We start from the raw sequence: 57,671 nt of genomic DNA, 5'->3' as shown, positions 1-57,671 counted from the left end.
ACCACTGCTCAATGCTCGTGGTGAAGTAATTGGCATGAATACTGCTATAATCCGTGGGGCGCAAGGCATAGGATTTGCGATTCCGATCAAAACTGCGCAACGAATAGCTCAGGAATTAATTACCAAAGGAAAGGTTGATCATCCTTATTTAGGTATTCAGATGGTAACACTGACAAATGAGGTTAAGGAAAAAGTAAATTCTCGAACTGGGGTTAATTTAGCAGCAGATAAGGGAGTGTTATTGATAAATGTTGTCCCTAGTTCTCCCGCCGCATCTGCTGGGTTGAAAGCAGGTGATGTCATAGAAAGCATCAGTAATCAGCCCGTTTCTAGTATAGTAGACGTGCAAAAATTAGTAGAAAACAGTAAAATAGGTTTCCCTTTACAAATACAAATACAACGAAATGGGCAAAAATCGCAAGTATTTATTAGACCAGCACCGTTGCCAGTGCAACGTGAAAGCTAGATTTGGGAATTGCTGATTGCTGATTGCTATTTGTTACAATACCAATTAAGTGCTGGAGTGTGTATTATGCCTGAATTATTGCCAATTATTCAATTGGGTAATCCTATACTGCGTCAAAAAGCTTTGATGATTGAGGATATCAAAGATGAGCGTATTCAAATACTAATTGACAATTTAATGACAACGGTAGTTCAGTCAAATGGTGTTGGGATCGCAGCGCCTCAAGTAGGAGAGAAAGATCGTTTATTTATTGTTGCCTCACGTCCTAATCCCAGGTATCCTCACGCCCCAAAAATGGAACCAACGGTGATGATTAATCCTCGTATCATTGCTCATTCTACCGAAATAGTTAAAGGTTGGGAAGGTTGTTTAAGTATTCCAGGGATTAGAGGTTTTGTGCCTAGATTTGCGGCAATTGAAGTAGAATATACAGATCGTCATGGCAAATCTCAAAAGCACGCATTTACCGATTTTGTCGCTCGCATCTTTCAACACGAACACGATCATCTTGATGGTATCGTTTTTCTAGATCGGTTGGAAAGTACTTTAGATATCATTACTGAACAGGAGTACCAAAAACTTATTACCCAGGAGTCTTGATATGAAAAAGCTGATCAACAAGCCTGAAGACTTTATTTATGAAAGTTTACAAGGTATGGCGGCAGCTTATCCTGATCTGATCGCAGTTAATTATCACCCTACTTTTGTTCACCGAACTTATGCACCACTACAAGGAAAGGTAGCAATTATTTCAGGGGGTGGTAGTGGGCATGAACCAATGCACGCTGGATTTGTCGGCATTGGAATGCTTGATGCAGCTTGTCCTGGTGAAGTTTTTACATCTCCTACTCCCGATCAAATGTTGGCAGCGGCTAAGCAGGTAGACGGTGGAGTTGGTATCCTTTATATCGTTAAGAATTATAGCGGTGATGTGATGAACTTTGAAATGGCAACGGAGTTGGCTCGTAGTGAAGGCATCCGGGTGCTAAATATATTAATTGATGACGATGTAGCGGTGAAAGACAGTCTTTATACTCAAGGACGCAGGGGTGTAGGAACGACAGTGTTAGCGGAAAAAATTTGTGGTGCAGCCGCAGAGCAAGGGTATGATTTGCAACGAGTAGCTGATTTGTGTCGGCGGGTAAATCAAAATGGGCGGAGTATGGGGATGGCACTGACTTCTTGTACAGTACCAGCAATTATGACACCTACTTTTGAATTAGGCGTAAGCGAAGTAGAAATGGGAATTGGTATTCATGGTGAACCAGGGCGGGAACGTATCACCATTATATCTGCTGATGAAATTACAGAAATGCTAGTAAATGCTATTGTAGAGGATGCGCCCTACCATCGTACAGTCAGAGAATGGGATGAACACAAAGGTGAATGGGCAGATGTAGAATTGACCGATCCAAGTTTTTCCCAGGGTGACAAAGTTTTAGCTTTTGTAAATAGCATGGGTGGAACTCCCCTGAGCGAACTTTATATCGTGTATCGTCAACTTGCAGAAGTATGTGAAAAGCACGGATTACAGATTGTGCGTAACCTCATTGGTCCTTATATTACTTCTTTGGATATGCAAGGCTGCTCAATTACTTTACTCAAGCTAGATGAAGAAATGCTCCAATTATGGGATGCACCTGTGAAGACACCATGTTTACGTTGGGGAATTTAGATTCTCTATGACAAAAGAACAAATTTTACAATGGTTACAAGCTTTTGCAGTTCAAATAGAACAGAACAAAGATTACTTAACGCATTTAGACGCCGCGATTGGTGATGCCGATCACGGTATTAATATGGAAAGAGGGTTTAAAAAGGCGATCGCTCAATTACCAACTGTTGCTGACAAAGACATCAGTACTATTTTGAAAACCGTCAGCATGACACTAATTTCCTCAGTTGGGGGTGCTAGTGGTCCTCTTTATGGTACTTTTTTTCTCCGCGCTAGTACAGATGTAGCTGGTAAACAGGAATTGACTGAAGAAGATATGCTAGCGATGCTTCAAGCAGGTTTGGATGGTGTAATTCAGCGTGGGAAAGCACAACTGGGCGATAAGACTATGATTGATGTCCTATCGCCTGCTGTCAAAGCTTTCCAACAAGCAGTTGTAGAAAGTAAAGGTATGCTCGAAGCGATGCAACTTACTGTAGTAGCAGCTGAACTAGGGATGAAGGATACTATCCCTATGGTTGCCAAAAAAGGGCGGGCTAGCTACTTGGGCGATCGTAGCATAGGACATCAAGATCCAGGAGCGACTTCATGTTATTTAATGTTAAAGAGTGGGTTAGAAGTGCTGGAAACTAAGCTTTAGCTAAGCCATACTCATAGTCATTAGTTGTTCATTCATGTCAAAGTTGGCGGTGACGTTTTGCACGTCATCCAAGCCTTCTAAAGTATCGATCAATTTGAGTAGCATTCGCGCCATATCAGGCTCGGTAACTTCTATCGAGTTACTAGGAATCCAGCGTAACTCTGCGTCAGTCACTTGAAAACCTTTTTCTTTAAGAGTTTTACTCAGGTTTTCTAAATTTGTGATGGAGGTATATACATCTGCTGTCTCATCGTCAGTCATTTCATAAGACTCGGCATTACCTTCAAGCGATGCTTCTAAAAGCTTTTCTTCATCTACCACACTCTGCACTGTGCAAACACCCTTTTGCTCAAACATCCAGCTAACGCAACCTGTTTCACCGAGATTTCCACCGTTTTTACTAAAGGCAGCACGCAAATCAGCAGCAGTACGGTTACGATTATCTGTAAGAGCTTCAATGAGAATTGCTACACCACCAGGACCATAACCTTCGTAACGAATCTCTTCTACAGTAGCATCTCCGGAGAATGTACCAGATCCTTTGGCGATCGCCCGTTCAATATTATCATTGGGAATACCCGCTGCCTTGGCTTTATCAATTGCGGTACGTAGTTGAAAATTGCCTGCAGGATCTGGTACACCATTTCTTGCTGCTACAATAATCGCCCGAGACAGTTGGGTGAATGTTTTACCCTTTTTTGCATCCACCACCGCCTTCTGACGCTTAATATTTGCCCATTTACTATGTCCTGCCATAATCTAACTAACGAATATAGAAACCTTCAAAAGCTTTATATTAGTCCGTTTCAACGGACTTAAGCTATTAGCCTTGGATTTTAATCCAAGGCCGACAATCATGGTTTGTATACCACATTAAAGGAATTTAAATAACCTGTAATGGTGCGAGAAAGAGTCTTTTGCTGAGTTCGAGTAGTAATAGCCATTACTTGATACAAGCGCCCTTCCGCAAAGTACATCCGGTTTTTAGTAATTTTGCCTATAGAATTTACGTACACAACTTCTCTACCTGGATGCCCATTAGAGCTACGTATGTCACGCTGAGTAACTAAATTACTCCGTGTAGTTTTGAGCGCCATATTTTGGGCATCATTGAGAATTGTACGTGGATTTGCCATTTGACCATAACTATCCGGAAAATCATTAAAAGTAACTACATAGGCTACTTCCTGCTGGGGAGGTTGAGCGACAAACATTTGTAAATCAATTTCTCCCATATAGGTTTTTTGAGTTTGAGTAATCAATTTCGGCATTCCTGGCATTAAAACAGAAAAACGTCCATCTGGGGCTGTGAATACCTTCCAAGGAGGCTGAACTATGGTAGGAGGTTTTTTAGAGTGAGCTAGGCGCTTAGGTTGACGCGCCTCAACACTGACAAATCCACTCAATACCAAAGTAGCTGCCATCAAAGGCAGAAACCTTCTGATTGTCATAGTTACTAATTTTACTTGTACTGCTTGTTAGCTGTTATAACCTAGCAGCACAAACAGCAGCACCGATAATTCCCACCTGTTGATTGAGAATAATGTGTACAGGTATATCTTGTAAGATGCTGCGCATTCTGCCTTTTTGAGAAAAAGTTAATAGGAAAGTCTGATCCTCAATTAAAGGTAATATTTTCGGTGCAATGCCACCAGCAATGTATAAACCACCGTAGGGTAGAAGTTTAAGAGCAAGATTTCCTGCTTCTGCCGCGTATGCTTCGACAAAAAGTTGCATTGTTTGTTCCGAAAGGCGATCGCTTTTTTCCACTGCTGCTTTACCAATTGCCGCACCAGGATCGACACTTTTGTCTTGTTTTCCTGCCTCTTGTTCCCAGCATCTGACTACTGCAGCTATTTCTGGTGATTCAGTGGCTATTTGACGATCGCGTAAAAACTGGTAAATTGCGACAATGCCCAAACCAGAAACTACTCTTTCTACAGACACTCTTTGAATATCGTGTTTATCTAACAAATATTTTAATAGTAAAAATTCTAACTCAGTACGCGGGGCAAAATCAGCGTGTCCGCCTTCGGAAGGAAATACTTGATAATCTTGTCCCTGCTTGATTAAAAATCCTTGCCCTAAACCAGTTCCTGCACCAATAATCGCGATGGGAGCTTCTGGATTGTGTTTACCAGCTTGCAGAGTGTGCAAATCTTGTGGTTCTAAACCCAGAATACCATAGCCAACAGCAGCAAAGTCATTGATTAGAGAAACGTGAGTAATGCCGAGTTGTTCTTGTAGACGCTCACCATCAAGGAACCAAACTAAATTAGTCAACTTAGCGGTATTATTAGCCACAGGACCTGCGATCGCAAAGCAAGCTTTTTGTGGTATCTGTGAATCAACTTTGGCTAAAAACTGCTGTACCATCGGCACTAAATCAAGAAAATCCCCACTCCGAAATCGTTCCTCATAAATAGTGTGTAAAGAGGAATTTCCTGATGTCTCAACCAATCGCAAAATGGTTTTTGTACCGCCGATGTCCCCTGCCAGTAGTAATGTCATAGTGATTTTAGATTTTGAATTTTGGATCGGGAAATTTTACCTGTTAATAGTTAACCATTAACTGATCCCCATTCCCCATGACCAAATTTAATTAAATCGAATCACTTCCTCTATATCGGTTAGATGAGAAGTATCTCCTTTTAGTTCTAGCAACCATTCTGGGTGTTGACGCACAACCTTTACCAAAGAACACAGAGAAGCCTTTACCTCGCCTCTAGCAGTTTCGCCTACTAACCCGATTGCTGCTCCCAGTACAGATGCACCATGTGCCACCATGAGGATATTATTTGGAGAGCATTCAACAGCAAGACATCTAGCCGTTTGCCCCGAACGTTCCTGCATTTTTTGGTAAGTTTCAGGATAGTTAGCGGCAATGCGCGAAGTATAACTAGTGTCAATTCTGGGGAATAATTTTGCCAAAGCACTAGTGGAGAGTTTTTGTGGTTCTTCTGTCATCCAAGCTGGATTGAGCCATTCACTCAAACCTGTTTCCAATTTAATTGACAAATTAAGCACATCCGCCACTGCATTTGCTGTTTGTACTGTACGTAAAAAAGGCGAAGCAAAAATCTCAGTAATATTTTCTCTCTTCAAGCGATTCGCCAGTTGTTTTGCCTGTACAAATCCGTCTTCAGACAGTGGTGGATCGTAGCGTCTTTGTGCAGTTAGAAACCAATCGGGGTTTACGAAGTCGAGGCGATTAGCGTGTCTTGCAATCCAAATGATTTGACTCATGTGATAGTTATATCTATATCTACACCTTGAGAAAAGGCAAATGTGCTTGTAGTACAAGCACAACGTAGCTTATAGACGTAAGATTTCCAAAAATAATATTATAAATGATGGTTCGAGAGGTTTAACAGAAGTTAAGATTATTTTAATACTTTAAGAGGATTTTTCAGAGTATGCGCCTAAAATTAGAGCATTGAGAAAAACGTAGTTGGTAATATTGTTTTCCCATTACCGATTACCCATTGTCTATTCTCGGTTTACAAAGAGATATAGACTAATAAAAAGTAAGTAGTGTAAAATTTTGACGCGGAGAAATAGAATTTGTTAGGAACTACTTCGGCATCTAAGAAGCTAGCTCAGATCATCTATGGGTATTGGCAAAGTCAATGCCTTTATGTAGCAACAAACTTAGGTATACCTAACCTCTTACAGTCAGGACCAATGACTGTAGAAACCATAGCAAAAGAAACCTCTACAAAAGTAGAACCTCTCTACGTTCTTCTCCGTGCTCTAGCTCATTTAGGTGTTTTTCTGGAAAAGCCAGGGCGTGTATTTGCAGCGACAGAACTCTCAGAACACCTAATTACGACGAATACAGAGCCAACACTAGGACATTTCCTAATGCATATTACAGAACCTTGTATGTGGGATGCTTGGAAGGAACTAGGTAATTCCTTGAAAACAGGGGAAGTAGCTTTTGAGCGAGCACATGGCAAGAATTTCTACAACTTTTTTCTGAATGAAAATCCTGATAGTAGAAATATGTTCAACAATGCCATGAGCTTTTTAACGAATCAAGCAATTGATTCAGTGTTTGAGGTCTATGACTTTGGTCAATTTGATACAATTATGGACGTTGGTGGTAATCAAGGTGCACTAATTGCTCATATTGTCAAAAAATTTGGCTGTAAAGGCATGTTGTTCGATCTTCCCCACGAGGTGGAGACAGCTCGTGCTTTCCTGGCAAAACAAGAATTAGATGAAGATGCCGTGCAAATCATTGGTGGTAATGTTTTAGAGGATATACCTAAGGGTGCAGATGCGATTGTGATGAAGTATTTCCTTTCTGTATTTAGTGTGGAAGACGCGCTCAAGGTAATTAGCCGATGCAGAGAAGCTCTTCCGAGAGAAGGTAAGGTGATACTTTTACAAACACTAGTTCCACCTCGTGGTGCACCAGTAGAATACCCAGATGGAACTATCCCAGCTGTTGCTGCAGTTCAAATGATGGTGACAAATCCAGGAGGTTACTGGCGCACTGAACAAGAGTATAAGGAGTTGTTTGATGCTGGTGGCTTTAAACTGGAAAAAGTCATTTATACGGGAAGTAGCTTGACATTGATGGAATTTATTACCCTGACTTAAGCAGAGTGCAAAAAGAAACCAAACTTTACCTCTAAAGCGAGAACTACGGATATGTCTTTTGCTCTACTATAGGACATATCCGCGCATAGTTTAAGCTTTGTGTGATTTTTTTTGCTAAAAATTATGGAAAATTAGCTAAAAAGACATGTACACTCAGTAACATTATGAAAAATTGATGCTCAAGGTTAAACTTAAATTCTCACACGAACAGTTATTGGCAACACCGAATACGGTAGCACTTACTTCATTGGTAGTCAGCTTAGTGGCTCTGTCTTTTTCGCCAATTTTGATCCGTTTAAGTGAAGGCGAACTAGGCCCAAATGCCACGATCTTTAATCGCTTTTGGATCTCTACTGTCGCCTTTGTGCTGTGGAATGGATTTACCGCAGCGCGGAGGCGAGTCTCTAATAGCCAACTCGAAAAACCACAACTCTACACAATCCAGCAAATCTTACTTTTAGTAGGAGTTGGGTTTGTGATGTTTGCTACTCTTGCTCTGTGGGCTTGGTCTTTAGCGCATACCAGTGTTGCTAATTCTACATTAATGCACAATTTGGCTCCACTGTTCACCGTCTTAGCAGGGTGGCTGATATGGGGTAAGCGCTTTGACAGTAAATTTCTTTTCGGTATGTTCATAGCGCTCGCTGGAGCTTGTCTGTTAGCATACTGTGATCTATCATCCCCTGGTGACATACTCCAAGGAGATTTAGCGGCAATACTATCAGCCGTGTTTCTTGGTTTATACCCACTCATTGTCGAACAACTACGAACTCAATTGAGTCCGGTAACTATTATGACTTGGTGTTCGGCGATCGGCACTATCTTGCTTTTGCCAGTGGTGATACTTACTGAAGATCAGCTTTTCCCTCGTTCTTTAACTGAGTGGTTTTACGTAATTTCCCTAGCCTTAATCTGCCAAATACTAGGACTAGGACTTTACGCCTATTCCCTCAACAGGTTATCTTCAGGATTTGTCTCCTTATGCGATTTGTTTGTTCCCGTTCTTAGCACCCAAGAAGCTTGGGTACTCTTTTCAGAACAGCCTAACTGGGCTACCTTTGTCAGTTTTGCCGTGATTCTTTTTGGAGTATATGTAACTTCAACTAGTAAATCTGCTGTCAAGGGAGAAGTTGAATCAATTCAATAGAGAAATGGGAAATTGGCAACTATTAAGGTTAATATTTTATTAATAATGGGTGCATTTTTTACTTTATAGAATCTAATGCGAAATTTGCCAATTTCTCTTTCCTCAGACATAAGATTAAGGTTTTTGCAAGATGACGAGAAAACCTTTCAGACTCATGAAAAAGAACTACCTCTAGTGATTGAACCAGTTAAGGAAAAATCTTTCGCAGCTTTGAAGCTGTTGCTTAGTCAAAGAGGCGACTGGTTCAATCAACAGTTAGATACCTATGGAGCCATTTTGTTACGGAATTTTGCAGTTGAAAGTGCAGCGCAATTTCAAAAAGTTCTAGAGCTATTGAATATTCAACTAGAGTCAGTTTATCACTTTGGCAGCGCTCATCGTGTACGAATAACCGATAAAGTCTTCACTTCTTCAGAAGCTCCACCAGATAAGATTATTGCTCCTCACAATGAACTTAATATGGTACCGATTCGTCCTCGCATACTTGCTTTTTTCTGTCAAGTACAGCCGGACTTATATGGTGAAACTCCCATCATAAATACAGAAAAACTATTTTATGATTTATCTCCCAACTTACAGCACAAAATTGCCAACTTTCCGCAGCGATTTGTGCGGTATGTTCCCAACCATCTATTAAAGTTAGTCTTCGAGGGACTTGCGCAAGACGAAATTACTCAACTTCTGACAAAACAGGGATTTGATTTTAACTGGGAAGAGGATGGCTCTCTAAATTTTGAATGTTCCTATCTTACCTTATTCAGTCACCCAAGAACGACTCGGCTTTGCTTTTGCCTAAGCATTGTTGATTGTTTAGTAAGTAGAGAATGGTATCGAAACATTAGCCAACGCTATTCATTTTGGCAAAAATTATATTACAATTGGCTACCAGCAAAATTGTACAAAGAGTTTCAGCAAAGATTGACAACTGCAGCAACTGTTGTCGATGGTTCGCAAAAACGAACCAGTACCCTGAATTCATATTTTTTAAACGGGGACGGTAAATATACTACGATGACGGCTGCTGAAGCGAAAGAATTGGGAGAAGCTGAATGGAAAAATGCAGTTATATTTAAATGGAACCTTGGCGATATTCTCCTCATCGATAACTTACAAGTCGCTCATAGTAGACTTAATATTAAACTTGAGCGAAAAATACTGACTGCTTTTGGAAATATGTGTAATATTCGCAATATGAAACCAGCAAATGTAGAGACGCGAAATTTCGCGTCTTCTCTACAAGAGTTTTAAAGTCAATTCTCTTGCTCTAATTGAAGTAGAGGAATTAGAAGCCAGCAAAACATTGTAAACACGGCACTGATAATGACAAGAATGTAAACTGGAGTTCCCCAACTATATAAGTAACCTCCTAAAATGGGACCTGGTTGTCTCACTATCTGATACACTGACATTAGTACTGCGTATGTTGCACCTTCTACACCAACAGGACAAGATCTTGCGGCAATTTCTAAGACGCCCAACATGGCTAGCATAGCAAAAAATCCAAAAAATATACTAACTAAGATAGCGCTCTGTGCATTCTGTATAAATAATAAACCAATTGTAGAGACAGCAGTGAACCCAATGGCTAAATTTAGCAGCAAACGTCGGGAAAACCTAAAGGCAAATATGCCAAAAATAAGTGCGCCTAAACCATTAGCTAAAGCTTCCCATGTACCTAAAATACCTATAAATTGAGAGTCAAACTTCAAACTATCCTTGTAGTAATAGACAAGGTAATTTACCAGAGGTGGTACGAGGGTGAACTGAAGGCAAGCAATAAAGCCCATTACAGCAAGAAACTGCCGCGACTTGACTGCTAACCAAATAGATTTTAGATTACTTTTAACTGAAACATTTTTTGGCTGCTTTTTTTCATTAGCAAGTAATAGGAAGGTTGTAACTAAACCAATTAATGGTACAATTGCAGTGAGCAGAAATGCTGTTGATAGATTAGAGTTTTGAGCAATCCAGCCGCCGATGAAATATAGTAAAGCTTGACCAAAACTTAGAGATGTCCATTGAATTGCTTGTAAGCGAGCTGTATTGTTAAAAACCCTGCCTTGAACGAGCATGATTTTATCTGTTAGCACATCGCTAAAAGCTATGAATAAATTGACTAAAATTAGACTGATTGCCAATAAGGAAATTGTGTTAACTTGAAATCCACCTATTCCTAATAAAACAGCAAGTGTCAGCCCATAACAGATAAAAAAGTAGCTTTTGAACTGATAGCCAAATATTGCAACAGCATCTCCAATGATTCCATAAAGTGGTCTAACTAACCAAGGAATGAAAATTAAGCTGCTGAATGATGCTAACTGTGCTGGTGAAAGTTTAAGGCTCTCTTTGAGATAAATAGTCAGCGGAAGACCAAAAAGTCCTGGATTACAACCGTAAGTTTGAATTAAGTAAAACAGGATCATGATGCCAATCAGTTGCTTTATTGTCATCGAATCTTCCTTACTAGTGTTGGACATTAGTTACCGGATTAAATTAAGCTACCATTCATGGTATAGTTAATACCTTTGAGTAGACGCTGTATAATAAACAAGTATGTCCATATTACATAGTTTTTAGTTTTCTCACAACTACAGGACAGTCAGAAACATTACGTAGGAATAGATGATTAAACATGAAAGTATCATTTTCTAGCTCAGAACTGCAAAAATATTGGGAAAAATACTTATCGGGAGAATTACCTGTACTCGAATTACCTACTAGTTCACCTCGATCTGCTATTAAAACTTATAATTGCTCCGCTTATACTTTCGTAATTAATAATAGATTAACTGCGTTAATAAAACAACTGGCAAATAGTGAAAATGTCGGTATTTACCCCCTTTTTTTGGCAGCATTTAAAGTTCTACTTTACCGGTACACAAATGAAAAAGATATTCTTGTTGCTTTACTACTCAATGAGCAAGATAAAACTGAATTGAAAAAAAAAGATAACGTCGTTGTTTCCCGAGATTTGATTTCAGAAAATACTTCATTTAAAAACTTTTTGCATCAAGTTAGTCATACTATTTTAGAAATTAGAGAATATCAAGATTATCCGTTTGCTTTATTGGTAAATAAATTACAGTCAAAGTCTAATTCAAGTTATTCACCTATTTGTCAAGCTTCATTTGCATTCGTCCATGTAAATCGATCCAAGACAGCAACTCAGAAACAACCGCCGAATTGTAGTCAGCCAATTCTATTTGATGGGGGAATACCCCAGGAAAAAGTAGAATTTGATTTAAGCTTGAAAGTCATTGAGGCTGCTGATTCATTCCTGTGTGACTTTAAATACAATAGCAATCTGTTAAATGCAGCAACGATCGCTCAGTTCAGCGCACACTACCAAAATTTACTGGAAAGTATTGTATCAAATCCAGAACAGTCAGTAGCTCAGTTACCATTGTTAAGTGAAAGCGAACGAGAAAAAATACTAGTTGAGTGGAATGCTACTGGGACAGATTTTGATTCAACTACCTGTCTCCACCAATTAATTGAAGCACAAGTAGAACGAACACCAGATGCACTCGCAGTCTCATATGCCGGAGAACAGCTTACCTACCGGGAACTGAATCAGCGTGCAAATCAACTCGCGCACTACTTACAAACACTAGGAGTTAAACCAGAGGTATTAGTTGGCATCTGCATTGAGCGTTCTGTAGAAATGCTAGTAGGACTTTTGGGTATCCTCAAAGCTGGTGCAGCTTACTTACCCTTAGATCCTGGTTATCCACTTGAACGCCTAGAGTTAATCTTATCTGATTCTCAAGTACCAGTATTACTGAGCGATCGCCAAAAATTATTTGCTCATCATGAACACAGGAAAGTAGTATGTTTGCGCACACACCAAGAAAACATTGCTACCCATAGTCAATCCAATCCTGCACCATGTGCAACCGCCGAAAATCTGGCTTATGTTATTTATACCTCCGGCTCAACTGGTAAACCGAAAGGAGTAGAAATTACCCACAGGGCGGTAGTAAATTTCTTACAATCCATGCAGTACAAACCCGGAATCACAGAGTCAGATGTACTTCTGGCAGTAACAACAGTATCATTTGATATTGCTGCCCTAGAGCTATATCTTCCCTTAATCACGGGTGCATCGGTGGTGTTAGCACAGCGAGAAGTAGCTAGTGATGGTAGATTGCTCAAAGAGCTAATTAACACATCAGGTGCTACGGTGATGCAAGCCACGCCAGCTAGTTGGCGGATGTTGCTGGCGGCTGGATGGAGTGGTTCTTCTCAACTAAAAATTCTCTGCGGCGGCGAAGGCTTAACCAATGAGTTGGCAAAGCATTTATTAGCAAAAGGAGCAGAGTTATGGAATTTATATGGACCAACTGAAACTACAATTTGGTCAACTGTGTATAAAGTAGAAGCAGAGAAATTATCTCATGCTTTAGCCCCTATTGGTCGTCCCATAGCCAACACACAAATTTACATATTAGATGAGCATCAACAACCAGTTCCTGTAGGAGTCAAGGGCGAATTGTACATAGGAGGTGTGGGAGTAGCACGCGGTTACCTCAACCGCTCCGAACTAACTGCCCAAAAGTTTATCACTAATCCTTTCTTACGTAATGCCCGTTTTTATAAAACTGGAGACTTAGCTCGTTACTTGGATGATGGTAACATTGAATATATTAGTCGAATAGACAATCAAGTAAAAATCCGAGGTTTTCGGATCGAATTAGGGGAAATAGAAAACACTCTATCTGCGCATCCACAAGTAAGAGAAGCAGTTGTCATTACCAGTGCCGAACAGTCAGAAGAAAAACAAATAGTAGCCTATATCACTACTAATCAGGAACAACCAACCCCAGAAATTCTGCGTGATTTTCTCAAGCAGAAGCTACCAGAATATATGATACCAGTAGCTTTTGTGAGATTAGATGCATTACCATTAACAGACAATGGAAAAGTCAACCGTCGCGCTTTGCCAAAGCCAACAGTTGACAGTTTCAGCCAACAAAATGAATTTGTCCCACCACGCAATGATACTGAACGAAAACTGGCAAAAATCTGGTCAGAGATTTTAAACATTCAGCCAATAGGTGTTAAAGATAACTTCTTTGTTATCGGTGGTAATTCTCTTTCTGCAATCTACTTAATAGCTGCAATTCGGCAGCAATTTGGTAAAGAATTACCCTTATCAGCAGTCCTCACCAATCCCACAATCGAAGAGTTTGCTTTCCTAATTGACGCTACAGATACTTTTGATCACTCTCCCTTGATTCCAATTCAACCAAAAGGTAACAAACCTCCGATTTTCTGCGTACATCCTGCAGGCGGTAATGTCATGTGCTACTTCAAATTAGCACAATATCTAGGTGGCGACCAACCGTTTTATGGCTTACAAGCGCAAGGATTTTATGAAGAAGAACCTTTAACGCGAGTCGAGGATATGGCTAGCCTGTATATCCAAGCAATTCAGAAGTTTCAGCCGAATGGTCCTTATCAAATTGGTGGTTGGTCATTTGGAGGAGTTGTGGCGTATGAAATGGCACAGCAGTTACGCAAACAAGGATATGAAGTATCTTTGTTAGCAATACTAGATTCCTATGTGCCAATTCTCTTGGATAAAAACAAGAAAATTGACGCTCCTTATTTGGTTGGCGCTCTTTCTCGATATTTTGGCGGAATGTTAGGTCAAGATAATTTGGTAACTTATGATGAAATGAAACACTTGAGTGCTAACGAACAAATCAACTACATCCTTGACAAGGCAGAAGAAGTCAAGATATTGCCACCATCAAATCAAAGCCAACAAAACCGACGCATTCTGGATGTGTTAGTTGGAACCATCAAAGCAACTTATTCTTATGTGAGACAGCCATATCCAGGAAAAGTCACCGTATTTAGAGCTAGAGAAAAGCACATCATGGCGAATGATCCAACTCTCGTCTGGGTGGAATTTTTCTCTATTCTGGATGCAGAAGATATCAAAATTATTGATGTTCCGGGTAATCATTACACATTCATCTTGGAACCTCATCTACAAGTCGTAGCAGAACGCTTGAAATCATGTTTGGCGCAATTTTAGTAACGCATATTTCTGAGCGCTGATAAACGGCGCTCAGACATCTTTACTTTAGCTAACTACAAAGAGCGATACACGCGATAGTTGATATTCGGGAAGATATTATCCATTGACTCAACTTTCTCTAACCAACCACTATCAACTTTGCCGATTTTAACATCTTCGTAGAGCTTGTTAAAACGCATGAGGTGCGATCGCGTCCTTCTTACCGCATAAGGTACCATTGTACCTGTGCGCATAATAAACGCCCAGTCAGAAGATTGTGCTAGAAGCAATTCCCGCGCTGCTTGGTTAAGCGCTTTCCATTCCAACTCATCTGCTGCTTCTGTGCTTGCTAATTCAATCATCCGTTCTGCTGCTTTATGCAAATGTGGGTAAATCCACGCATTTGTTTCATTTAACCAGTACTCGTGAAATCCTTTGTAACCCCAACTAGATTGAGAAGGACGACATACTTGCTGAGTTGGTTCTGCACGTAGATAATCAGCCAAGTGAGTCATTTGATAAGTTTTTTGATCATACCATGACTTGCGGAACAAATAATCGATGAACCACGGACCTTCATACCACCAATGTCCAAACAACTCAGCATCATAAGGAGAAACAATAATTGGTGGTCTGTGCATTATACCATACAGATGCCCTGCTTGTTGCTCTCGATTATACATGAAATTGGCAGCGTGTTCGGCTGCTTTTTCCCTTGCCCAGTAGGGGTCATAGAGTGCCTTATCTCCCAGTCCTAAACCGCGTCCTGTAATTTTATGATACTTAATCCCCGTATTTTTACGTTGCCCATTCGGCATAATGAAGGGCTTGATATATTCATATTCTGCTTCCCAACCCAAGTCTTTGTAAAACTCGCGGTATTCTGGTGCACCAGGATATCCTACCTCAGAAGACCAAACTTGTTGAGAAGATTCATGATCGCGACCAAAAGCCGCGACACCAGTTTCTGTAAAAATAGGAGCATAAGTACCAAAACGGGGACGGGGACGGGCATAAAGAATACCATGTCCATCGGTAAGAAAGTAACGTAAACCTGAATCGGCTAACATTCGCTCCACACCTTCATAGTAAGCGCATTCCGGTAGCCAAATACCTCTAGGTGGTATTCCAAATACTTCTTCATAGTGTTCACAAGCTACTTTAATTTGCGCCCACACTGCTTGGGGATACATTTTCATTAAAGGCAAGTAGCCGTGAGTAGCACCGCATGTTATAATTTCTAGATTATTCGTATCTTGGAACTGCTTAAAAGCCGTTACTAAGTCACCGTTATATCTTTCCCAAACTTCTCGGATCGCCTTGAACTCGCTGATATAAAACTCAGCTAAATAGCGGATATGACCATTATGGGCATTATGCTCAGCCTCCAGTTCTACAAGTTCTTCTAACTTAGCTAAGTGTTCGTCATAGCGTTCTTGTAACAAAGGATCGCGGAGCATCGTTACCAAAGGTGGCGTCATGCTCATAGTGAGTTTAAAGTCAACACCATCTCGCTTTAAACCTTCAAATACTCGCAGTAAAGGAATATAAGTTTCTGTAATGGCTTCATAGAGCCATTCTTCTTCTAACACATAGTCACTTTCCGGGTGACGTACAAAGGGCAAATGTGCATGAAGTACAAGCGCAACGTAGCCTATAGCCATAATGTTTCCTGGGTGGTACGTGTGTATTGAAGGTCGAGTAATTTGGCAGAAGTTAAGATTATTTTAAGACTTTTTGACATAATCCCAAACTCACTGCCTGTACTCGTGATAGGGCGTGCGTGCGATGGTGGGGTGGGCGATGGTGGGGCGTGCGATGGTGGGGTGTGCTATGACAAATAATCAAAAAACTGCTCTGGTACTAGGCGCAATTCTCCTGATTTAAAGCGGTTAACTTCTACCCACAGTGCTGTTTTTTGTCTCTCACCTTCGTTAAACACAATTTTTTCTAGTTGATAAAACTTTGGCTCGGCAAAGTCGCACTTGTATAATTGGATAATTTCGTGACCTGGTTGACCGTTGAAAGTGAAAATATTTTCTATACAGCCCAAATAGTGAATATTTGTTAATTCTGCTTGAATTTCTTCTTGGAATTCTCGTTTGAGAGCGGTAACACTTGTTTCACCAAAGTCTACACCACCGCCCATAGCACGGTAAAAAGTTTGCTGCTTAACTGGATCGTAGCCTTCTGAGATGAAGATACGTTCGCCATCTTGAATCAATCCCAAGACAAGAACACGAATTTCCCCTGGTTTGTGCATGGTGGTTGCTCTAGTTATCGTCGTATATAAACGAAGGACGGCTCTCACTATCCTCTACGGGCCAATCTTCATTTTCGCCGCCGATGTACAATTGCTCAATAGTCACATATTCTTGACTAAGTTGTTTGAGGGCGTTAATTAAAATATCTAGAGCGATCGCATCAGAAGTTCCCAAGTCAAACCAGCATCGCCCCCATGTTCTCTCATACTCAAACGCCCCCATATTGTGCATCAGCGCCAATAGGCTCTTATCATAACCTTCTGAATCGTAATTCATGTAACTCAGATCCAATCCCGTTTCTTGTACCTGGAGGTTTTCCGCATTAAATGCACCCAACTTACCCAGATAAAACCAGGAATTGAAAACTTCTTCCACATACTGCTTTTCGCGCTCTGAAGGAATTGTGCTGAACTTCAGCCAAATCCACACATCAAAAGCATTAAACTCACGGAATTGTACCTGCATTCGGGTCAATCATTAAAATTACACTTTTTAATTATTAACTGCATTGCGCCTTTCTCGCTCAATTTGTTTGACCAAATCTGCTGGTAGTTGAGATTTCTTCGCTAATGCTGTATCAAAGTTACTCAGCGCTTCCTGCATGAGCTGCTGATTTTTCTCTTTTTTTGCTTGTTCTTTGAGGATCTGGGCTTTAAGATAATACAATTCTGGATTATTGCTAGTTATCTTTATGGCACGATTAGCATACTCCAATGCCTGAGCGTACTGTTTTAAATCTCGGTACGCCAGAGCTAGACCTCTATCTACTAGATATCTAGGTGCAGCATTTTTGTCCAACCGTTCAATTGCTTGATCGGCATTAGCAAAAGGCAGGTTAACGGCAATCATCAAATCCATATAACCTTTGATTAAGTTCAGTTCTGGGTCTTTTGCGGAAACAGCTTCGGCTCGATCTAAATGTTGGTATACTAGATTCAACCGATTTAGAGCTTGGGGCGCACCGCTAAGTGTACCCTCGCGCTGAAGGATTAATGCTCCTGCTAAAAAATGACCTACAGCAGTATACAAATTACCACGCAATGGATCTTTGGGAATTAGCTTTTCTGCTGTTTCTAAGGTTTTCTTACTGTAGGTTTCTAGTGTACTCCAATCCTTATTTGTATAAGCCATAGAAGCCTTCATGGCATTGGCTAAAGGTTCATTTGGTTCCGTCGATAGTGCTTGTTGCAAATAGCGGTCTGCCGTTTGATAGTCACCCTGAGAGAAAATAGCTTTGAATGCTGCTTCTGTTTGGTCGCCAATTTTACGCGCTTCGTTGGTACGGAAAGGATCTGCCCCTAGAGAAGGACTCACCCACACATTAAATGCAATTGCTGCTGTCAATGCTACCTTAGAGAGGTTAGCAATTGCAGAGACTATTGGTGGCAGTGCAAACTGATTTACCATTTTTCCTTCAGAATAATTACGGTTGTATATGTTTAATTTAGTACGTAAAATATATGTATTGCTGCAAAAATCGCATAAGCGTAAAATTAAAATTTACACAGATCGACGACCGTATTTTTTCCAAGTTCCCACACCCTGTGTGGCGATCGCTTCCATGATAATGCCACAATTGTGGATTTTTGGAGCAATGAACGTAGGCAAATCATTAATGATTCGGAACTTTGCTATTAATGGCAGTGTATTTATAGGTAAGTGGCTGACTTTCACAGTAAAATTAACAAATGCTCTATCTTAGAAATCTAACGTATCACCCTACGGCTTGCCCAACCGCGATTCTCAAATCAATTAACCTGGAATTAACACCACAAAAGCTAGGTCTAATTATCGGACCAAGTGGTTCAGGTAAGAGTACGTTACTAGAAATATTGTCTGGATTAGCAGAACCCACATCTGGTTCTGTGTATTGGCGCGAACAACCACTCATCGCCGAACAGTTGCAACAATTAGCAGGGTTGGTGTTTCAGTTTCCGGAACGCCATTTTTGTGGTAGTACTGTTTTAGAAGAATTGCGCTTGGGACATCCAGAGTTAGGCACAGAGCAAGTTAAAAAAGCTTTGGGTGAAGTGGGATTAGAACATCTATCGTTCAGTACTCCTCCTCATGCTTTAAGCGGGGGTCAGCAGCGACGCTTAGCTTTGGCAGTACAATTAATTCGTCAGCCCAATGTACTGTTGTTAGATGAACCAACAGCCGGATTGGATTGGTCAATGCGTCAACAACTGGTAAATTTACTGGCAAAATTGAAACAAGATTGGACACTGTTGGTTGTCACTCACGATGCTGGAGATTTACTAGCGATCGCTGATTTTTGCTGGACTATCAACAGGGGTGAACTAACATCAGTAGATCCGATGTCATTGAATACCAATGTGGAGACGCCCCACCGGGGCGTCTCTACAATATTTTGATGCGTGGCATGGTGGGCAGTTGTAAACTAAAAACTAGTAAATCTTCCCCACTTCTAGATATGTCACTAACTTCTACCTCTTCACTACGACAACAGCAACATTCCCTAATTCGTCAACTAGCTGATTGTATTGAAGCAGTTTGGCATAAGCATTTAGACTTATCGCCCTACCACTTGCCTGCGGAACTGGGGTATGTGGAAGGTAGATTAGAAGGTGAGAAACTAACGATTGAGAACCGTTGCTATCAAACACCCCAGTTCCGCAAAATGCATCTAGAACTGGCAAAAGTCGGTCAAATGCTCGATATTTTACACTGCGTTATGTTTCCCCGTCCAGAGTATGATTTACCAATGTTTGGTTGTGATTTAGTTGGGGGAAGAGGACAAATTAGTGCGGCGATCGCTGATCTTTCGACCGTTAGAGCTAATCATAGTTTACCAGAAACGTATACTTTGCAACTGTTAAAATTAGAAAAACTCAATTTTTCTCAACCGCGTGAATTACCAGAATGGGGAAATATATTTTCGGAATTTTGCATATTCATTCGTCCGGCTCATCAAGAAGAAGAAATGTTATTTCTGGAACGAGTAAGAGATTTTTTAGAAATTCATTGTAGTATAGCAGTCAACTCTCAACCAGTATCACCGGAGACAGCTAAACAAATTCTTGCCGGACAACAAAACTATTGTATCAACCAGCAACAAAACGATAAAACTCGTCGCGTTCTCGAAAAAGCCTTTGGTTCTGATTGGGCAGAAAATTATATGACTACAGTTTTGTTCGATTTGCCTAATTAATAATTTCTTAATTAATCTACACTGAGCAGGGAAAAGGTAAAAGAAATTTTGGTGTTTTTACTTTTGCTCTTTCCCTGTTTCATCTCTTCAACTGTAGGCTCTGTTACGTTTTCCTAAAACTTATAAAGCTAGAATTCATTTAGCAAAAATAAAATTGAGTCACACAACCGCAGTAGGCAAAAAAGCTGATTTGTCTTTGTGGGTATAAGACAATAAATTTAGACAAATAGGCAAATTAATATGTCAAGGGTGAGCGAACAGGTAAGGTCAACAGAGCAAGCACTTGAGAAACCCAATATATGGTGGGTAGTGCCTATTTTACCATTAGTAATTACTGCTGGGATACTAGCTCGTGCCAAAATTGAGCAGATTCAACAAGTACCAGCACCTGTAAGTAGTGCGCCAATGGCAAACACTATAAATGCTGTGGGGCGTTTGGAGCCGCGAGGAGAAGTAATTAAACTATCAGCGCCAACTTCTGGGTTGCAAATGTCATCACGAGTTGAAGAAATTGTTGTCAAGGAGGGAGAGAGAGTACAAAAAGGTCAAATAATAGCAATTTTAGATAATTTTACTAGTAATCAAGCTGTAGTTGACGAAGCAAAAGCTAAACTGGAAGAGTCTCGTGGTAATTTGGCAAATGTCAAAGTTGGCTCACCAAGAAATATTCAGGCTCAACAAGCAGTGATTGCAAGGCTAGAGGCGCAGTTGCGTGCAGAGAGGGATGCAACTTTGGCGACAATTGCGCGTTTGCAGGCACAGTTACAAGGGGAAACACTTGCCCAAAAAGCAACGGTTAATCGCTTGCAAGCGGAACTCAGTGGGCAGCAAAATACTTTAAGAGCTGCAATCGCACGAGTAAGAGCAGAAGCGAACAATGCCCGAGTCGATGCTCGACGCTATCAAGACTTATATGCGAATGGTGCTATTTCCCAGCAGGAGCGCGACAGAAGACAGCTAAGTGCGGAAACTAGTACTCAACAATTGTTGGAAGCGAGAGCGAATCGAACCCAGGCGATTGCAAGTGTACAACAACAACTGGCTGAAGCTAGAGCTAATCAGGTAAAAACTATTACCACTGTGCAACAACAAATTGTTGAAGCTAAAGCTAATCAGCTTAAAGTTATTACAACTTTACAAAAACAAATTGATGAAGAAAGAGCTAAACTGAGAAGACTTCAAGAAGTACGTCCGAGCGATTTGCAAATTGCCTCTGCTCAAGTTAGTAATGCGATCGCACTAATGAGAAAAGCTCAAGCTCAACTAAAATTGAGCTATGTTAAAGCACCTATTGCAGGCGAAATTTTAAAAGTTTATACCAAATCAGGAGAAAGTATTAGTCCAAATGGGATTGCGGAAATTGGACGAACCGATCAAATGGTTGTTATCGCTGAAGTTCCAGAAGATAGTATAAGTCAAGTACGTCTTGGACAACAAGCTACAATCACTAGTGATAATGGAGCTTTTAGCGGCACAATACAAGGAACTGTCTTTGAGATTGGCAGAAAAATTGGTAAAAAAGATGTATTGAATACCGATCCAGCAGCAGATATTGATGCCAGAGTAGTTGAAGTAAAAATAGCACTTCCTGCACAAGATAGCCAAAAAGTTTCTGGCTTAACTTACGCTAAGGTTGCTGTAGAAATTAATATTTAAATTTAATTGTTAATTGTTGATTGTTACTATTATCCATTAACAATCAACACTTTTATTTACTTGGAGACATTAAACATGATGGGCAAAATACCTCTAGCGTGGCTACAATTGAAGCGAGAAAGAACTCGCCTAGCTGTAGCATTGGCTGGAATTGCCTTTGCTGATATTCTCATGTTTATGCAGCTTGGTTTCCAGGATTCTCTGTATTTTAGTAACGTTAGATTGCATAGTAGTTTAAATGCGGATATTGTTCTAATTAACCATCAATCTAATGCTTTATTAACAATGAAAAGCTTTTCGCAACGACGGTTATATAGAGCTTTAGATTTACCTGCTGTGCAATCAGTAAATTATTTATATGTAGATTATACTATATGGAAAAACCCTTTAACAGGACGCCCTCGTAATATTTTAGTAATTGGCATAAATCCAGAATATAATCCATTAAACTTACCAGGACTTCAAGAGAACTTAGATAAAATTAAACTACCTGATGTTATTTTATATGACCGTTCTTCGCGAAAAGAGTATGGTCCAATTGTTACTTTGTTTGAGCAAGGAAAACCTGTAACAACAGAAGTAAGACAAAGACGAATTAAGGTGGGAGGACTATTTACATTAGGTACATCCTTTGGGGCAGATGGTAATTTGATTACAAGTGATATCAACTTTGTACGTATCTTTCCTCTCCGCCAACTAGGATTAATTGATATTGGACTAATTCGCTTAAAACCAGGAGCAGATGCTAATATTGCTGCACAAAACTTACGCAAATATTTATCTCAGGATGTTCGAGTATTTACTAAAGAAGAATTTATTGAGTTTGAAAGAAATTTTTGGGCTAGTAGTACAGCGATCGGTTTTATTTTCACCTTGGGAACAATCATGGGTTTTATTGTCGGAACAGTGATTGTTTATCAAATACTTTATACTGAAGTAGCCGACCATTTAGCTGAATATGCAACTTTAAAAGCAATAGGATATACCCATAACTATTTATTAGTAGTTGTTTTACAAGAAGCTTTAATTTTAGCATTTTTAGGATATCTCCCAGGAATAGCTGTGACTATGTTTTTGTATCAAAAGGCAAGAGAAGCTACTCTTTTACCAATAATGATGAGTTTTGACCGTACTGTACTAGTACTAATATTGACGATTATAATGTGTTTTATCTCTGGTGTAATAGCTGTGCGGAAGTTACAGTCTGCCGATCCAGCAGATATATTTTGAATTACTAATTATAAATCCTATTGGGCGGACGCCCCACCGATATAGTACAGACGCCCCGGCGGGGCGTCTCTACCCCATTACCATGAATACAATTATGATGAACGAACCTATAATTTCTATTAAACATCTCAATCACTATTACGGTAAAGGCTCATTGAAAAGACAAATACTATTTGATATTAATTTGGATATTTATCCAGGGGAAATTGTAATTATGACTGGACCATCAGGTTCAGGTAAAACAACTTTACTTAGTTTGATAGGTGGTTTAAGATCTGTACAAGAGGGAAGTTTAAAGTTTGCAGGTAAAGAATTATATAGAGCTAGCCAAACAAAATTGGTAAACATCAGACGTAAGATTGGTTATATTTTCCAAGCTCACAATTTGTTGGAGTTTTTAACTGCTAGACAAAATGTACAAATGGCAGTGGAGCTGAAAGATCATATTTCTCCACAACAGGCGATCGCAAGAGCGGAAGCTATGCTGAGGGCAGTTAATTTAGGTGATAGAATTAATTACTATCCAGAGAATCTTTCTGGTGGACAAAAACAAAGGATAGCGATCGCAAGAGCCTTGGTAAATCAGCCGTCACTAGTACTAGCAGACGAACCTACAGCAGCTTTGGACAAACAATCAGGACGTGATGTTGTAGAATTAATGCAGCGCCTTGCCAAAGAACAAGGAACTTCTATATTGTTGGTGACTCATGATAACCGCATTTTAGACATAGCCGATCGCATTGTGGACATGGAAGATGGTATTTTAGCCCGTGACTCTCAAACAGCAGTTATGAATCATGAGTAAAAAATAATTAATCATTAAGTAGATATTATGATAGATGACCCTGACTCCTGTACAGACGCGATTAATCGCGTCTCTACGATTCCTGATTCATAATTATTTTTTAGTTGAACGTAAATTTTTCTCTTCAAGTTGCTTATGTGTACCACCATTTGGTTGACGACTAGTGCGGAAAGTCACATTCACACCTTCATTCGATTGTTCTAATACAAGCAGAGGAGTAGGCTTAGCCTTTTGATCCCAATGCATGTATGCAACTCTACCTTGAATTGTTGGTTGCCAAGTATCGTCACCTTCGACAGGGCTAAGGTAAGTTTCAATACAGTCAATAATTTGGCTAATAGTTACAGAAGTCGCTTGTGTTGGTAACTTCATTAATCGAATTTGAATCCGAAATAACACTCGCTTGCTAATATTTGGCGGAGTACCAGTTTCATATTCGACATCAAACATTTCATCTACCTGCCTGCCAGTATTACTAGCAATGCCTACAGCACCATGTTGAGCTTGATTTGGACGCAGTGCTTGAGAAATTTTATCTTTTACTTGAATTTTTAATTGATTAATGATGGCAAAATGGAACACCTCTTCTGACATACGCATACGTAGATAATCCAGATTAAACTCCCGTGAGTTAATCAAATCTGGGTTAGTTTCCATTTTGCGAATTGTTTCCAAAGCCAATTTAAACTTTTTATCTAATTCTTTTGTCCGAAATTGCTCAAACTTGATTTTTTTCTCCAACTTTCTTATCTGGTATTTACCAAACGCAATTAAAGCAACCACCGTTAAAGCCAATCCGAAAGAAGTCACCATCAACAAAGGAGGTATTTGAGGTTCGCTTGCTGGTATTTGCTGTGATACCTTGATACTCTTTGACTTTGGCGATTGGGCAATTAACGATGTTTGCACCCCCCAACCCCCCTTTTCAAGGGGGGCAAGCAGGGGGGTGTGTTGTAAAGATAAATGATGTTGATTTGACATAGTAAGCAAATAAAAAATTTTACTCCTAATGCTTAGGATGCCCAAATCTGGAGTGTCATATTGCTGTATAATCAATATTTTTTATAACTATTTTCAAACCGCATATGTACGGATATCAACCCCTGTCTTCTGTTTCATCTACTAATTGCTTTAGCAATATTTGTTTGGTTGCCACGGATATGGATGGCACTTTGACTACAAAAGGAAAATTTACTTCTACCTTGCTACAAGCTTTGGAAGATTTAGCAGTCGCTGGCATCAAAGTGCTAATTGTTACTGGACGTTCTGCTGGATGGGTAAGTGGAATAGTGAGTTACTTGCCCGTGGTGGGCGCAATGGCAGAAAATGGCGGTTTGTTTTATCCATCGGGAAGTGATTCACCAGTAGCGTTAACTTCCATTCCCGACTTAATAATTCATCGTCAACAGTTGGCGGCAGCTTTTGGGCAATTACAAACCCAATTTCCCCAAATCCAGGAATCTACTGATAATCGCTTTCGGCTAACTGACTGGACATTTGATGTATATTCTTTAAGTACAAATGAACTACAAACCCTAGCTCATCTTTGCCAACAAATGGGATGGGGGTTCACCTACAGCAATGTGCAGTGTCACATCAAACCCAAGGGACAAGATAAAGCTACTGGGTTGTTGCAGGTGTTGCGGGAATATTTTCCCCAGTACACAACAGAACAAGTTGTGACAGTTGGTGATAGTCCTAATGATGAAAGTTTATTTGATCGGCGTTGTTTTCCTATATCTGTGGGTGTGGCAAACGTGCGAGATTATGCCAACCAGTTGCAGCATCAACCTGCTTACATTACCACAGCTGCTGAGGGGGAAGGATTTTTTGAGTTGGCGAGATTTATACTCAAGTCGATTGTAGCAACTTAGCGTCGTATGCGTGTAGGCGATCGCTCATAACTACTTGACTCGACGGTTACTTCAATCCGTTTTTTTGTAGTACAATTGTATTGTATAGATAAGTAAAAACATGTCGAAAACTTCATAAAAGCCAGAAACATAAATCACGGATGCTGTTTACAGGCATGAATAGTGGTAAGGATTTAAAGATGGAAGGGAATAGTATGGTTAGTTGTTATGATGTTGCAAAGTATTTTCTTGCTCAAACCGATGAAGAGGCTGGGGATTTAATTTCTAATCTCAAGCTTCAAAAGTTGCTGTACTATGCTCAAGGGTTTCACTTGGCACTGTATGACGAACCTTTGTTTGCTGAATCTGTGGAGGCTTGGACACATGGTCCTGTAGTTCCTGAAGCGTATCATGCATATAAACACTATGGTTCTAGTTCGATTCCTATCCCTGACGATATTGATTTTTCAAGCAGATGATGAGCGGACTCGTGAGCTATTAGATGAGGTTTACCGTGTCTATGGGCAGTTTTCCGCATGGAAATTGCGAAATATGACTCATGACGAGGAACCGTGGAAAGATGCGTATGAAGGCAATATGATTATCACTCATCAAGATCTGAAACAATACTTTAAAACTCAGCTTGTGAATGACTCAGATGAGGTTTACGTAAAAAAAGCCAAAGTAAACCCTACTGCTGGTGAAAGCCTAATAAAAATGATGCGAGGTAAAGTAACAGTAAAAATGACTACCGATGAAATAATGGTACTAACTAGATAAAACTGATGAAAGAAATAATTTGAAGGGACGCATTGCATAACCTGACAATTGGCATACCGCGTCCCTCTCAATTTTACTCAGAGTTTTTGCTGTCCTCGAATTGACTTTGTGGCATGACTAGCACTTTATCAACACGATTACCATCCATATCCATTACTTCTAAACGCATACCCTGCCACTCAAAAAAATCTGCCGCAGTGGGGATGCGTCCGAGATGAGCCATGACAAAACCACCTAAAGTTTGATAGCTACCGCGATGTTCTTCGGCTAATGGTTGGACATTGAAAAGCTCAAAAAACTCATCTACCGACAACATTCCATCCAATAACCAGGAACCATCCTCTCTTTGCACAACTTGTGGATCTTCCTGTTCATCATCAGAAGGCACTTCACCAACGATTTCAATCATTACATCGTTGAGCGTGACTAATCCCTGAATCACACCGTATTCATCAACTACTAGCGCCATATGAGTAATTGTTTGTTTGAATAACTCTAGAACTTTCAAACCACGGGTACTTTCTGGTACAAACACGGGTTGTCGCAATCCTACAGTTAAGTCCAAAGCTTCACCGCAAAAACTCCGGGCTAATAAGTCGGTGACTGGTATAATACCAAGTACATTGTCAAGTCCTCCTTGGCAAACTGGATATCGGGAATAGCCGTTATCTATAATTTTACGGCGGTTTTCTTCGGCGGTATCCTCCAAGTCTAACCAAATAATATCCGGTCGGGGTGTCATGATGGAACTAACGGGGCGATCGCCTAAGCGAAACACTCGCTCCACCATATCTTGTTCTGCTTCTTCAAAGGTTCCTTCCTCAGTACCTTGCTCAATTAAAACTCTAATTTCTTCCTCTGTGACTTGTGGCTCTGTGGAAGGTCTAATGCCCAAAACTCTGAGTACTGTGTCCGTGGAAATACTTAATACGTAAACTATAGGAGAACCTATTGATACAAGCATTTGCATGGGGATGGCGAGGAAAGAAGCAATAAGTTCCGGGTTATTTAATGCCACTCGCTTGGGTACGAGTTCGCCAATAATTAGTGAAAAATATGTGATTATTACAATCGCTAATGCCTGAGCAATACTTTCCTTGTAAGGTGCTAGCCAAGGAATCAGATTCAAGATCGGCTCTAATCTATTTTTGGTAGGTTCTTCACCATAAGCACCAATGAGAATACCAAGAAGTGTAATCACCACCTGAACGATCGCGAAGAATTGATTCGGGGAAGACGCCAACTCCAGAGCAACGCGAGCTTTGGCATCACCTTGATTAGCAAGCTGTTGCAGCCGCACCTTACGCGCTGAAACAATTGCCAATTCTGACATGACAAATACACCATTGGTGAGGATGAGAAGAAGAATAATTAGAATTTCGATTGTTGGAGACATTTCTAAAATTGCCGATGTCATCGGCAAACCCTACTTAACTCTAAAGTCTTAGTATCTAGTATCTAGCGTGTTTCCAGAATAAAAGGCTTGATGTATAGAAAAATAACTCCTTAGTCATAAATAAGTAGAAGCACATTGATTTTCCGTATATTAGCCAGTGGTCATTGTACTAAAAATTAATGACCCTATAGTCAGACTTCTTCTTCTGTTGACACTTTTAAAATAGTTGAGGTAGGCGCTACATCAAGTACCGCCGATAAGAACGACTTCCACTTGTTTGGTAACTTATGGCATTTTCTTCCATTGTGCGTGCGATCGGGCGAACTTCGCTCACCACTGAACTCCTATCTAAGCTGAAACGGCAACAACAGTTACATTTAAATGGTATTCCTCGCTTGCCGAAAGGTTTGGTAACTTCGGCATTGGCAAAAACTGAGGAACATAATTTGTTTGTGGTATGTGCCACTCTGGAGGAAGCGGGGCGTTGGACTTCTCAGCTCGAAGCAATGGGTTGGCAAACAGTACATTTTTACCCCACTTCTGAAGCCTCTCCTTACGAACCCTTTGATCCCGAAACTGAAATGACTTGGGGACAAATGCAAGTACTGGCGGACTTGGTGCAACTAGGTATTTCATCTTCAATCGCAATCGTCGCCACCGTCGCGGCACTGCAACCCCACTTACCACCAGTAGAAGCTTTTAAACCCTTCTGCCTGACGTTAAAGCGTGGCATGGAATTGGAGCTTGATACCTTTAGTGAACAAATAACTCGTTTGGGATATGAGCGAGTACCTTTGGTGGAAACAGAAGGACAGTGGAGTCGGCGTGGCGATATTGTGGATGTGTTTCCAGTTTCTTCTGAGTTACCTGTGCGCTTGGAATGGTTTGGCGATGAGATTGAGCAAATACGGGAATTCGATCCAGCAACTCAACGTTCAGCTTTGGACAAAATTAACCAGCTGATTCTTACTCCAACTAGTTTCGCTCCAATTGTGATGGCAGCACTTCAGGATAATGCTGAGTTTAAAGCCTTGAGTGCTGATTTAAATGATGACTCAGAAATTACCACTCAAAACTCAGAACTCCTTGAAGGTAGTCGTCGCTTTTTAGGTTTAGCCTTTGACAAAGTGGCATCCCTCATTGATTATTTACCAGAAAACACTCTGATTGCCATTGATGAGCCAGAACAGTGTCATGCCCACAGCGCGCGCTGGGTGGAAAATGCCGAGGATCAATGGGCGGCGAATCATGAAATATCTCAGCAATTACCCAAAATCCATCGCTCGTTTGATGAGTGTCTAACTGCCACTGTAGACTTTAACAAAATATATCTATCGGAACTTGTAGAAACGCTCAGCACAGAATCAGCAATAAATCTTGCTTCTCGTCCAGTACCAGTAACACCGCATCAATTTGCCAAAATAGCCGAAACATTAAGACAAGAACGCGATCGCAACTTCTCCGTCTGGCTGGTATCTGCTCAGCCGTCGCGTTCTGTTTCTCTGTTGCAAGAACACGATTGTCCGGCTCAGTTTATCCCTAATCCCCGTGACTACCAAGCGATTGACAAGTTACAAGTCAATCATACACCAGTTGCCCTCAAATACTCTGGTCTTGCCGAACTAGAAGGTTTCATCCTACCTACATTTAGATTAGTAGTAGTAACTGACCGAGAATTTTATGGGCAGCACTCTCTTGCTACAGCTGGCTACATCCGCAAGCGGAGAAAAGCCACCTCCAAGCAAGTCGATCCCAATAAGCTGCGTCAAGGGGATTATGTGGTACACCGAAACCACGGTGTAGGTAAATTTATTAAGTTAGAAAGTCTCACTTTGAACGACGAGACTCGTGAATATTTGGTAGTACAATATGCTGATGGGCTACTGCGAGTAGCAGCTGACCAAGTAGGTGCTTTGTCACGCTTTCGTGCCACAGGCGACAAGCCACCAGAACTCAACAAGATGACTGGTAAAGCTTGGGAAAATACCAAGAATAAAGTCCGCAAGGCAATTAAGAAATTGGCGGTGGATTTACTTAAGCTGTATGCGGCGCGATCGCAACAACAAGGCATTGCCTTCCCACCAGATATGCCGTGGCAACAGGAGCTAGAAGACTCGTTTCCATACCAACCTACAACCGATCAACTTAAAGCGACGCAAGATGTGAAACGAGATATGGAAAGCTCGCGCCCGATGGATCGATTAGTTTGTGGAGATGTGGGTTTTGGGAAAACAGAAGTAGCTATTCGTGCCATTTTCAAAGCTGTCACTAGCGGTAAACAAGTTGCATTGCTTGCGCCTACTACTATTCTTACTCAGCAGCACTACCACACTCTCAAAGAGCGCTTTGCCCCCTACCCAATTAAAGTAGGGTTACTCAACCGCTTCCGCAGTGCTGAAGAACGGCGAGAAATTCTTAAACGTATGACAACTGGAGAATTAGATGTAGTTGTTGGTACACACCAACTTTTGGGTAAAGGAGTATCTTTCCGAGATTTGGGACTTTTAGTAGTCGATGAAGAACAGCGGTTTGGGGTGAATCAAAAAGAGAAAATCAAAACTCTCAAAACCCAGGTTGATGTGCTAACTCTCTCCGCTACTCCTATTCCCCGTACATTATACATGGCTTTGTCAGGGATTCGGGAAATGAGTGTGATTACTACACCGCCTCCATCCAGGCGTCCAATTCAAACCCATCTTGCACCACTGAACCCAGACAGTGTACGTAGTGCTATCCGTTCTGAAATTGACAGAGGTGGACAAGTATTTTACGTAGTTCCACGAATAGAGGGGATTGAGGAAATTGCTGGGCAACTGCGCGAGATGTTACCGGGGGCAAGAATTGCGATCGCTCACGGGCAGATGGAAGAAAGCGACTTAGAATCTACCATGCTCTCCTTTAGCAATGCTGAAGCGGATATCCTAGTTTGTACCACAATTATTGAATCTGGTTTGGACATTCCCCGCGTCAACACGATCTTGATCGAAGATGCCCACCGCTTTGGTTTATCCCAACTATACCAGTTGCGTGGTCGTGTCGGTCGGGCTGGTATTCAAGCTCATGCTTGGTTATTTTATCCCAAGCAGCGATCGTTATCCGATGCTGCACGACAGCGCTTACGTGCCATCCAAGAATTTACGCAGCTAGGTTCTGGGTATCAATTAGCAATGCGCGATATGGAAATACGCGGAGTAGGTAACTTGCTGGGTGCAGAACAGTCTGGTCAAATGGAGGCTATAGGTTTTGATTTATACATGGAAATGCTTGAAGAAGCGATTCGTGAAATCCGAGGGCAAGAAATTCCTCAAGTTGAGGATACTCAAATTGATCTAAACCTCACGGCATTCATTCCCGCAGATTACATCACCGACATGGATCAAAAGATGAGTGCTTACCGTGCAGTTGCTGCTGCTAAATCTAAAGAAGAATTATTGCAGATAGCAGCGGAGTGGAATGACCGTTACGGCGCAATTCCTACACCAGCAAATCAATTATTGCGGGTGATGGAATTGAAACAGTTAGGGAAAAAGCTCGGATTTAGCCGCATTAAACCAGAAAACAAACAGCATGTTGTTTTGGAAACACCAATGGAAGAACCTGCTTGGAATTTGTTGGCAGAAAATTTGTCAGAAACTCTCAAGTCGCGCTTTGTTTATTCACCAGGGAAAGTAACAGTGCGCGGTTTGGCAGTTCTCAAAGCCGATCAACAATTGCACACTTTAATTGATGCTATGGGGAAGATGCAGGGCGCAGTGTTGGAGGCGGCTGTTGTTTAAAATTTAAACATACGACGGCTCAAGCGAGTAGGATGGTTGCCTCTGTAAAAACGACATCTAATTTCATGTAGAGACGTTACATGTAACGTCTCTACAAACATGTATACTTAGTTTTGCTTAACTACGTATAAATTACAATCATAAATGGCAAGAAAAGTTGTAATATTGTCATCGTTCTTATTGACCTTCCTCATCACTGTACTGAATAGCTACGAGCCAGCAGCTTCGTTTGAGCGTGGTATGGCTAATCCGTCTAATCAATGGCAACTGGTTTGGTTCGACGAGTTTAATTACCGAGGTTTGCCTAACCCATTAAAGTGGACTTACGAGGAAGGATTTGTTCGTAACAATGAAGCACAGTACTACACTCGCGCTCGCAGGCAAAACGTTTGGGTAGAAAACGGTATGCTTGTGATCGAAGCTAGGAAAGAAAAATATCAAAATGCAAAGTATACTTCAGCAAGCGTAACCACCAATAAAAGGGCAAGTTGGCGATATGGACGCATTGAGGTGAAAGCTAAGCTTCCTACTGGGCAAGGTATGTGGCCCGCCATCTGGATGTTGGGAACCAATTACCCAGAGGTTGAGTGGCCCCTGTGTGGCGAGATCGATATCATGGAAAATGTTGGTTATGATCCAAACGTTATCCATGCCCACGTATACACGCAAGCGTTCAACTACATGACGCGCAACGTAAAAGGATCAAGTATTGTAATACCACTACCGCATACTGAGTTTCACATTTATGCGATGGAGTGGTTCAAAGACCGCATAGACTTCTTTGTGGATGACCGAAAGTACTTCACGTTTAAGAATACTGGGAATGGTATTGATGAGTGGCCCTTTGATGGTGAACATTACCTGATCCTAAATGCTGCAATTGGTGGTGGATGGGGCGGTAAGAAGGGGATCGACGATCGCATTTTTCCACAAAAGTATTATATTGACTACGTTCGGGTCTACCAACAGACTAACTAACCTTTAAATATATACTATAGTTTAGTTTATTACGCCATCGAAAGAACTTCGATAATTTGTAAAATAATATGTAATTTATTTTACATAAATTACAATAACTATTACGGTGTATACTAGAGGTTAAAGTACAGTGTGTTGGGTTGCGATCACACGCGGCATATGTTAAAATTGTTTAATTATCTTTTTACATCTTCAGATTTTATCCCTCACGGACACTGCTATCTATGGAAACCAGGTTTAGTCTGGCTACACATATTGTCCGACGCGCTGACCGCCGTAGCCTATTATTCCATCCCCATTACACTGTTCTACTTTGTCCGGCAGCGACGAGATTTGCCGTTTGACTGGGTATTTCTGTTGTTTGCTGGCTTCATCATCGCTTGTGGGACTACGCATTTAATGGAGATTTGGACGCTGTGGCATCCTACCTATTGGTTGTCAGGAGCAATCAAAGTCTTTACGGCAACGATATCTGTATTCACAGCCTTACAGCTAGTCCCACTCGTGCCGCAAGCCTTAGCACTTCCTAGCCCAGCGCAATTAGAGTTCGCCAATCAACAATTGCAAACCCAAATTGCCGAACGACTGCGGGTGGAGCAGGAGCTAAGAAAATACCAAGATAATCTCGAAGAGTTGGTAACACTGCGTAGTCATGAACTTATCCAGACTAACGTACAATTACAGCAGGAAATTGAAGAACACCGACGCACAGAAATATCACTAGTGCAAGAAATTACTGAACGCAAGCGGTTGGAGCAACAACGGGAAGCGCTCCTAGCTCGCGAACAATCTGCCCGTCAACAAGCTGAAGCTGCCAACCGCGTCAAAGACCAATTTCTTGCTATTCTCTCCCACGAACTCCGAACACCCCTCAACCCCATCTTGGGTTGGGTGAATCTGCTGAAAACTCGCTCCTTTGATAGCGCCACTACTACTAAAGCTCTCACTATTATTGAACGTAATGCCAAGTTGCAGATTCAACTAATTGATGACTTACTTGATGTCTCCCGGATTATCCACCACAAACTGACTCTAGAAATAAGTGATGTAGACTTAGCAGCCGTAATTGCAGCAGCAGTAGAAACAATGGACTGGGCAGCATCGGCTAAAGCTATCCAAATTCAGATCCAACTTGATCCAAATGTGAGTCCAATTTCCGGTGACTTTAATCGCCTCCAGCAAGTTGTGGGCAATTTGCTCTCTAATGCGATCAAGTTTACACCCTCTGGTGGAGAGGTAAAAGTTTGTTTAAAGCAGGATAGCTGTTGTGTCCAAATTAGCGTCAGTGATACGGGTATTGGTATTAGCCCTGATTTTATACCGTATATCTTTGAATACTTTCGACAAGCCGATAGTAGCACAACCAGAAAATTTGGTGGACTGGGGTTGGGATTGGCGATCGCACGTAATTTAGTAGAATTACATGGCGGAACAGTGGCAGTAGAAAGTCCGGGAGAAGGTAATGGTGCAACCTTTACAGTAAAACTACCTTTAGTTCCTGCTTCCCTACTGGTGAATCATCAATAGTTTACTGGGTTTTTGAAGTACAAAAGTTAAGGGAGAAACTGCGCTCTTCAGGCATCGATCCCAATACTCTACAGTAGAGACAAATTTTTGTTCATACTGGTTGGAGCAGAGGTATTGGACTCCAATATAGTGCTATGGCTGCTAATCTTGGGCAAAAATGTAAAATTTGCATTGATTTCATGCGCAGAAATATTGTTGTGTAAAGTACAAACATAGAGATTAATTATGGGGATCATTGTAAAAGCTATGATAAGTTACTCAGTCTCATTTTTATTAATTAATATAGTAACTTGATCTGCTTATAGTTATTAAATAAGTATCTATATTTACGTAAGAGACTTTAAATAAAAAATACATTAGTATAAGTAATATACTGAAGTAACTGCTAGCATAAAACCCTTACTGTATGGGATAATTGTGGCAAAATCTAGCTACAGTAGGAGTTGAAGGGTTATTGCTAGGTGCAAAAGTACACCTTAAGATACTGTTGATTGTGGGATACGGGATTTAAATTCGAGATATGTGAGCGCAATGCAAAATATAAGCAATTAATAAGTGAATAAATACCATCTTTAGAATTTCTTTGTTATTTTGTATTTAGTGGGACAGATTTCCCCTGTGTGCTGAGTTTAAATAGCTATCATTCACAAGCTTTGCTTAAAAGTAAATCTTTGATGAACCTGAGGTAATTGTGTTGTGATAATGCTATTACTGAACATAATCGCTTAGTAACAGCAACTACTACTTGATAATTTGAGGCTCAACTAGTTACTACTATGCTTAAGACTAATCGTCGGATTATTTTCTCTGCTTTTGTTAACCCCAATTTAGCTAGCAGTCAATCAATAAATCAAAACCGAAATCAGGCTCAAGTTGATTTATTGCAACCCTTGCGTCAATGGCTAGATTCTTTGGAGATTCAAAATCGTAAATTAGCAAAATTTATTGCTAAACTGATCCCGGCTCAATGCCCATTTGAAAGAGATATAGTATTGTTTGGACGCAAAATAGCTCACATTCCCCCTATGTGCAAGCTCAATCCACTTTACGATCAATTAGTGTTTTTACGGTTTCGCGCTTTATGTTACTTAGCTGATGTGTGTGGTGAAGATATTCAATCTTACTGCTAAGGGTTTAAACGGCAACATAGTAAAACCTATATTTTAGTAAAGCGCACTTAGCAGTTGTAACTACTAAATAGTCAATATATCACAACGCATCTGCTTGTTCTTGAGTTGTAATTAAAGCTTTTTCTGGTACTTGCACACCGTCACGCAAGGTAACGCCAACCACTATAGCTTTTGTACCAATAGTCACATTGTTGCCTACCTTAGAACGGAATAACACTGCATCATCTCCAATCGTCAGGTTATCTCCTACCTCCAAAGGACCGTGAAACACAATGTTATCATCAGTGTCCAATTTATTGCCAATGCGAATGCTCGTACCCTTGAGAGCATGAAAAGTAACGCGATCTTCAATTTCAGCATTTTCGCCAATAATAATTGGCGCACCTTCATCAGCACGAATAGAAGTACGCTGCCCAACAGTACTGTTGCTGCCGAGACGAACATCGCCAACTATACGAGCAAATTCTTCAAGACGCACATTTTTACCAAGAGTAGGGCTGACTGGTTTAGGGTTCCAGGAAGTTTTTGGCGCAGCGCTGCTACTAACCACAGCATCAAATCCCTTCTGTTCGTAAAGTTCGCTATAATGTTCAGCAAACTCCTCATTAACTTCCAACACCTCTTTTTGGAATGCAGAATTTTCTTTAGTCTTTAAGGGTAGAGTATCTGCTTGTGCTTGGGTGGTAATAACTGCCCCAATCGGAACTATACGATCTTTGCCGATGCGTACATTGGATAGAGTTGCACCGTGTAACACAAAAGCTCCGTCTTCCAACACAACATTGTTGAGATCCGCACGGAAACCGACAAAGGTAAAGTTACCAATACGTGAGTTTTTAATTTTTGCTTGGTGGGCAATGCTCGTTCTCTGTCCTAGACTACTAGAAAGTTTTCCGCAGTTTGCTTTAGGAGCTGTTTGATTACGCATTGCCAATAATACTATGTTGTCTTGAAGGTTAGTTTCACTACTAATACAAATGCGAGTATTGGGATCAGCCCGTATGATTGTATTGCTAGCAACAAATATTTTTCTACCTACTGATACATCACCAAATAATTGTGCTAATGGGCTGATAAAGCTAGAGTTCACCACCACTTTTGCCGGAAGAAACAAGCTTACCAGCTTGCTTTGTTGAGAAGAGACAACTTCCCCCGTACTTAGAATGCATAAGAAAACAATAATTACTAGAGCAAGTTGAATTTTTTTGCCGAGTTTGATGTACATAGGTAATTTTCAGTTAATTAACTTTTTTCAGAGTCAGCATAAATCTTTATTTGCTGTCAGAAGTTGACAACGAGCCTCTAAGAGCAAGTGGCAAAATTGGAAAAAGGAGTTCTTTCACCCCATTTTCAAAGAGGACGTTAGTAAAAATGATACTACATCTAAGTACTTGGCACGAAGTTGAAGCTTATCTACAGCAGTCTCAAGGTATAATTATCCCCATAGGTTCCACGGAACAACATGGACCAACAGGATTAATTGGTACAGATGCAATTACAGCAGAAGCGATCGCTCGTGGTGTAGGTGAAGCAACCCAAGCAATAGTAGCACCAACCATCAACGTTGGCATGGCACTACATCACACCGCCTTTCCCGGTACAATCAGCCTACGTCCTAGCACCATGATTCAAATGGTGCGAGACTACATCACCTGTTTAGCCAAAGCAGGTTTCACCAAATTCTACTTCATCAACGGACACGGCGGTAACATCGCCACCCTCAAAGCAGCTTTCTCAGAAACTTACGCCTACCTAGAAGACTTACGTCTGAATAACGCACAACAGGTACAATGTCAAGTAGCTAACTGGTTCATGTGCAGTTCAGTGTACCAATTAGCCAAAGAATTATACGGCAATCAAGAAGGTTCTCATGCTACACCAAGCGAAGTAGCTGTAACACAGTACGTTTACCCAGAAGCAATTAAACAAGCACCTCTTGCCAGCGAAGTGCGCTCTGGACATAGAATTTACAGTGCAACTGACTTTCGCGCCTACTACTCAGATGGTAGGATGGGTTCAAACCCTGCTTTAGCGACACCAGAACACGGTAAGCAATTTTTAGACTTAGCCGTGAAAGAACTCAGCAACGGATATCTAGAATTCTTGAACGCGGAGTAAATTAGAACCACAGATACACACAGATTAACACAGATAATTTATCTGTGTGCATCTGTGTTAATCTGTGGTTTATTTGTTATAAATTTGACTTTTACACTAGGTTTAATTAACTCCGAGCAATCCCTTCTTCACGCGCAGCACGTTGTACCGCACTTGCCACAGCAGTAACGACACGCTCATCAAATACAGAAGGAATGATGTGTTCTTTGTCAATATCTGAAGGGTTGACTAAAGACGCGATCGCACTTGCGGCTTCTAAATACATTGTGGTAGTAATAGTTTGGGCGCGACAATCTAGCGCACCACGAAACACCCCAGGGAAAGCGAGAACATTATTAATTTGATTGGGGTAGTCACTTCTACCGGTGGCGATGACAGCAACATCGTTACTGATGATTTCGGGTTGAATTTCTGGAATTGGATTTGCCATCGCAAACACAATTGGATCTTTTGCCATTGAATGCACCATTTCTGGTGTTAGTACTCCTGGTGCGCTGACGCCAATAAATACATCTGCCCCTTGTACTGCACCTGCTAAAGTACCTTGCGCTTTCACGGCAAATTCGCGCTTTTCTTCAGTTAAGTCGGTGCGACTGGTGGAAACGATTCCTTTTGAGTCGCACAACCATATTTTATCTGCTCCGGCTTTTTGCAGTAACCGCGCGATCGCAATTCCGGCAGCCCCTGCACCGTTAATGATAATACGGATATCCCCCATTGACTTATTTACTAATTTGAGGGAGTTGAATAAGGCTGCTAAAGTCACTATAGCTGTACCATGTTGGTCATCGTGAAATACGGGAATATCTAATTCTTGCCGCAGTTTCGCTTCTATTTCAAAACAGCGGGGAGCGGCAATATCCTCTAAATTCACACCCCCGAATACTGGAGCAATGTTTTTGACAGCTTCGACTATTTTATCAGTATCTTGGGTATCAAGACAAATGGGAAAGGCGTCAATGCCAGCAAATTCTTTGAACAGCATGGCTTTGCCTTCCATTACTGGTAGGGCTGCGGCTGGACCTAAGTTTCCTAATCCTAAGACAGCGCTTCCATCTGTTACAATTGCGACAGTATTTTTTTTGATGGTTAAGTTATAAACTTCTTCGGGATTTTGCGCGATCGCATTACAGATTCTACCTACTCCTGGCGTGTAAGCCATTGCTAAATCTGATACACTTTTGAGGGGAATTCGGCTGGCAATGCTGATTTTACCACCGCGATGCAAGTTAAAGGTGCGATCGTAGACGTTGATTACTTTAATATCTGGCAAGGCTTTTACAGCTTGCACAATCGTCTCAGCATGATCGCTACTGGCTGCATCAACAGTGATATCGCGAGTGGAAACAGCCCTTGTTTGGTTGATTAAATCTATTTGACCAAAATTACCGCCACTAGTGGCGATGGCTTTGGTTACTTCCGCCAACATCCCAACGCGGTTAGGAATTTCTACGCGAAGTGTCAAACTAAAACTAGAATTAGGAGATAGGTTTGCCATGTAGATCAGTGAATTTTAGAAACCAGATTTAAATTCATATGGTAGCTTTTACTACGGTCTAACATCACTCTCACCACGCATAATTTTAAAAATATCTCTGACAACCTTGTTGCGAATTTCTTCTAGATTAGGAAAATTTATTTTTTTTTCTTGAACTTGTTCAAAATACTTAACAACTTTCTCATAATGACTTTCTAAATGTCCATTATAACGCTCTTGTCCGCAATCAGTATCTATAATTGATTTGTCTAAGCTCTGAAGCAAACTCTTCAGTAAATTATTAATGTCTTGCCAAGTGTAACTTGAATTATATATAAGTAGAATTAATTTACAGGTAGCTGCCCAAATTTTTCCTAAATCAGCAAACTGCGTCAAACGGTGAGGATATAAACCTCTGACTAAATAATCTCCCTGCTTCAATATTCTTTCTAAATATAATTTACCTTCATCATAATTTTCTTTTATTTCAGTTCCATCAAGAGCAATTGCAGAACAATAAGTAAACATTCTGAGCGCTTTCTTAATCCTTAATTGCAGTTCATCTTTTTGATTTTCCTCTGTACACAGTTCAAGCATTCCCATAGTAAAAAGTAAAATACTTGAATGAGTACCAAACAAGTAAATTGATTTATTTTCCTCATTATGAATCTGCTTCAATATAGAAAAATCTAAATTTATTACATTTTTATCACTAGCATAAATCTGCTCACACTCATTACTATCTTCCTTTAATTCTTGAATTAGTGGAATGACTTGAATTTGTATATCGCCATAACTTTCATAATATTTTCCATTTCTACTATTCTTAGTAATCTTTCCACCATTATCTTTAATTTGTTGGTAGCACAATTTTCCAGTGTGATAATAACAAATTAATGCATGTTCTACCAATCGCCTTGCCCAATCTAGGCATTCTTCTCTAGATAATTCTTGATGTAATGGTTCATAATCTCCTAAATAGGCTACCATGAGATAGCACCAACTTTGGTAAGCAGACCAATAAGCGTAATGCGCTGGATTTCCATCTCTAGCTGCATATATTCGTGCTTTCTCTAATAAACGAATTGGCTCTATTAAACCAGAGAATCTACCGCTAGGGCGATCGGTATAAGAAGATGTAAATATGTAAAGTTTTGCTCGGTGTGCATACACTCTGGATAAAAGATAGAAGAAAGGATGAAAATTACTTTGAGCAGAATTGCTAATAGTGTAATATTTTTTTAATAATTTTTTTAAATACTCTTCAGCAGAATTTAAGCTATCTATAGCTGCCCGAATAGCACTAGAACGATCCGAGTGTAATTGACGACTTTCTGAATCCTCCAAATCTGTAAGGTAGTGATATCGAAATAGGCACAACTCATATTGAGCAAGTATTATGTCGCTCAAAAAGTTATTGTTATTTTTTTTAGCATTTTCTACATGATGTTTAAGAATATCAAGATATTTTTTGGCTATGCGGTAAAGACCTTCTTTAAGGTAAGCTTCAGTGATGGTAATATGAGCATCATAAGCTACTGCGCTCCAAGGCTGTCCGGAGTTAATTTCTGTAAAATTAAACTCGTTATTAGTAACACGATATCTATCTTTAAAAATCGTCTGATTCAGATATCCTTCCATTGCTTTTAAAGAAAACGGATAAAAGCTCAAATAGCTTTCAGCTTTTCTGAGTGCATTGATCTCTTCTACGCGATTACAAAGTTGAGTCAGGTACTTTACGGAATCTATTCCAGTCTGTTTAATTGCCCTTAATCTTGCATGAAGTGCTGCTTTAGCAAGCACCTCCACTAAATCAAAACCACAGTACTCACCATAAGCTGGTTCATAACTATTAACAACTTGGTCATAGTTTTTATTATCTCTAATTGCTTGCTCAATGTCACTTTTCTTACATAAATTAACCAAATTGTAAGAATACACTAAGCTAGGACTACCAAAAAAATGATGATCGTTTAAAATATTACGAGCAACTGGTAAATAATCATTTAGTTCGGGAATATCCCAGAATAAAACTCTATTAATAGCTGCAATAATATGATATACAGGGCTACCAATACCGCTAACTTCTTCAAAAAATTCTAATTTATTTTCACGAGAATTAAAGTAGCTAATTTGATAATCTTTTCCTTGAAGGAGTAACTGGTAATTTTCCGGTATTTTTACATAAAAATGCACTTTAATTTTGTAAGCAAACTGTTTTTGAAGTCCATTGATATCTTCTTGATCTTCATGTTGTTCTAAAATCAGCGGATTTAGCAAACCAATGCTTTGAGCTTTTTTATTTACATACAAAGGTAAAGGACTTGTTTTTTCAATTTCTATATGTTTAAGATGGACTGGAAACTCGTCCGTTAGTATTTCGTTCTCAACTAAAGAGCGAGTTAAATGTTCAATAAAAGAGGGATAAAACAAGTTTGCATCTGGTTTTATTTCGTCTTTTATAAGATGTTCTGGTAAAAGAGATTTAACTTGTCTTAAACCAGATTGAAACTCCATTCTACTGAATTCTCTATGAATTTTATTGACTAAATCATCAGTTTTTTCTCTTTTTAATGCACTGTTTAGTCCTCGATAACACTCTTCAATTAGATGTTCAACTTGGTGTTTAATTATATCTGAGAGTGATGCTAGCTTTGAGTATTGCTGATTCTTTAATTCAAATTGTTTTAAAGAGTGATAAATATTTATAGCACCTTTATAAAAAGGGACTATATCTTCAGATTTTAAGCCTTTAACGGTATCAGTGACAGTTTCCAGTAATTCCTGCAGCAAGGTTTCTCCCGAATATCTAGGAAAATCTAGCTTTTCCTTCTCTTCAGGAGTTAGTTGCGATAAATAGCGAAATGCCCTCAACTTTTCGGTTCTCGTTAAAATCCGAGGTACTTGTTCTTCTTTTGTATTTAATCTTTTTTTAGCCCAGTAATCTTGAATTCCAGCTAATATTTCTACTAATTTGCCCAGCGTCAATCCAGGTACAACCTTGTATCTTTCTTGTTCATCATAGTATTCTGTCAGAACAGAACGCAGAACACGCCTAATAAAAATTCGGTTATTTTTTTGCCCCCATTGATTTGCTATGCTGCTTTCATTGGGTTTTTTGTTTTCTTCATTTATCCCTAAGTCAGTCAGACATGTCAATAAATATTGATAGACAGACTTATCCCTCTGTTGATCCTCTTGGCTACGTCGCCCAATATTTTCCTCTCTTGACAAGCTACTAGTATCGCCTTGCTGATTTTTTGACATATAGCTGCTCCATTCTAGGCGTACCAACTAAATGTACATATTGTCTATGATTTAAAGCTAGTTTTTGGACATTTTGTACAAAATTTAACGGAAATATCTGCTTATTTAAGGTTATTAGTAGATGCATGTGAGAGTGGTAACTGCTTGAATGCTTTGCAAATTAGGCACTTTTAGTAAATCTATAACCTTGAGAGTCCTGTTTAGCCTTACACGTTGTTTTTATAAATTGTACATTATGAACAGATAAAATATCTTTTGTGTACACCTTGCAGAATAGGTAGATAGTCGGTATATAAAAGATGAGTATGTAAAAACTTTTTATCTTAGCATAAGACAAAATAAGTTGCGCGTAAATTCAGCCTTATATCAAGCTAGCAAAACCCTAGTTCCATGAGTAGGAATGGTATGAGAACTTTTACTTTCCATGCCGAAGACGAAACTCCGTTATCTAAGCGTAATGGTATTGATGAATTAGCTGCTGCGTTGGAGAGAGCCAAGTCAGATCAAAAAGATCTCGGACAGAGGTTCAAGGAAGTGGGAGAAAAATTAATGGAGGTATTGGAAGTTGAACCTCCACGAAGTTTTGTTGCACGTAAACCACCCGCTCACGAATCTCAGCTTGAAAGCGTTGGTATTGAAACTTGGCGACGAGCCAAAACACACACAATCAAATTTAGGCAAAAATATAAGAATATACCAGTTTATGGCGCTTCGGTAACAGTGGAAGTTGATGAAAATTACGATTTGCTTGCCATTAACTCAGCTATAGGCGATCCCGGAGGCGTTGATGCATCCCCTAAGTTAATCCCAGACAACCTCAAAGACGTAATTCAACAGCAGACAAAGCATAACTTGCATTTCGCTGATTTACAACCACATCTCTACTACTACTTTGACTCCATAGACGATCGCTGGCGATTAGTATACTTGGTTGAGAACAAACTCAATCAAACCAATGCTATCCCGAAGTTTGAATCCATACCAAAAATGGTAGACTATGTAATCGATGCTCATACGGGAGATTTAGTTCGCGAATTACCCCGTGTGAAGACTACTCGATAATGGTTTAGGGGGAAGACAAGCAAGTTAGTGCAGCGCCAAGAAACAGCTTACAATCGCTCCTTTTTTTATGAAGAGGAGGAAAACCCACATCTAATAAGATATTTAGCTGATACAGCACTTAATGTACGTACATATTACTTTAATGTTCGTATAGACAATGTTTTTCCTGGGAGAGACATTGTTAATCCTCCCAATTGGCTGCCGCAAAGTGTTAGCGCTCATGCTAATGCTTCTGATACAGCAAAATTATTCAAAGTTGTACTTGAACAAAACCCCACAGAGGGAACCATAGAGCGTTACGTATCAAGTATTCACTGTATTGAAGACAATGGCAATCACAGCGAATGTTATGATTGTTGGTGGTCAAAGGATTACCAACAAGCATTTTTTGGGCAGTGTCTAGTAAACGGTGAATTCCGGTGTTATGCGATCGCACAAGATATAGTTGCCCATGAGTTTTGCCACGCCTTGACCAGTTGGACTGCTAAGCTTGAATATGTAGCACAGTCAGGAGCACTTGACGAGTCCTACGCTGACATTTTTGGTATCTTAGTTGCTAATTTTCACGAACCTGACATTAGTAGGTGGAATTGGAAAATAGGACATGGTTTTGGTGAAAACGGTGACGCAATACGGGATCTGAGTACTCCTACTCGTTGCGCTCAACCGAAACACATGGATAATTACCGCCAATTATCCCCTGGTGAGCGTCCTCGGTGGGATAATGATTGGGGTTACGTTCACCACAACTCTGGAATTCACAATAAAGCAGCTTACAATTTACTTACCTCTCAAGATGAGCAAGGTAACTACCTCTTCACTGCTGAAATTGTCGCTGTCCTTTTCTATCAAGCTTTGATTCGATTAGGCGAACACTCTGGTTTCAGTGATAGCCGCCGTGCTATTATGCAGGTGGCAAAAACCCTATTCCGTCGAGATCCTATTAGAGATCAAAAGCTTCAGGCGATTAAAAGAGCATTCGATCTAGTAGGAATTTCGGAGTGAAGACAAGGGAAAAGCCGCAACGGACGCTACTAACTCTGCTGCGCCTTCCACGTAGTCATCCTCATTTATATTAAGGAATAAATTAAATTGCATCCACCAATTCAAAACGCACTCGCTTGCCAATCACTCTGGCAGCACGATCAATAGTGTCTAGGGTTACAGATGTGTTATTTGGATCTAGAAGTCGATCAAGAGATGCTCTGCTAGTCTTCATCTGTTTCGCCATCTCTGTTTTAGTTAAATTCTTTTCTTCCATTGCCTGTTTAATCTGCCAAGCAATAACTCGCTTGATGGCAATCAAGTTAATCTCTTCAAGTGTACCTTCTTTTTCCAGAAGATCATCAAGAGATGAACCTATATATGGGTTGTTACTCATCCCCTCGCCTCCAATTCTATTTTCCGCTTACGCTCTAAAGCTAAATCCAAATCTTTTTTAGGAGTTTTCCTCTGTTTTTTGATAAATCCATGAAGCAAAATCATCTCACCTTCATGAATGCAGAACAACACACGGGCTATACCTTGAGCTAAATTAGTACGAACCTCAAACTTTATATCAAATCTAACTTAAGACGTATTGTCAAAACTACAGTTTTTGTATTTGAGTTACTCTAGCTTTGTCACACGAAATTAGCTAAATTCGATCCTACATGACAATGTATCTTTTTTGGTACAACATTTCAATAGGTGTGCAAATTTTTTGTACTTGCAAAGTCCTACCATTAAATCATTACTCAGGAGTAGTTTCCTGCCCAAACTGTGCAAAACGAATTTCAATGCGTCGGCGTTTGGCATTGTTCGTTCGATCTACTTGAGCAAATCCACCATTATTTGGTAAATGTAGTTGTGCTGCAGAATAAGCTCTAAAACCTAGCTGTTTAAAACGTCCCTGTTTTTTTTGACTTTGAATTTTCTGTAATTCCTTTACTACCGCTAAAGCTCGCATTAAACCCAAATCTGCATTAGAGCCTGGACAAAGAATACCAACATCTTGATTGCGAGTAGCTACTTCTTCTAGTTTGTCGTCTAAATTACTACCCTTTTGGGTATTACACCTGAGTGAACCAACTTCTTGACCATCGGTGTGACCGATAACTTCGATTAAATCAACTCTTTTATCACTATTTTCTATTTCTTCTATATTCTTAACAATTGCTTTTAAAATTGGACCATCTGCACCATTTTGACTAATAGCGTCTTTTAAATTATTTGGCAATACTGCGCTACCTGAATCAAAGTTATATTGAGCGGCAGGAAGCACGATGATTTTTTGCGCCTTTTCATCTGGAAACCTGGGCTTTTGATTTTGGTTGTTGGAAGCAGCTTTAGCTATTGTTAGTAGTAACAGTAATGAGAGAACCATGAAAGCATTGGACATTAAGTCTGTATATGATGTCCAAATACTGAAGGTTTCAGGAGGAGAAGCATTCTTAGTTCTTCTGGGCATAGTCTCTACATTTAAATAAATCTAAGGATTTTGGGATTGATTTAATAGATTCACTAAATTAGTGAGATTTGTTTGAATATTTTTGATGATTTGAGTGTATTGATCAAGTGTTATCGCTACATTTTGTATGTTATAGTTATGGTTACCTACTTGTCCTGTATGCTGATTTAATGCTTCTTTTACCTGAGATGCATTGAGATTGAAAGATTGAGTGGCTGATGAGAGAGTATGAGTATTTTGCTCAAGCCTGATCGAGATACTATTGAGGTCTTGTTGATTGTTCTGAATTAAGTTTTGAATGCGGGATGAGTTATTAACTAAAGTATTGGTAAGACTTTGTAACTCTTGTGTATAGTTTTGTAAAGCTTCTGTTGTGCTGTCAAGTGATTGTGCTGATGTACTCAGAGTGGAAGTAAGATTTGAAAAATTTCTAGTTATTCCTGCTAAGTTGTTAGTTGTATTGCTTAAGGTATTAGCTCCTGTTTGCATTAATTTTGACGATTCTTTAGTGACATCGCCAAATTCATCTGCACTTTTGACTAGCTTGCGAGATGCATCGGTAACGGCATGTTCAAAGTCTTTGACGTATTGAGGAAATTTACTGACAAAAATATCTAATTTGCTAGCATAAATATCTATGCTAGTTCTTAGTTCATTGATTTTTTCCTGTACAGAAAGCGGGGTTTGAGAGAGTAAATAGTCATTATCAATGTAATCTTCTAGCCTACTAATAAGATTATCTTTTTCTATGTCTAAATCATATGCAGGATGAAATTTGGTGAGAAAAACACTACAAACTAGCGCTACCAAACTGCTAACAAAAGCAATTGCCATTGAGCTAATAATATCAGCTAAGGCTTTCTGTAGTTGAATTTCTCCGGCGGTGTTTCTACTGAGTAAAATTAAATTGATGGTGATGCCTACGAATGTTCCTAGTAAGCCCATAGCTAGGAGTAAGTTTGGGAGTAATTGGTAATAGCGCTTTTTTTTCTCCCATACTTGTAATTTTGGATGTTCGTTGTAAGTTTTCTCTATTAATGCTAGTCGATTAATTTTTTCTCTATTTTCTTGTTTAATCCCTTGGCAGCGAGTATAAATATTACTACTTAATTGCTGATAATAACTTTGTAGTTCTTGAGGCAATTGGTTGTGTAATTTCACTCCATCTAGAGTTAGTTTTAATGTCAAAATTACAAAAAAAATTACAACTAGCCAAGGTATAATTGCTGGATTTATCAGATAAAGAGCGAATACTACAAAGCTAATTATGACTACCCAATAGGAAGGAGACAAAGCTTTAATGGAAAGGTGATTCATATTTTTATACCTGCAAGATTTGCTTGTTAGGCGTAAAATATATAATTTTTATACTACAATAATTCGAGATTTACTGTTTTTATTTTTCCGGATAAATGTAGACGCCTCAGCGGGGCGTCTCTACGGTTTGACGGTGGTGTGACATGAATACAGGCGTAGCGCAAATTATTGGTGGACGTTATCAGATTATTAAATTATTGGGGGAGGGGGGCTTTGGGAGGACTTATCTAGCGGAGGATTTATATCAGTTGGGAAGCCAGTATGCTGTCAAGCATTTAACTTTCTCTAGTCACAATCCCGATCAAGTGATCAAGGTTAGGGAATTATTCAAGCGTGAAGTAGAAACTTTACAAAAGTTAAACGGGCATCCACAAATTCCTAAGTTCTTCGCTCACATTGAAGAAAATCAAGAGTTTTACTTAGTACAAGAATTTATTGACGGACATTCTTTTAGTGATGAAATTAAAGCAGTAACTAAGTTAGAGGAAATTGAAGTAGTCCATTTTTTAAAAGATTTACTCACTATTCTGGAATTTATTCACAGTAAAAATATTATCCATCGTGATATTAATCCTGATAATATAATTCGGCGTAAAGATGGTAAGTTAGTTTTAATTGACTTTGGTGCAGTCAAAGAAGTTATTACTCAAACTCAAATCCAAAAACCTGGTACTCAGATTTATACTTTGGGTTATGCTCCTCAAGAGCAGATGCATGGATATCCTAGATTTAACAGTGATATTTATGCGCTAGGAATGACTGCAATTGAAGCATTGACAGGTTTGGAACCGACAGTCTTACCAACAAATCAGGATGGAGAGGTTATATGGCAAGATCAAGCAGAGGTTAGTCCAAAACTGGCAAGAATTTTGTCCAAAATGGTGCAGGATAATTGTAATTTGAGATATCAATCAGTAACAGATGTACTCATAGATATAGATACAATAGCTAATTCATCAAAAACACAAGTTGTTGTACTACATCAACACTCAAGCAAAGCTGCAAATACTGATAAATTTCTCTGTGTTCTATTGCTAATTAGTATTATATTTACAATCTTTTATGCTGCCGGATGGTTACCAGAAAAAACTGAGACATTGCCCCAACAAGAACAGTCTTTCTTAAAGATTTCATCGCTAACAGCTAATAGAAAACTCACAATTAACAATTAGCTGTTAGCAAATTCGCTATTCAGAGAGTTTGTTCCTAGCTCGCTCTGCGCGGGCTTCGGCTGATGCCATCACCTCGTCCATATTTTCTAACATTTCGCCGGGGAAATTTTCTAAAATTCTGGTGGAAAGGGCAACTCGACCTTTACCTTGATCTACATCTAAGATTACTGCACGCAACGGCTGACCGATTTGAAAAACCTTTTCCAGATTGTCAATAAATTTCTGACTCACCTGTTTGATGTGGAGTAAAGCGCTAGTACCATCTAAATCCACAAATACACCAAAGGGTTTCATCCCAGTAACTTTCCCAGAAACTAGCTGCCCGACTTCAAACAGACTGAAGTTGGCAGAACGAACCGCTATGCGCTGAGAAAGTATCAGTTTGTTGTTGCTACGATTAACTTCTAAAAAGCCAGTAGTGAGAGTTTGACCTTTGAGTGATTCTAAATTATCTCGTTCAACTAAGTGCGATCGCGGAATAAATCCCCGTAAACCCTGAATCTCGACAGTAACACCACCTTTATTCACATTGGCTACTCGCACTTGCACTGTCTGACTATTTTCCTGCATTTGCGCTAGTCTTTCCCAAATGTGGTTAATTTCTAGTTGTCGCCGAGAAAGAGTTACTTGCCCTTCTGCATCTTGATCGCGAATAATTAAAAACTCTAAATCCTCATTTAACGGTAGCACCTCCGATAAATCTGTGATTGCTCTCAAAGAAGCCTCATCACGGGGAATAAAAGCTGACGACTTGCCACCAATATCAACATAGGCTCCATCTGGATCTAGTTGGTACACTTTGCCGTGTACTACCTGTCCCTTTTGAAACTGATAGTCGTGTTTTTCTAGTGCCTTGGCAAAATCGTCCATTGTAAAAGGCGAATCGGCTTTTTGAGAAATTTTCGCTTCGGAATTCATGACTTTTGAAGATAAATAGTTAATTGCTAACTGCTAATTGTTAATTGTTAATTGTTTTTAGCCATTAACCAGTCTTCAATTAGCAGTTCTTACGGATGTTTCTTTACTACTTAGTTGCTTAGTTGCCCAAACAGTTGTTTTACTTGCTCCCAAGCATCGGCTGCAGCTTTAGGATTATAGCTGCCACGATGATCGCAGAAAAATCCGTGTTCAGCTCCATCGTAGCGAAACACGCGATGCGGAATTTTGTATTTTTCTAACTCTGCTTCAATCTCTGTAACCTGGGATGAGGGAATACTGGCATCTTCCATACCAAAGAAGGCATAAAGAGTACCTTTAATTTCTGGAGTACGGGTAACAGTGGGATCTCCACCGCCAAAAGTGCGGGTGGTAATGCCTGCACCGTAGAAGGAAGCAGCGGCTTTGATATCTGGTAGAGTTGCGGCAAGATAAGCTACATGTCCCCCAAAACAAAAACCAATGCAGCCAAAGCCATCCTGCTTAACATTTGGTAAGCTTTTTAGGTAATCAATGGCTGCTTGAATATCGCCCAATAACTCTGATGCCTTGGTTTGCATCGCATAGTTTCTCCCAATTTCTATGTCTTGGGGAGTATAGCCAGTTTCAAAACCAGGGGCTATTCGTTGGAAGAGTTCAGGTGCGATCGCCACATAACCTAATGCGGCAATGCGTTCTGTTACTTCGCGAATGTGGGTGTTGACTCCAAAAATTTCCTGTAACACCACAACTCCTGGAAACGAACCAGAAGTTTTGGGTTTTGCTAAATAAGCAGAAATTTGTACACTGGGTTGATTTATATTAACTGTTGTGGTATCTATTCCTTGCTCTGCCATAATAGATTTTTCGCTTCGCTATGTAATTATTAGATATAACAGTGCCAGTAGCTCAAGGTTATCTCCAATCAAATTATTAACTATAAGTAGCAATTACACAGCAAATTTCCTTACTGAGAAATTCAATGTATAAATAAATTATTTGATTGTTGCACATGCAACTGGTAACATACCGCCCACTCACAAGTAAGAGGTTTGGTGATGCTCCAATTCCGAATTCAACCAGATAGTGAAATTCCCTCTTCAGCTCAGTTGTTTAACCAAATTAGGTTTGCGATCGCGTCGCGGCAATACCCACCTGGATACAAATTGCCTAGCACCAGAGCCTTAGCAATGCAAACTGGTTTGCATCGCAATACCATTAGTAAGGTTTACCGACAACTAGAAGAAGAAGGATTTGTAGAAAGTTTAGCTGGCTCAGGAATTTATGTCCGCGCCCAAGGTCATGAGGGAGGTAGTAGACTACAATCACCGATTCTCAAACAATATCCTGAAGCATACAAAGTTGTCCAACAAGCGCTTGACGAGTTACTTTCCCAAGGCTGCTCACTCAGTCAAGCACGAGAGCTATTTTTAGCGGAAATTGACTGGCGCTTGCGTTGTAGTGCGCGAGTGTTGGTTGCCGTTCCCGCTCAAGATATTGGTGCTGGAGAATTGATGGTGTATGAATTAGAACAAGAACTCAAAATCCCCGTACAGTTAGTAGTCATGCATGAACTAGCTGCCATCATCGATCAAACTTCCTCTGCCACGGTTGTCACAAGTCGATATTTTATTGGAGAAGTAGAGGTAATTGCCGCACCCAAAGCTGTACGTGTAATTCCTCTAGATATTTATGACTACGCCAAAGAATTTAACCTCTTAAAAAATATGCCAAAAGATAGTTGTGTTGGCATAGTCAGCCTTAGTTCTGGAATTGTGAGGGCAGCAGAAGTTATCCTTCATGGTTTTCGCGGGGATCAACTACTAGTGATGACTTCTCAACCAAAAGATAGTTACAAACTACAAGCAATAGTCAAGAGAGCAAATTTAATTATCAGCGATCAAGCCAGTTATTCTGCAGTACAAGCCGCAGTACAAGCCGCTCAAGAAGACATTATTCGTCCACCTAAACTAGTTCGCTGTGAAAATTATATCGGTACAAATTCGATTAATTTGCTGAAACGAGAATTGGGATTGGGATGATTGTAGAGACGTTCCGGCGGAACGTCTCTACAGGATTTAAAATGAAGAGGCGATCGCCAATTCAGCATGTTTAGTAAAGGTATCTTGATCGAGAAGATACGGTGAATACTGAGGAGTTATGGCGAGTAGTTTTTCAATTCGCGCCCTGGCTGCTTCGACTACTGACTCGGAAAGACTACCTTTGCCAAGCGATTCTGAAAAGTCGTGAGCAATTTTATAAGTTTGTTCTAGGGATGAGGAAGGTAGATTGCGAGATACAATAAATAGATCGCAGCCAGCATTAAAGGTTCGCGCTAAAGTGCCAGCCTGAGTATACATATTTGAGACTGCCTTCATGTCTAGGTCATCAGATACAACTACTCCTTCAAAACCAAGCTCTTGGCGAAGTATACCTTGTAAAATGGGTGTCGATAGGGTGCATGGTACTTCAGGATCGATCTTGGGGAAAAGGATGTGAGCAGTCATAATCATGGGAACCTGCTCCTCAATTAATGCTTTGAAGGGTATGAGTTCGCGATCGCGCAGTTCTTCCACAGTCAAATTCAGCACTGGTAATTCTAAGTGAGAGTCAGTGCTGGTGTCTCCATGTCCGGGGAAATGCTTGGCACATCCTATAATTCCTGAGTCCTTGAGTCCCAAGTAGTATTCACGCGCACCCCTAGCAGTAGTTGACGGAGTGTATCCAAAGGCACGATAACCAATGATGGGGTTTTTGGGATTGGAAAAAATATCAGCTACAGGTGCCCAGGATACATTAATACCGAGTGATTTCAGTTCCACCCCCGTAGCTCTTGCTACCTCACGCGACCTATTACCGTAGAGCAACGCATGAGGAAATCGCGTAAATGGCGGCGGTGTGCGGAAAACGCGACCTCCTTCATGGTCTATAGTCATGAACATTGATTCGCGTTCAGTATATTTTTTTACATTATCTATTAACTCTTTAAAGCTTTGCAGCCAAACTTCATAGGGAGCGTCATAACGAAAGTTATTCAGGTAGAAAACAATTCCGATGGGGTTTAATTCACTAAGTATACGTTTATCATCATCATTTAACGTAGTACCAGTTATACCGACAATCAGATGGTTCCCAAAGGACTGAAGTTCTCGCAATCCCGTCATTGTGCTCTCCCTATATACGTATTTATTTTTTAAGTACGTAGTAAGCGCTAAAGCGCTTTAGCGCTTACTACGAAACTAATATAAAAATTCTTGTACCTGCTGCAAATAAGTTGGTGCGTCTTCCAACATGGGGAAATGAGCCGTATTGGGAATCATGACAAACTTAATCGCGTCGCTTAAAGTTGCCGCACTACGCCCCATTGAGGCAGGAATAATGCGATCGTATTCCCCAGCTACCAATAGCGTAGGCACAGTTAGCTGAGCAAACTCTTGGGGCATTACCTCTGTTGCTGTCTTACTCACAGAAGTAAAAATTGTAGCCAAAGCTGCATCGTAATCTGCTAAAAGAAAATCCTGCAAGAAAGCCTGACGCTCTGGTGCTGGTATGGGGCGATGCAGAAATCGCGCCATAAACATCCGATCCACTAACGGTATTTTCTCTAACCACTTAGGGCGAAATTTAACAACGTAGCCACCGAATTTATGAAAGGCTGTAAACGCTTTTTCGTCGTACTCAAAAACACCGCTACAAGTCAAAATCGCTTTTTCTACTCGTTGCGGGTAGCGGTTGAGAAATAAAGTGGCAATCGATGCGCCCATTGAATGGGCATTGAGAAACACACGCTTGACTTCTAATTGATCGAGCATTGCTGCTAAATCGTCAGCGTATTCTTCTAACTCATAGGTTAACTCTTGAATTGCCTCAGTTTCTTCTTGCACTGACTGCGACTCTACCACCGCTTCACTTGCTTTGGCGATGCTGGGCTTTCCACGGGAGCGCCCAAATCCCCGTAAATCGTAGAGTAAACAATCAAATCGATCTGATAAAGCATCGGCGGTACTTTTCCAGTATCGCCCGGAACCTGCCCAACCGTGAATAAAAACCATCACAGGTTTAACACCATCTGATGGTTTTTTTATCCACTCATAATAATGCTCAACGCCACGAACATTGATGTAAGACATCGCGGTAGATGGGAGGTGGGGAATACTTTTGTACAGACGCTCCGCCGGAGCGTCTCTACTTTACGCTGATTCTGGCTTGGGTAGTGAAGAAGGATGTACTAGGAGTTCGGCTGTTGAGCGCTTTTCTACCATTTCTCGCGTTACTGTGCACCTTGTTAGATCTTTACGAGAGGGTAGTTCGTACATCACATCCAGCATTAGTTCTTCGACAATACCCCGCAATGCTCTCGCACCAGTTTTCCGACGATAGGCTTCTTGGGCGATCGCTCGCAAGGCTTCTGGTTTAAAGTCTAGCTGAACATTGTCCATCTTCAGCAACTTTTGGTACTGCTTGACCAGAGCGCTGCGTGGTTGGGTTAAAATTGCCATTAGTGCTTCTTCATCCAGAGGCTCTACCACTGCTACCATTGGTATCCGCCCAATAAATTCTGGAATCATGCCGAATTTCACTAAGTCATCCGGTTCGTGATTGCGCAAAGTATCTGCTATGCGCCGATCTTTTGACTGTCCCTCTCCTGGTTGGACAAAACCTATTGACTTTTTACCAATTCTCTGCTCTACTACTTTTTCTAAACCTACAAAAGCTCCGCCGCAAATAAATAGGATATTGCTCGTATCTATTTGGATGCAATCTTGATAGGGGTGCTTACGTCCTCCTTGGGGTGGTACGTTGGCGATAGTCCCCTCCAACATTTTCAGCAAAGCTTGCTGTACACCTTCGCCAGAAACATCCCGCGTAATCGAGGGGTTCTCGCTCTTGCGAGCAATTTTATCTATTTCATCAATATAGATAATTCCTCGCTGCGCTTCTTCTACATCCAACTCTGCCACTTGTAACAGTCGCAGCAAGATATTTTCTACATCTTCTCCCACATATCCGGCTTCAGTTAATGTAGTAGCGTCAGCAACAGCGAACGGTACATCCAATATTTTCGCCAGAGTTTGGGCTAGCAGTGTTTTACCACAACCGGTGGGACCGATGAGTAGAATGTTTGACTTTTGCAGTTCTACAGAATCATCTTGCGCTTTGCCACTACCCTTAGACTGCACAAGTGCCAGACGTTTATAGTGATTGTATACTGCGACCGAAAGCACTTTTTTGGCTTCGTCTTGACCAATTACGTGTTCGTCTAAATATTTCTTAATCTCTCTTGGCTTTGGTATTTGATTCAACGAGAGATTGGAGGAGCGGGCGCGGCGTTTTTGCGGTGGTTCTGATCGAGGCGCACTTTGGGATGATGTCGCCCCATTGGTGTCGAGTAATTCCTCGTCTAAGATTTCATTACACAAATCAACGCATTCATCGCAGATGTAGACTCCCGGTCCGGCGATTAGTTTACGCACCTGCTCCTGAGACTTGCCACAAAACGAACATTTTAAATGGGAGTCGTACTTAGACATACCAGCCTCTTATTTCAGAATGGTGACATTTTCCCCTGCTACGGGAAGATTTTGCCTGTAGATGACCTGATCGATCAACCCGTAATTTTTTGCCTCATCAGCCGACATGAAGAAGTCCCGCTCAGTGTCAGCTTCTATTCTTTCCAATGGTTGACCTGTGTGCTGAGCCAATAAATGGTTCAACTTAGATTTATGATAAAGAATTTCTCTGGCTTGGATCTCAATGTCAACTGCTTGTCCTTGAGCGCCACCGAGTGGTTGGTGAATCATAATCCGAGAATCAGGTAGAGACATACGCTTACCTGGCGTTCCTGCTGTTAACAAGAATGCTCCCATGCTAGCGGCTAAACCAAAACAAATCGTTACCACATCTGGACGAATTTGTTGAATGGTATCATATATTGCCATTCCGGCTGTGACCGAGCCACCGGGAGAGTTGATGTAGATCTGAATATCCTTTTCGGAATCTTCAGCATCTAAAAACAGCAGCTGAGCAACAATCAGATTAGAAACAGTGTCATCTATTGGCGTTCCTAAAAAGATGATCCGCTCTCGCAACAAGCGGGAGTAGATGTCGAATGCACGTTCTCCCATACCGGATTGTTCCACAACCATCGGGACGATGTTGCTAGGACTGAGTTGGGAGTTAACTGATAAATAACTCAAACTGCTAATTTGGTGATTTCCCGACTGCGATACAAGCATAAAAGAACGTTTGACAATGATTTTACAGAGTTATCAGCAGCGATCGCTGCCAAAAAATGCTTATTCTATTCTTATCTTAGCTATGTGTTAACCATTATGCCTTATTTAATTCTCTTACGCCCGTAATGGACGAGATTCTTCTGGTAGCCAGAAGGTAGAGATTTTACGGTAAGGAGATTTGTCGGTTGGGCAAACCCCTCTGGAAACCCAACAAATGCATATAATGGTTGGGTTTCTTTCCTTTTAGCCTTCGCTTGGGGGATTGTCACCGCTAGCTTCTTTTGCGGTGGGCGTAGTTTCCTCACCTGAGGTGATAACTGTAGCTTCTACATCTATAGGGGAATCCGTACTTTCTTCAATAATTTGTTCCGTAGGTGATGCAGCTTCTATTTCAGTTGCTGCCACTTCTGCCCTCAAAGTTCCTTCCGGTACAAGTTCAACTGATGAATGTTCTACAAGCCAATCGAGAATTCTCTCCGTTAACATTTCGTTTTCTACAGCTATGGCGAGATTTTCTGGATCAATGTCTCGCTCAGAGTATTGTTGCATCAGTTCTTGAACTCTGGCTTGAATTTCTTCGTCTGTAACAGAAATAGATTCAAGTTTACTAACTTCCATTAAAGCCAAACTTTGCCTCAGGCGTTCAACTGCCTCACCACGAGAACGTTCTTGCCACTGAGGGATCATTTCTGGACTAAATAACTTTTTGACATCAACTCCTTGTTGTGAAAGTCGGAACAATGTTTGTCTTAACATTGTCTCAACTTCCTGCTTGATCATTGTTTCTGGCAAATCTACGGACACGTGCTTTAGTAGTTCAGCAATCACAGCTTGATGCTTATTTGCCTTTGTTTTGTCCTGAGCTTCTTTCTCAAACCGCTCTTCTAAAGAACGACGCAACTCCTCTAAAGTTTCGTATTCACTAACTTCTTGCGCAAAGTCGTCATTCAATTCTGGTAGTTCTTTTTCCTTCAGTTCATGGAGTGTGACTGTAAAAATAGCATGTGTTCCTGCTAATTCTGGATTTTGATAGGGATCAGGAAACTGAGCTGATATTTCCTTGGTTTCTCCAGCATTCATCCCTACTATACCTGTAACGAAGCCAGGAATAAATTTGTCTTCAAGCAACTCTACTTGAAAATCTTTTGCTTGGGCACCTGGGATCGCTCTGGGTGGAGCTGTTTCATCGTCACCTGGAGATGGAGCGAATACACCTTTAAAATCCACCACAGCAATATCGCCTATTTGAGCTTGACGCCCTTCTACTGGAATCAAAGTCGCCATTTGCTGACGTTCGTTTTCCAAAACTTTGTCTACTTGCTCTTTGTCATATTCAACTTCTTCGGCTTTGACTATGAAATCTTTGTACTGGTTAAGGTGTGTAACTGGTTCTACATCTATGGCAGCAGAAAATGTCAGGGGTTTTCCTGGTTCATAATTATTAACCAATTCCTCAAACTGTGAACGTAGTTGAGGTTGCCCAATCGCTTGGATTTCCTCTTGCTTTAGGGCTTTTTCTATCCCATCTTGAATTATTTCTTCCAGCGCTGCCGCCTTGATGCGATTCATTCCATAACGCTGTAATAATATCTGTCTTGGTACTTTGCCTTTGCGAAACCCAGGAATATTTGCAGAACTTGCTAAATTTTTAACTACCTGTTCGTATCTTTGCTTGGTTACTTCTGGCGTAATTTCGATTGACAAACCAATCTGACTCTTGGGAAGTTTCTCCTGGGTGACTTTCATGTCTTCTCTGGTGTATATTTTGTACTTCTAGTTGACTATTGATTATGTATGGAAATTGATAGCAGGGTTAATACCGTGATATCCTGGGCGTGAGAACCGAATAATAGTACTCGCTTGTAATGTGTACCATTGCCTCCCGTACCTGTTATGGAACTTGCACGGGCGATCGCTCTCACTTGCCTTCAGACATAGCTCAAGCGTTTGAGCTTGTAGTTCTATGTCATTCCTACTGGTTTAGCTTCCAATTGGATCATAGTACATCAATCCTTCAAAGCTAGCACGCCTGTGGAAGAGTATTACTCTCATCTAGGTGCAGACATATAACGTTTTGACCAGTACATGCAGTTTGGTAGTATAATACGACATTTAAATTTATGGCAACTTCAATAATTAATTGTTGTAAACAGCAGTGTGACATAAAATAATCAACTAGCCAAGAATGTATTAAAGTAAGAATACGTTGAAAAAACTAATTAAATTGCCGTATAGAAATTTTTTACTGTTAGTATATTAAATTATGTTGTAACTTTTTATTAAAAATAACCAATAATTCAATAATACAGATTATGAGGAGGAAGTCAGGTTGTCTAAATCCTATCGAATAGCTATATTGGGAGCAACGGGAGCCGTGGGCAAAGAGTTGCTGGAATTACTGGAAAGCCGAAATTTTCCTTTGTCAGATTTAAGATTGTTGGCATCACAACGTAGCGTAGGACGGAAGTTACAGTTTAAAGGAGAAGATTTGCCAGTAGAGGTGGTGAGCGATCGCGCCTTTAATAAT

52 protein-coding genes (2 of these 52 cut by a window edge) are annotated in these 57,671 nt (G+C 40.4%); 26 read left to right on the top strand and 26 right to left on the bottom strand.

Features of this window, described 5'->3' with window-relative positions; translation table 11 throughout:
- From ICL16_RS21830 to dhaL, 4 genes are all read left to right on the top strand, one after another.
- Nucleotides 1-466, top strand: the 3' end of a protein-coding gene (locus ICL16_RS21830) for an HhoA/HhoB/HtrA family serine endopeptidase (RefSeq protein WP_190831961.1). 773 nt of this gene lie to the left of the window's left edge; 466 of the gene's 1,239 nt are visible here — the last part of the coding sequence; its start codon lies off the left edge, out of view; its stop codon occupies nt 464-466.
- Between the two features lie 66 nt (nt 467-532).
- Nucleotides 533-1,066 carry a peptide deformylase gene (gene def / locus ICL16_RS21825; RefSeq protein ID WP_190831959.1) on the top strand — a complete coding sequence of 178 codons (534 nt, stop codon included), beginning with the start codon at nt 533-535 and terminating at the stop codon, nt 1,064-1,066.
- 1 nt (nt 1,067) lies between these two features.
- Nucleotides 1,068-2,141 carry a dihydroxyacetone kinase subunit DhaK gene (gene dhaK, locus ICL16_RS21820; protein WP_190831957.1) on the top strand — a complete coding sequence of 358 codons (1,074 nt, stop codon included), beginning with the start codon at nt 1,068-1,070 and terminating at the stop codon, nt 2,139-2,141.
- Nucleotides 2,142-2,148: 7 nt separating this feature from the next.
- Nucleotides 2,149-2,781 carry a dihydroxyacetone kinase subunit DhaL gene (dhaL, locus tag ICL16_RS21815; RefSeq protein ID WP_190831955.1) on the top strand — a complete coding sequence of 211 codons (633 nt, stop codon included), beginning with the start codon at nt 2,149-2,151 and terminating at the stop codon, nt 2,779-2,781.
- Here the strand turns inward: dhaL and ICL16_RS21810 are convergent, their stop codons facing one another.
- The 4 genes from ICL16_RS21810 to ICL16_RS21795 all read right to left on the bottom strand — a co-directional run bounded on the left by ICL16_RS21810 (nt 2,782) and on the right by ICL16_RS21795 (nt 6,027).
- Entirely contained in the window at nt 2,782-3,537 is a 756-nt protein-coding gene (locus tag ICL16_RS21810; protein ID WP_190831953.1) for a YebC/PmpR family DNA-binding transcriptional regulator, read from the bottom strand. It abuts the gene before it with no gap.
- A gap of 98 nt (nt 3,538-3,635) precedes the next feature.
- Nucleotides 3,636-4,232 carry a hypothetical protein gene (locus tag ICL16_RS21805; RefSeq protein WP_190831951.1) on the bottom strand — a complete coding sequence of 199 codons (597 nt, stop codon included), beginning with the start codon at nt 4,230-4,232 and terminating at the stop codon, nt 3,636-3,638.
- A 34-nt stretch (nt 4,233-4,266) separates the two neighbouring features.
- On the bottom strand, nt 4,267-5,292 hold the full coding sequence (locus ICL16_RS21800) for a glucokinase (RefSeq protein WP_190831948.1): 1,026 nt from the start codon (nt 5,290-5,292) through the stop codon (nt 4,267-4,269).
- 87 nt (nt 5,293-5,379) lie between these two features.
- On the bottom strand, nt 5,380-6,027 hold the full coding sequence (locus tag ICL16_RS21795; RefSeq protein WP_190831946.1) for a histidine phosphatase family protein: 648 nt from the start codon (nt 6,025-6,027) through the stop codon (nt 5,380-5,382).
- 318 nt (nt 6,028-6,345) lie between these two features.
- Between ICL16_RS21795 and ICL16_RS21790 the strand changes: the two genes are divergently transcribed.
- The 3 genes from ICL16_RS21790 to ICL16_RS21780 all read left to right on the top strand — a co-directional run bounded on the left by ICL16_RS21790 (nt 6,346) and on the right by ICL16_RS21780 (nt 9,784).
- Entirely contained in the window at nt 6,346-7,389 is a 1,044-nt protein-coding gene (locus ICL16_RS21790) for a methyltransferase (protein WP_202895652.1), read from the top strand.
- Between the two features lie 175 nt (nt 7,390-7,564).
- Nucleotides 7,565-8,536: a DMT family transporter gene (locus ICL16_RS21785; RefSeq protein WP_190831943.1), complete on the top strand. Its 972-nt coding sequence runs from the start codon at nt 7,565-7,567 to the stop codon at nt 8,534-8,536.
- 75 nt (nt 8,537-8,611) lie between these two features.
- Nucleotides 8,612-9,784 carry a TauD/TfdA family dioxygenase gene (locus ICL16_RS21780; RefSeq protein WP_190831940.1) on the top strand — a complete coding sequence of 391 codons (1,173 nt, stop codon included), beginning with the start codon at nt 8,612-8,614 and terminating at the stop codon, nt 9,782-9,784.
- A gap of 2 nt (nt 9,785-9,786) precedes the next feature.
- Here the strand turns inward: ICL16_RS21780 and ICL16_RS21775 are convergent, their stop codons facing one another.
- Nucleotides 9,787-10,986, bottom strand: coding sequence for an MFS transporter (locus tag ICL16_RS21775; protein ID WP_238360893.1), 1,200 nt, complete (start codon nt 10,984-10,986; stop codon nt 9,787-9,789).
- A 182-nt stretch (nt 10,987-11,168) separates the two neighbouring features.
- On the opposite strand from ICL16_RS21775, the gene ICL16_RS21770 reads away from it, so the two are divergent.
- Nucleotides 11,169-14,582: a thioesterase domain-containing protein gene (locus ICL16_RS21770; protein ID WP_190831936.1), complete on the top strand. Its 3,414-nt coding sequence runs from the start codon at nt 11,169-11,171 to the stop codon at nt 14,580-14,582.
- Between the two features lie 56 nt (nt 14,583-14,638).
- On the opposite strand, the gene ICL16_RS21765 is transcribed toward ICL16_RS21770, so the two are convergent.
- The 5 genes from ICL16_RS21765 to ICL16_RS21745 form a co-directional block, all read right to left on the bottom strand.
- Nucleotides 14,639-16,228, bottom strand: a complete 1,590-nt coding sequence (locus tag ICL16_RS21765; RefSeq protein WP_190831933.1) for a glycoside hydrolase family 57 protein — start codon at nt 16,226-16,228, stop codon at nt 14,639-14,641.
- 167 nt (nt 16,229-16,395) lie between these two features.
- Entirely contained in the window at nt 16,396-16,827 is a 432-nt protein-coding gene (locus ICL16_RS21760) for an NUDIX hydrolase (RefSeq protein WP_190831930.1), read from the bottom strand.
- A gap of 10 nt (nt 16,828-16,837) precedes the next feature.
- Nucleotides 16,838-17,293 carry a DUF3531 family protein gene (locus tag ICL16_RS21755; RefSeq protein WP_190831928.1) on the bottom strand — a complete coding sequence of 152 codons (456 nt, stop codon included), beginning with the start codon at nt 17,291-17,293 and terminating at the stop codon, nt 16,838-16,840.
- 27 nt (nt 17,294-17,320) lie between these two features.
- Nucleotides 17,321-18,235: a Sll0314/Alr1548 family TPR repeat-containing protein gene (locus ICL16_RS21750; protein ID WP_190831925.1), complete on the bottom strand. Its 915-nt coding sequence runs from the start codon at nt 18,233-18,235 to the stop codon at nt 17,321-17,323.
- A gap of 93 nt (nt 18,236-18,328) precedes the next feature.
- On the bottom strand, nt 18,329-18,502 hold the full coding sequence (locus tag ICL16_RS21745) for a hypothetical protein (RefSeq protein ID WP_190831923.1): 174 nt from the start codon (nt 18,500-18,502) through the stop codon (nt 18,329-18,331).
- Nucleotides 18,503-18,516: 14 nt separating this feature from the next.
- Here ICL16_RS21745 and ICL16_RS21740 point away from each other — a divergent pair, with 14 nt between their 5' ends.
- The 5 genes from ICL16_RS21740 (at nt 18,517) to ICL16_RS21720 (ending at nt 23,691) form a co-directional block, all read left to right on the top strand.
- Nucleotides 18,517-19,203 carry an ABC transporter ATP-binding protein gene (locus ICL16_RS21740; protein WP_190831921.1) on the top strand — a complete coding sequence of 229 codons (687 nt, stop codon included), beginning with the start codon at nt 18,517-18,519 and terminating at the stop codon, nt 19,201-19,203.
- 59 nt (nt 19,204-19,262) lie between these two features.
- Complete coding sequence (locus ICL16_RS21735; protein WP_190831919.1) at nt 19,263-20,000, top strand: phycocyanobilin:ferredoxin oxidoreductase; 738 nt, start codon at nt 19,263-19,265, stop codon at nt 19,998-20,000.
- Nucleotides 20,001-20,240: 240 nt separating this feature from the next.
- Nucleotides 20,241-21,656, top strand: coding sequence for an HlyD family efflux transporter periplasmic adaptor subunit (locus ICL16_RS21730; protein WP_190831917.1), 1,416 nt, complete (start codon nt 20,241-20,243; stop codon nt 21,654-21,656).
- 75 nt (nt 21,657-21,731) lie between these two features.
- The gene (gene devC, locus ICL16_RS21725; RefSeq protein ID WP_190831915.1) at nt 21,732-22,886 is read left to right on the top strand and encodes an ABC transporter permease DevC; all 1,155 of its coding nucleotides are present in this window, start codon (nt 21,732-21,734) and stop codon (nt 22,884-22,886) included.
- A gap of 94 nt (nt 22,887-22,980) precedes the next feature.
- A complete protein-coding gene (locus ICL16_RS21720; RefSeq protein WP_190832657.1) occupies nt 22,981-23,691 on the top strand; it encodes a DevA family ABC transporter ATP-binding protein in 711 nt (236 codons plus the stop codon).
- 93 nt (nt 23,692-23,784) lie between these two features.
- Here the strand turns inward: ICL16_RS21720 and ICL16_RS21715 are convergent, their stop codons facing one another.
- The gene (locus ICL16_RS21715; RefSeq protein ID WP_190831912.1) at nt 23,785-24,600 is read right to left on the bottom strand and encodes a hypothetical protein; all 816 of its coding nucleotides are present in this window, start codon (nt 24,598-24,600) and stop codon (nt 23,785-23,787) included.
- A gap of 176 nt (nt 24,601-24,776) precedes the next feature.
- Between ICL16_RS21715 and ICL16_RS21710 the strand changes: the two genes are divergently transcribed.
- From ICL16_RS21710 to ICL16_RS46870, 3 genes are all read left to right on the top strand, one after another.
- Nucleotides 24,777-25,565, top strand: coding sequence for an HAD family hydrolase (locus ICL16_RS21710; protein ID WP_190831910.1), 789 nt, complete (start codon nt 24,777-24,779; stop codon nt 25,563-25,565).
- Between the two features lie 155 nt (nt 25,566-25,720).
- A complete protein-coding gene (locus ICL16_RS46875; RefSeq protein WP_273039160.1) occupies nt 25,721-26,023 on the top strand; it encodes a Panacea domain-containing protein in 303 nt (100 codons plus the stop codon).
- A complete protein-coding gene (locus ICL16_RS46870) occupies nt 26,004-26,324 on the top strand; it encodes a Panacea domain-containing protein (protein WP_273039158.1) in 321 nt (106 codons plus the stop codon). Before ICL16_RS46875 ends, ICL16_RS46870 begins: the two co-directional genes overlap by 20 nt.
- Nucleotides 26,325-26,397: 73 nt before the next feature.
- Here ICL16_RS46870 and ICL16_RS21700 read toward each other — a convergent pair whose 3' ends face one another.
- Nucleotides 26,398-27,720: a hemolysin family protein gene (locus ICL16_RS21700; protein WP_190832654.1), complete on the bottom strand. Its 1,323-nt coding sequence runs from the start codon at nt 27,718-27,720 to the stop codon at nt 26,398-26,400.
- Nucleotides 27,721-28,007: 287 nt separating this feature from the next.
- On the opposite strand from ICL16_RS21700, the gene mfd reads away from it, so the two are divergent.
- From mfd to ICL16_RS21680, 4 genes are all read left to right on the top strand, one after another.
- Nucleotides 28,008-31,496, top strand: a complete 3,489-nt coding sequence (gene mfd / locus ICL16_RS21695) for a transcription-repair coupling factor (protein WP_190831907.1) — start codon at nt 28,008-28,010, stop codon at nt 31,494-31,496.
- Between the two features lie 144 nt (nt 31,497-31,640).
- Nucleotides 31,641-32,474 (top strand): glycoside hydrolase family 16 protein, encoded by an 834-nt coding sequence (locus ICL16_RS21690; RefSeq protein WP_190831905.1) that lies wholly within the window; start codon nt 31,641-31,643, stop codon nt 32,472-32,474.
- A 159-nt stretch (nt 32,475-32,633) separates the two neighbouring features.
- Nucleotides 32,634-34,001 (top strand): sensor histidine kinase, encoded by a 1,368-nt coding sequence (locus ICL16_RS21685; RefSeq protein WP_190831903.1) that lies wholly within the window; start codon nt 32,634-32,636, stop codon nt 33,999-34,001.
- Nucleotides 34,002-34,777: 776 nt separating this feature from the next.
- The gene (locus ICL16_RS21680; RefSeq protein WP_190831901.1) at nt 34,778-35,131 is read left to right on the top strand and encodes a Mo-dependent nitrogenase C-terminal domain-containing protein; all 354 of its coding nucleotides are present in this window, start codon (nt 34,778-34,780) and stop codon (nt 35,129-35,131) included.
- A gap of 79 nt (nt 35,132-35,210) precedes the next feature.
- Here the strand turns inward: ICL16_RS21680 and ICL16_RS21675 are convergent, their stop codons facing one another.
- Entirely contained in the window at nt 35,211-36,356 is a 1,146-nt protein-coding gene (locus tag ICL16_RS21675; protein ID WP_190831899.1) for an LbetaH domain-containing protein, read from the bottom strand.
- Nucleotides 36,357-36,502: 146 nt separating this feature from the next.
- Here ICL16_RS21675 and ICL16_RS21670 point away from each other — a divergent pair, with 146 nt between their 5' ends.
- On the top strand, nt 36,503-37,249 hold the full coding sequence (locus ICL16_RS21670; protein ID WP_190831897.1) for a creatininase family protein: 747 nt from the start codon (nt 36,503-36,505) through the stop codon (nt 37,247-37,249).
- 106 nt (nt 37,250-37,355) lie between these two features.
- Here ICL16_RS21670 and ICL16_RS21665 read toward each other — a convergent pair whose 3' ends face one another.
- Both ICL16_RS21665 and ICL16_RS21660 read right to left on the bottom strand, forming a co-directional pair.
- A complete protein-coding gene (locus ICL16_RS21665) occupies nt 37,356-38,747 on the bottom strand; it encodes a malic enzyme-like NAD(P)-binding protein (RefSeq protein WP_190831895.1) in 1,392 nt (463 codons plus the stop codon).
- A gap of 51 nt (nt 38,748-38,798) precedes the next feature.
- The gene (locus ICL16_RS21660) at nt 38,799-41,993 is read right to left on the bottom strand and encodes a HypX (modular protein) (RefSeq protein WP_190831893.1); all 3,195 of its coding nucleotides are present in this window, start codon (nt 41,991-41,993) and stop codon (nt 38,799-38,801) included.
- Between the two features lie 405 nt (nt 41,994-42,398).
- Between ICL16_RS21660 and ICL16_RS21655 the strand changes: the two genes are divergently transcribed.
- Nucleotides 42,399-43,055 carry a hypothetical protein gene (locus tag ICL16_RS21655; protein WP_190831891.1) on the top strand — a complete coding sequence of 219 codons (657 nt, stop codon included), beginning with the start codon at nt 42,399-42,401 and terminating at the stop codon, nt 43,053-43,055.
- Between the two features lie 27 nt (nt 43,056-43,082).
- Nucleotides 43,083-44,060 carry a M4 family metallopeptidase gene (locus ICL16_RS47335; protein WP_190831889.1) on the top strand — a complete coding sequence of 326 codons (978 nt, stop codon included), beginning with the start codon at nt 43,083-43,085 and terminating at the stop codon, nt 44,058-44,060.
- 82 nt (nt 44,061-44,142) lie between these two features.
- Here the strand turns inward: ICL16_RS47335 and ICL16_RS21645 are convergent, their stop codons facing one another.
- The 4 genes from ICL16_RS21645 to ICL16_RS21630 all read right to left on the bottom strand — a co-directional run bounded on the left by ICL16_RS21645 (nt 44,143) and on the right by ICL16_RS21630 (nt 46,821).
- Nucleotides 44,143-44,436 carry a helix-turn-helix domain-containing protein gene (locus ICL16_RS21645; RefSeq protein WP_190831887.1) on the bottom strand — a complete coding sequence of 98 codons (294 nt, stop codon included), beginning with the start codon at nt 44,434-44,436 and terminating at the stop codon, nt 44,143-44,145.
- On the bottom strand, nt 44,433-44,612 hold the full coding sequence (locus tag ICL16_RS21640) for a type II toxin-antitoxin system RelE/ParE family toxin (RefSeq protein WP_190832652.1): 180 nt from the start codon (nt 44,610-44,612) through the stop codon (nt 44,433-44,435). Before ICL16_RS21640 ends, ICL16_RS21645 begins: the two co-directional genes overlap by 4 nt.
- 175 nt (nt 44,613-44,787) lie before the next feature.
- Entirely contained in the window at nt 44,788-45,504 is a 717-nt protein-coding gene (locus ICL16_RS21635; protein WP_190831885.1) for an OmpA family protein, read from the bottom strand.
- Nucleotides 45,505-45,525: 21 nt separating this feature from the next.
- Nucleotides 45,526-46,821 (bottom strand): hypothetical protein, encoded by a 1,296-nt coding sequence (locus ICL16_RS21630; protein WP_190831882.1) that lies wholly within the window; start codon nt 46,819-46,821, stop codon nt 45,526-45,528.
- A gap of 143 nt (nt 46,822-46,964) precedes the next feature.
- Here ICL16_RS21630 and ICL16_RS21625 point away from each other — a divergent pair, with 143 nt between their 5' ends.
- Entirely contained in the window at nt 46,965-47,993 is a 1,029-nt protein-coding gene (locus ICL16_RS21625) for a serine/threonine-protein kinase (protein ID WP_190831880.1), read from the top strand.
- A gap of 15 nt (nt 47,994-48,008) precedes the next feature.
- Here ICL16_RS21625 and ICL16_RS21620 read toward each other — a convergent pair whose 3' ends face one another.
- Both ICL16_RS21620 and ICL16_RS21615 read right to left on the bottom strand, forming a co-directional pair.
- Complete coding sequence (locus ICL16_RS21620) at nt 48,009-48,911, bottom strand: S1 RNA-binding domain-containing protein (RefSeq protein WP_190831878.1); 903 nt, start codon at nt 48,909-48,911, stop codon at nt 48,009-48,011.
- A 110-nt stretch (nt 48,912-49,021) separates the two neighbouring features.
- A complete protein-coding gene (locus ICL16_RS21615; protein ID WP_190831876.1) occupies nt 49,022-49,765 on the bottom strand; it encodes a dienelactone hydrolase family protein in 744 nt (247 codons plus the stop codon).
- A gap of 201 nt (nt 49,766-49,966) precedes the next feature.
- On the opposite strand from ICL16_RS21615, the gene ICL16_RS21610 reads away from it, so the two are divergent.
- The gene (locus ICL16_RS21610; RefSeq protein WP_190831874.1) at nt 49,967-50,950 is read left to right on the top strand and encodes a GntR family transcriptional regulator; all 984 of its coding nucleotides are present in this window, start codon (nt 49,967-49,969) and stop codon (nt 50,948-50,950) included.
- Nucleotides 50,951-50,986: 36 nt separating this feature from the next.
- Here ICL16_RS21610 and ICL16_RS21605 read toward each other — a convergent pair whose 3' ends face one another.
- From ICL16_RS21605 to tig, 5 genes are all read right to left on the bottom strand, one after another.
- Complete coding sequence (locus ICL16_RS21605; protein WP_190831872.1) at nt 50,987-52,072, bottom strand: glycoside hydrolase family 3 N-terminal domain-containing protein; 1,086 nt, start codon at nt 52,070-52,072, stop codon at nt 50,987-50,989.
- A gap of 75 nt (nt 52,073-52,147) precedes the next feature.
- On the bottom strand, nt 52,148-53,038 hold the full coding sequence (locus tag ICL16_RS21600; RefSeq protein ID WP_190831870.1) for an alpha/beta fold hydrolase: 891 nt from the start codon (nt 53,036-53,038) through the stop codon (nt 52,148-52,150).
- Between the two features lie 60 nt (nt 53,039-53,098).
- Nucleotides 53,099-54,439 (bottom strand): ATP-dependent protease ATP-binding subunit ClpX, encoded by a 1,341-nt coding sequence (gene clpX, locus ICL16_RS21595; protein WP_190831868.1) that lies wholly within the window; start codon nt 54,437-54,439, stop codon nt 53,099-53,101.
- Between the two features lie 9 nt (nt 54,440-54,448).
- Nucleotides 54,449-55,144 carry an ATP-dependent Clp endopeptidase proteolytic subunit ClpP gene (gene clpP / locus ICL16_RS21590; protein ID WP_190831866.1) on the bottom strand — a complete coding sequence of 232 codons (696 nt, stop codon included), beginning with the start codon at nt 55,142-55,144 and terminating at the stop codon, nt 54,449-54,451.
- Nucleotides 55,145-55,387: 243 nt separating this feature from the next.
- Nucleotides 55,388-56,890 carry a trigger factor gene (gene tig / locus ICL16_RS21585; protein ID WP_190831864.1) on the bottom strand — a complete coding sequence of 501 codons (1,503 nt, stop codon included), beginning with the start codon at nt 56,888-56,890 and terminating at the stop codon, nt 55,388-55,390.
- A gap of 583 nt (nt 56,891-57,473) precedes the next feature.
- Here tig and ICL16_RS21580 point away from each other — a divergent pair.
- Nucleotides 57,474-57,671 carry the beginning of an aspartate-semialdehyde dehydrogenase gene (locus tag ICL16_RS21580; protein WP_190831862.1) on the top strand. 843 nt of this gene lie beyond the right edge of the window, so only the first 198 of its 1,041 coding nucleotides appear in the window; its start codon is at nt 57,474-57,476; its stop codon lies beyond the right edge, outside the window.

This window comes from Iningainema tapete BLCC-T55, from assembly GCF_014698965.1.
Lineage (GTDB): Bacteria > Cyanobacteriota > Cyanobacteriia > Cyanobacteriales > Nostocaceae > Iningainema > Iningainema tapete.
The sequence above is the reverse complement of the archived record's forward strand: the minus strand, read 5'-3'. Positions and strand labels throughout refer to the sequence as shown.

Bases quoted from the DNA above. Each gene is read 5' to 3' on its own strand.
- ICL16_RS21700 (WP_190832654.1), bottom strand. From the start codon at position 27,720: ATGTCTCCAACAATCGAAATTCTAATTATTCTTCTTCTCATCCTCACC.
- ICL16_RS21615 (WP_190831876.1), bottom strand. From the start codon at position 49,765: ATGGCAGAGCAAGGAATAGATACCACAACAGTTAATATAAATCAACCC.
- ICL16_RS21740 (WP_190831921.1), top strand. From the start codon at position 18,517: ATGCTCTATCTTAGAAATCTAACGTATCACCCTACGGCTTGCCCAACC.
- tig (WP_190831864.1), bottom strand. From the start codon at position 56,890: ATGAAAGTCACCCAGGAGAAACTTCCCAAGAGTCAGATTGGTTTGTCA.
- ICL16_RS21750 (WP_190831925.1), bottom strand. From the start codon at position 18,235: ATGGTAAATCAGTTTGCACTGCCACCAATAGTCTCTGCAATTGCTAAC.
- ICL16_RS21680 (WP_190831901.1), top strand. From the start codon at position 34,778: ATGCTTAAGACTAATCGTCGGATTATTTTCTCTGCTTTTGTTAACCCC.
- ICL16_RS21690 (WP_190831905.1), top strand. From the start codon at position 31,641: ATGGCAAGAAAAGTTGTAATATTGTCATCGTTCTTATTGACCTTCCTC.
- ICL16_RS21785 (WP_190831943.1), top strand. From the start codon at position 7,565: ATGCTCAAGGTTAAACTTAAATTCTCACACGAACAGTTATTGGCAACA.
- dhaL (WP_190831955.1), top strand. From the start codon at position 2,149: ATGACAAAAGAACAAATTTTACAATGGTTACAAGCTTTTGCAGTTCAA.
- ICL16_RS21675 (WP_190831899.1), bottom strand. From the start codon at position 36,356: ATGTACATCAAACTCGGCAAAAAAATTCAACTTGCTCTAGTAATTATT.
- clpX (WP_190831868.1), bottom strand. From the start codon at position 54,439: ATGTCTAAGTACGACTCCCATTTAAAATGTTCGTTTTGTGGCAAGTCT.
- ICL16_RS21780 (WP_190831940.1), top strand. From the start codon at position 8,612: ATGCGAAATTTGCCAATTTCTCTTTCCTCAGACATAAGATTAAGGTTT.
- ICL16_RS21610 (WP_190831874.1), top strand. From the start codon at position 49,967: ATGCTCCAATTCCGAATTCAACCAGATAGTGAAATTCCCTCTTCAGCT.
- dhaK (WP_190831957.1), top strand. From the start codon at position 1,068: ATGAAAAAGCTGATCAACAAGCCTGAAGACTTTATTTATGAAAGTTTA.
- ICL16_RS21665 (WP_190831895.1), bottom strand. From the start codon at position 38,747: ATGGCAAACCTATCTCCTAATTCTAGTTTTAGTTTGACACTTCGCGTA.
- ICL16_RS21765 (WP_190831933.1), bottom strand. From the start codon at position 16,228: ATGGCTATAGGCTACGTTGCGCTTGTACTTCATGCACATTTGCCCTTT.
- def (WP_190831959.1), top strand. From the start codon at position 533: ATGCCTGAATTATTGCCAATTATTCAATTGGGTAATCCTATACTGCGT.
- ICL16_RS21645 (WP_190831887.1), bottom strand. From the start codon at position 44,436: ATGAGTAACAACCCATATATAGGTTCATCTCTTGATGATCTTCTGGAA.
- ICL16_RS21800 (WP_190831948.1), bottom strand. From the start codon at position 5,292: ATGACATTACTACTGGCAGGGGACATCGGCGGTACAAAAACCATTTTG.
- ICL16_RS21660 (WP_190831893.1), bottom strand. From the start codon at position 41,993: ATGTCAAAAAATCAGCAAGGCGATACTAGTAGCTTGTCAAGAGAGGAA.
- ICL16_RS21620 (WP_190831878.1), bottom strand. From the start codon at position 48,911: ATGAATTCCGAAGCGAAAATTTCTCAAAAAGCCGATTCGCCTTTTACA.
- clpP (WP_190831866.1), bottom strand. From the start codon at position 55,144: ATGCTTGTATCGCAGTCGGGAAATCACCAAATTAGCAGTTTGAGTTAT.
- ICL16_RS21625 (WP_190831880.1), top strand. From the start codon at position 46,965: ATGAATACAGGCGTAGCGCAAATTATTGGTGGACGTTATCAGATTATT.
- mfd (WP_190831907.1), top strand. From the start codon at position 28,008: ATGGCATTTTCTTCCATTGTGCGTGCGATCGGGCGAACTTCGCTCACC.
- ICL16_RS21805 (WP_190831951.1), bottom strand. From the start codon at position 4,232: ATGACAATCAGAAGGTTTCTGCCTTTGATGGCAGCTACTTTGGTATTG.
- ICL16_RS21630 (WP_190831882.1), bottom strand. From the start codon at position 46,821: ATGAATCACCTTTCCATTAAAGCTTTGTCTCCTTCCTATTGGGTAGTC.
- ICL16_RS21730 (WP_190831917.1), top strand. From the start codon at position 20,241: ATGTCAAGGGTGAGCGAACAGGTAAGGTCAACAGAGCAAGCACTTGAG.
- ICL16_RS21735 (WP_190831919.1), top strand. From the start codon at position 19,263: ATGTCACTAACTTCTACCTCTTCACTACGACAACAGCAACATTCCCTA.
- ICL16_RS21720 (WP_190832657.1), top strand. From the start codon at position 22,981: ATGATGAACGAACCTATAATTTCTATTAAACATCTCAATCACTATTAC.
- ICL16_RS21685 (WP_190831903.1), top strand. From the start codon at position 32,634: ATGTTAAAATTGTTTAATTATCTTTTTACATCTTCAGATTTTATCCCT.
- ICL16_RS21755 (WP_190831928.1), bottom strand. From the start codon at position 17,293: ATGCAGGTACAATTCCGTGAGTTTAATGCTTTTGATGTGTGGATTTGG.
- ICL16_RS21810 (WP_190831953.1), bottom strand. From the start codon at position 3,537: ATGGCAGGACATAGTAAATGGGCAAATATTAAGCGTCAGAAGGCGGTG.
- ICL16_RS21670 (WP_190831897.1), top strand. From the start codon at position 36,503: ATGATACTACATCTAAGTACTTGGCACGAAGTTGAAGCTTATCTACAG.
- devC (WP_190831915.1), top strand. From the start codon at position 21,732: ATGATGGGCAAAATACCTCTAGCGTGGCTACAATTGAAGCGAGAAAGA.
- ICL16_RS21655 (WP_190831891.1), top strand. From the start codon at position 42,399: ATGAGAACTTTTACTTTCCATGCCGAAGACGAAACTCCGTTATCTAAG.
- ICL16_RS21770 (WP_190831936.1), top strand. From the start codon at position 11,169: ATGAAAGTATCATTTTCTAGCTCAGAACTGCAAAAATATTGGGAAAAA.
- ICL16_RS21710 (WP_190831910.1), top strand. From the start codon at position 24,777: ATGTACGGATATCAACCCCTGTCTTCTGTTTCATCTACTAATTGCTTT.
- ICL16_RS21600 (WP_190831870.1), bottom strand. From the start codon at position 53,038: ATGTCTTACATCAATGTTCGTGGCGTTGAGCATTATTATGAGTGGATA.
- ICL16_RS21605 (WP_190831872.1), bottom strand. From the start codon at position 52,072: ATGACGGGATTGCGAGAACTTCAGTCCTTTGGGAACCATCTGATTGTC.
- ICL16_RS21795 (WP_190831946.1), bottom strand. From the start codon at position 6,027: ATGAGTCAAATCATTTGGATTGCAAGACACGCTAATCGCCTCGACTTC.
- ICL16_RS46875 (WP_273039160.1), top strand. From the start codon at position 25,721: ATGAATAGTGGTAAGGATTTAAAGATGGAAGGGAATAGTATGGTTAGT.
- ICL16_RS21635 (WP_190831885.1), bottom strand. From the start codon at position 45,504: ATGCCCAGAAGAACTAAGAATGCTTCTCCTCCTGAAACCTTCAGTATT.
- ICL16_RS21760 (WP_190831930.1), bottom strand. From the start codon at position 16,827: ATGCACAAACCAGGGGAAATTCGTGTTCTTGTCTTGGGATTGATTCAA.
- ICL16_RS21775 (WP_238360893.1), bottom strand. From the start codon at position 10,986: ATGACAATAAAGCAACTGATTGGCATCATGATCCTGTTTTACTTAATT.